General features: G+C 67.1%; 59 protein-coding genes (2 of these 59 cut by a window edge). 40 read left to right on the plus strand and 19 right to left on the minus strand.

Going from position 1 to position 54,652, the window contains the following annotated elements:
• A protein-coding gene (cysN, locus tag ACYVJ8_RS15870; RefSeq protein WP_460714169.1) for a sulfate adenylyltransferase subunit CysN crosses the window boundary here: on the minus strand, positions 1-1,531 show its 5' portion. Its footprint begins 371 nt before the window's first position; 1,531 of the gene's 1,902 nt are visible here — the first part of the coding sequence; the start codon lies at positions 1,529-1,531; its stop codon lies beyond the left edge, outside the window.
• A complete protein-coding gene (cysD, locus tag ACYVJ8_RS15875) occupies positions 1,531-2,499 on the minus strand; it encodes a sulfate adenylyltransferase subunit CysD (RefSeq protein ID WP_460714171.1) in 969 nt (322 codons plus the stop codon). Before cysD ends, cysN begins: the two co-directional genes overlap by 1 nt.
• Before the next feature lie 224 nt (positions 2,500-2,723).
• On the opposite strand from cysD, the gene ACYVJ8_RS15880 reads away from it, so the two are divergent.
• From ACYVJ8_RS15880 to ACYVJ8_RS15890, 3 genes are read left to right on the plus strand one after another with little or no spacing between them, the layout of a single operon-like run.
• On the plus strand, positions 2,724-4,616 hold the full coding sequence (locus ACYVJ8_RS15880) for an assimilatory sulfite reductase (NADPH) flavoprotein subunit (RefSeq protein ID WP_460714173.1): 1,893 nt from the start codon (positions 2,724-2,726) through the stop codon (positions 4,614-4,616).
• Positions 4,597-6,333: an assimilatory sulfite reductase (NADPH) hemoprotein subunit gene (gene cysI / locus ACYVJ8_RS15885; protein ID WP_460714424.1), complete on the plus strand. Its 1,737-nt coding sequence runs from the start codon at positions 4,597-4,599 to the stop codon at positions 6,331-6,333. Before ACYVJ8_RS15880 ends, cysI begins: the two co-directional genes overlap by 20 nt.
• Positions 6,330-7,070 carry a phosphoadenylyl-sulfate reductase gene (locus tag ACYVJ8_RS15890; protein WP_460714175.1) on the plus strand — a complete coding sequence of 247 codons (741 nt, stop codon included), beginning with the start codon at positions 6,330-6,332 and terminating at the stop codon, positions 7,068-7,070. The genes cysI and ACYVJ8_RS15890 overlap by 4 nt, the downstream gene beginning before the upstream one ends.
• Before the next feature lie 150 nt (positions 7,071-7,220).
• Here the strand turns inward: ACYVJ8_RS15890 and ACYVJ8_RS15895 are convergent, their stop codons facing one another.
• Positions 7,221-8,213, minus strand: coding sequence for a LysR family transcriptional regulator (locus tag ACYVJ8_RS15895; RefSeq protein WP_460714177.1), 993 nt, complete (start codon positions 8,211-8,213; stop codon positions 7,221-7,223).
• A gap of 262 nt (positions 8,214-8,475) precedes the next feature.
• On the opposite strand from ACYVJ8_RS15895, the gene cysG reads away from it, so the two are divergent.
• From cysG to ACYVJ8_RS15920, 5 genes are all read left to right on the plus strand, one after another.
• A complete protein-coding gene (cysG, locus tag ACYVJ8_RS15900) occupies positions 8,476-9,927 on the plus strand; it encodes a siroheme synthase CysG (protein ID WP_460714179.1) in 1,452 nt (483 codons plus the stop codon).
• A gap of 46 nt (positions 9,928-9,973) precedes the next feature.
• Positions 9,974-10,951: a cysteine synthase A gene (gene cysK / locus ACYVJ8_RS15905; protein WP_460714181.1), complete on the plus strand. Its 978-nt coding sequence runs from the start codon at positions 9,974-9,976 to the stop codon at positions 10,949-10,951.
• 160 nt (positions 10,952-11,111) lie between these two features.
• Positions 11,112-12,116, plus strand: a complete 1,005-nt coding sequence (locus tag ACYVJ8_RS15910; RefSeq protein ID WP_460714183.1) for an aminoglycoside phosphotransferase family protein — start codon at positions 11,112-11,114, stop codon at positions 12,114-12,116.
• Positions 12,113-12,838 carry an N-acetylmuramate alpha-1-phosphate uridylyltransferase MurU gene (gene murU / locus ACYVJ8_RS15915; protein WP_460714185.1) on the plus strand — a complete coding sequence of 242 codons (726 nt, stop codon included), beginning with the start codon at positions 12,113-12,115 and terminating at the stop codon, positions 12,836-12,838. The genes ACYVJ8_RS15910 and murU overlap by 4 nt, the downstream gene beginning before the upstream one ends.
• Positions 12,839-12,860: 22 nt before the next feature.
• Entirely contained in the window at positions 12,861-13,391 is a 531-nt protein-coding gene (locus ACYVJ8_RS15920) for a nuclear transport factor 2 family protein (RefSeq protein WP_460714187.1), read from the plus strand.
• A gap of 42 nt (positions 13,392-13,433) precedes the next feature.
• Here ACYVJ8_RS15920 and ACYVJ8_RS15925 read toward each other — a convergent pair whose 3' ends face one another.
• The 4 genes from ACYVJ8_RS15925 to ACYVJ8_RS15940 are packed head-to-tail and all read right to left on the minus strand — an operon-like array spanning position 13,434 to position 17,419.
• Positions 13,434-14,450 (minus strand): hypothetical protein, encoded by a 1,017-nt coding sequence (locus ACYVJ8_RS15925; RefSeq protein WP_460714188.1) that lies wholly within the window; start codon positions 14,448-14,450, stop codon positions 13,434-13,436.
• A complete protein-coding gene (gene hda / locus ACYVJ8_RS15930; protein ID WP_460714190.1) occupies positions 14,440-15,183 on the minus strand; it encodes a DnaA regulatory inactivator Hda in 744 nt (247 codons plus the stop codon). The genes ACYVJ8_RS15925 and hda overlap by 11 nt, the downstream gene beginning before the upstream one ends.
• On the minus strand, positions 15,180-16,355 hold the full coding sequence (locus tag ACYVJ8_RS15935; RefSeq protein WP_460714192.1) for an AI-2E family transporter: 1,176 nt from the start codon (positions 16,353-16,355) through the stop codon (positions 15,180-15,182). The genes hda and ACYVJ8_RS15935 overlap by 4 nt, the downstream gene beginning before the upstream one ends.
• Positions 16,355-17,419 carry a DUF2066 domain-containing protein gene (locus ACYVJ8_RS15940; protein WP_460714194.1) on the minus strand — a complete coding sequence of 355 codons (1,065 nt, stop codon included), beginning with the start codon at positions 17,417-17,419 and terminating at the stop codon, positions 16,355-16,357. The genes ACYVJ8_RS15935 and ACYVJ8_RS15940 overlap by 1 nt, the downstream gene beginning before the upstream one ends.
• A gap of 105 nt (positions 17,420-17,524) precedes the next feature.
• On the opposite strand from ACYVJ8_RS15940, the gene purM reads away from it, so the two are divergent.
• Genes purM through ACYVJ8_RS15965 form a run of 5 tightly spaced genes read left to right on the plus strand, consistent with a single transcriptional unit; the run spans position 17,525 to position 21,192 of the window.
• Entirely contained in the window at positions 17,525-18,586 is a 1,062-nt protein-coding gene (purM, locus tag ACYVJ8_RS15945; protein ID WP_460714425.1) for a phosphoribosylformylglycinamidine cyclo-ligase, read from the plus strand.
• Between the two features lie 59 nt (positions 18,587-18,645).
• Positions 18,646-19,065, plus strand: a complete 420-nt coding sequence (locus ACYVJ8_RS15950; RefSeq protein ID WP_460714196.1) for a hypothetical protein — start codon at positions 18,646-18,648, stop codon at positions 19,063-19,065.
• On the plus strand, positions 19,065-19,730 hold the full coding sequence (gene purN / locus ACYVJ8_RS15955; protein ID WP_460714198.1) for a phosphoribosylglycinamide formyltransferase: 666 nt from the start codon (positions 19,065-19,067) through the stop codon (positions 19,728-19,730). The genes ACYVJ8_RS15950 and purN overlap by 1 nt, the downstream gene beginning before the upstream one ends.
• Complete coding sequence (locus ACYVJ8_RS15960; protein WP_460714200.1) at positions 19,727-20,491, plus strand: DUF3108 domain-containing protein; 765 nt, start codon at positions 19,727-19,729, stop codon at positions 20,489-20,491. Before purN ends, ACYVJ8_RS15960 begins: the two co-directional genes overlap by 4 nt.
• Before the next feature lie 26 nt (positions 20,492-20,517).
• Positions 20,518-21,192 (plus strand): DUF3108 domain-containing protein, encoded by a 675-nt coding sequence (locus tag ACYVJ8_RS15965; protein WP_460714202.1) that lies wholly within the window; start codon positions 20,518-20,520, stop codon positions 21,190-21,192.
• A gap of 84 nt (positions 21,193-21,276) precedes the next feature.
• Here the strand turns inward: ACYVJ8_RS15965 and murA are convergent, their stop codons facing one another.
• Together murA and ACYVJ8_RS15975 are read right to left on the minus strand one after the other, a co-directional pair.
• Positions 21,277-22,554 carry a UDP-N-acetylglucosamine 1-carboxyvinyltransferase gene (gene murA, locus ACYVJ8_RS15970; protein WP_460714204.1) on the minus strand — a complete coding sequence of 426 codons (1,278 nt, stop codon included), beginning with the start codon at positions 22,552-22,554 and terminating at the stop codon, positions 21,277-21,279.
• The gene (locus ACYVJ8_RS15975; RefSeq protein ID WP_460714206.1) at positions 22,554-22,784 is read right to left on the minus strand and encodes a BolA family protein; all 231 of its coding nucleotides are present in this window, start codon (positions 22,782-22,784) and stop codon (positions 22,554-22,556) included. Before ACYVJ8_RS15975 ends, murA begins: the two co-directional genes overlap by 1 nt.
• A 117-nt stretch (positions 22,785-22,901) precedes the next feature.
• Here ACYVJ8_RS15975 and ACYVJ8_RS15980 point away from each other — a divergent pair, with 117 nt between their 5' ends.
• From ACYVJ8_RS15980 to ACYVJ8_RS16045, 14 genes are all read left to right on the plus strand, one after another.
• Complete coding sequence (locus tag ACYVJ8_RS15980; RefSeq protein ID WP_460714427.1) at positions 22,902-23,903, plus strand: KpsF/GutQ family sugar-phosphate isomerase; 1,002 nt, start codon at positions 22,902-22,904, stop codon at positions 23,901-23,903.
• Positions 23,904-23,948: 45 nt separating this feature from the next.
• On the plus strand, positions 23,949-24,527 hold the full coding sequence (locus tag ACYVJ8_RS15985) for a KdsC family phosphatase (RefSeq protein ID WP_460714208.1): 579 nt from the start codon (positions 23,949-23,951) through the stop codon (positions 24,525-24,527).
• On the plus strand, positions 24,524-25,093 hold the full coding sequence (gene lptC, locus ACYVJ8_RS15990) for an LPS export ABC transporter periplasmic protein LptC (protein ID WP_460714210.1): 570 nt from the start codon (positions 24,524-24,526) through the stop codon (positions 25,091-25,093). The genes ACYVJ8_RS15985 and lptC overlap by 4 nt, the downstream gene beginning before the upstream one ends.
• Positions 25,074-25,652 (plus strand): lipopolysaccharide transport periplasmic protein LptA, encoded by a 579-nt coding sequence (gene lptA, locus ACYVJ8_RS15995; protein ID WP_460714212.1) that lies wholly within the window; start codon positions 25,074-25,076, stop codon positions 25,650-25,652. Before lptC ends, lptA begins: the two co-directional genes overlap by 20 nt.
• Positions 25,652-26,371 (plus strand): LPS export ABC transporter ATP-binding protein, encoded by a 720-nt coding sequence (lptB, locus tag ACYVJ8_RS16000; RefSeq protein ID WP_460714214.1) that lies wholly within the window; start codon positions 25,652-25,654, stop codon positions 26,369-26,371. Before lptA ends, lptB begins: the two co-directional genes overlap by 1 nt.
• A gap of 160 nt (positions 26,372-26,531) precedes the next feature.
• Positions 26,532-27,968, plus strand: coding sequence for an RNA polymerase factor sigma-54 (locus tag ACYVJ8_RS16005; protein WP_460714216.1), 1,437 nt, complete (start codon positions 26,532-26,534; stop codon positions 27,966-27,968).
• A gap of 206 nt (positions 27,969-28,174) precedes the next feature.
• Complete coding sequence (gene hpf, locus ACYVJ8_RS16010; protein ID WP_460714218.1) at positions 28,175-28,501, plus strand: ribosome hibernation-promoting factor, HPF/YfiA family; 327 nt, start codon at positions 28,175-28,177, stop codon at positions 28,499-28,501.
• Between the two features lie 177 nt (positions 28,502-28,678).
• Positions 28,679-29,629 (plus strand): HPr(Ser) kinase/phosphatase, encoded by a 951-nt coding sequence (gene hprK / locus ACYVJ8_RS16015; protein WP_460714220.1) that lies wholly within the window; start codon positions 28,679-28,681, stop codon positions 29,627-29,629.
• Between the two features lie 47 nt (positions 29,630-29,676).
• A complete protein-coding gene (gene rapZ / locus ACYVJ8_RS16020; protein WP_460714222.1) occupies positions 29,677-30,552 on the plus strand; it encodes an RNase adapter RapZ in 876 nt (291 codons plus the stop codon).
• Between the two features lie 76 nt (positions 30,553-30,628).
• Complete coding sequence (locus tag ACYVJ8_RS16025; protein WP_460714224.1) at positions 30,629-31,021, plus strand: PTS sugar transporter subunit IIA; 393 nt, start codon at positions 30,629-30,631, stop codon at positions 31,019-31,021.
• A gap of 74 nt (positions 31,022-31,095) precedes the next feature.
• Complete coding sequence (locus tag ACYVJ8_RS16030) at positions 31,096-31,365, plus strand: HPr family phosphocarrier protein (RefSeq protein WP_460714226.1); 270 nt, start codon at positions 31,096-31,098, stop codon at positions 31,363-31,365.
• A complete protein-coding gene (gene ptsP / locus ACYVJ8_RS16035; protein ID WP_460714228.1) occupies positions 31,362-33,086 on the plus strand; it encodes a phosphoenolpyruvate--protein phosphotransferase in 1,725 nt (574 codons plus the stop codon). Before ACYVJ8_RS16030 ends, ptsP begins: the two co-directional genes overlap by 4 nt.
• A 133-nt stretch (positions 33,087-33,219) precedes the next feature.
• Positions 33,220-34,581, plus strand: coding sequence for a magnesium transporter (mgtE, locus tag ACYVJ8_RS16040; RefSeq protein ID WP_460714229.1), 1,362 nt, complete (start codon positions 33,220-33,222; stop codon positions 34,579-34,581).
• A gap of 11 nt (positions 34,582-34,592) precedes the next feature.
• Complete coding sequence (locus ACYVJ8_RS16045) at positions 34,593-35,405, plus strand: carboxylesterase family protein (protein WP_460714231.1); 813 nt, start codon at positions 34,593-34,595, stop codon at positions 35,403-35,405.
• 12 nt (positions 35,406-35,417) lie between these two features.
• Here the strand turns inward: ACYVJ8_RS16045 and ACYVJ8_RS16050 are convergent, their stop codons facing one another.
• Genes ACYVJ8_RS16050 through ACYVJ8_RS16065 form a run of 4 tightly spaced genes read right to left on the minus strand, consistent with a single transcriptional unit; the run spans position 35,418 to position 38,147 of the window.
• Positions 35,418-36,140, minus strand: a complete 723-nt coding sequence (locus ACYVJ8_RS16050) for a hypothetical protein (RefSeq protein ID WP_460714233.1) — start codon at positions 36,138-36,140, stop codon at positions 35,418-35,420.
• Positions 36,141-36,182: 42 nt separating this feature from the next.
• On the minus strand, positions 36,183-37,088 hold the full coding sequence (locus tag ACYVJ8_RS16055; RefSeq protein ID WP_460714235.1) for an aspartate carbamoyltransferase catalytic subunit: 906 nt from the start codon (positions 37,086-37,088) through the stop codon (positions 36,183-36,185).
• A 34-nt stretch (positions 37,089-37,122) separates the two neighbouring features.
• On the minus strand, positions 37,123-37,584 hold the full coding sequence (gene ruvX, locus ACYVJ8_RS16060; protein WP_460714237.1) for a Holliday junction resolvase RuvX: 462 nt from the start codon (positions 37,582-37,584) through the stop codon (positions 37,123-37,125).
• Positions 37,581-38,147, minus strand: a complete 567-nt coding sequence (locus tag ACYVJ8_RS16065) for a YqgE/AlgH family protein (RefSeq protein WP_460714239.1) — start codon at positions 38,145-38,147, stop codon at positions 37,581-37,583. Before ACYVJ8_RS16065 ends, ruvX begins: the two co-directional genes overlap by 4 nt.
• Positions 38,148-38,272: 125 nt before the next feature.
• Between ACYVJ8_RS16065 and ACYVJ8_RS16070 the strand changes: the two genes are divergently transcribed.
• The 6 genes from ACYVJ8_RS16070 (at position 38,273) to ACYVJ8_RS16095 (ending at position 42,792) form a co-directional block, all read left to right on the plus strand.
• Positions 38,273-39,970, plus strand: coding sequence for a dipeptidyl-peptidase 3 family protein (locus tag ACYVJ8_RS16070; RefSeq protein ID WP_460714241.1), 1,698 nt, complete (start codon positions 38,273-38,275; stop codon positions 39,968-39,970).
• A 1-nt stretch (position 39,971) separates the two neighbouring features.
• Positions 39,972-40,535, plus strand: coding sequence for a DNA-3-methyladenine glycosylase I (locus tag ACYVJ8_RS16075; RefSeq protein ID WP_460714243.1), 564 nt, complete (start codon positions 39,972-39,974; stop codon positions 40,533-40,535).
• A 20-nt stretch (positions 40,536-40,555) separates the two neighbouring features.
• Positions 40,556-41,494 (plus strand): aminotransferase class IV, encoded by a 939-nt coding sequence (locus ACYVJ8_RS16080; RefSeq protein WP_460714245.1) that lies wholly within the window; start codon positions 40,556-40,558, stop codon positions 41,492-41,494.
• A complete protein-coding gene (locus ACYVJ8_RS16085; RefSeq protein WP_460714247.1) occupies positions 41,494-42,231 on the plus strand; it encodes a sulfotransferase-like domain-containing protein in 738 nt (245 codons plus the stop codon). The genes ACYVJ8_RS16080 and ACYVJ8_RS16085 overlap by 1 nt, the downstream gene beginning before the upstream one ends.
• Before the next feature lie 73 nt (positions 42,232-42,304).
• Positions 42,305-42,454: a hypothetical protein gene (locus tag ACYVJ8_RS16090; RefSeq protein ID WP_460714249.1), complete on the plus strand. Its 150-nt coding sequence runs from the start codon at positions 42,305-42,307 to the stop codon at positions 42,452-42,454.
• A gap of 92 nt (positions 42,455-42,546) precedes the next feature.
• On the plus strand, positions 42,547-42,792 hold the full coding sequence (locus tag ACYVJ8_RS16095; protein ID WP_460714251.1) for a hypothetical protein: 246 nt from the start codon (positions 42,547-42,549) through the stop codon (positions 42,790-42,792).
• Between the two features lie 69 nt (positions 42,793-42,861).
• Here ACYVJ8_RS16095 and ACYVJ8_RS16100 read toward each other — a convergent pair whose 3' ends face one another.
• Both ACYVJ8_RS16100 and ACYVJ8_RS16105 read right to left on the minus strand, forming a co-directional pair.
• Entirely contained in the window at positions 42,862-43,992 is a 1,131-nt protein-coding gene (locus tag ACYVJ8_RS16100) for a PilT/PilU family type 4a pilus ATPase (RefSeq protein WP_460714253.1), read from the minus strand.
• Positions 43,993-44,021: 29 nt separating this feature from the next.
• Positions 44,022-45,059 (minus strand): type IV pilus twitching motility protein PilT, encoded by a 1,038-nt coding sequence (locus ACYVJ8_RS16105; protein ID WP_460714255.1) that lies wholly within the window; start codon positions 45,057-45,059, stop codon positions 44,022-44,024.
• 172 nt (positions 45,060-45,231) lie between these two features.
• Between ACYVJ8_RS16105 and ACYVJ8_RS16110 the strand changes: the two genes are divergently transcribed.
• The 3 genes from ACYVJ8_RS16110 (at position 45,232) to ACYVJ8_RS16120 (ending at position 47,380) form a co-directional block, all read left to right on the plus strand.
• Positions 45,232-45,927 (plus strand): YggS family pyridoxal phosphate-dependent enzyme, encoded by a 696-nt coding sequence (locus ACYVJ8_RS16110; protein WP_460714257.1) that lies wholly within the window; start codon positions 45,232-45,234, stop codon positions 45,925-45,927.
• A 96-nt stretch (positions 45,928-46,023) separates the two neighbouring features.
• Complete coding sequence (gene proC, locus ACYVJ8_RS16115) at positions 46,024-46,860, plus strand: pyrroline-5-carboxylate reductase (protein ID WP_460714259.1); 837 nt, start codon at positions 46,024-46,026, stop codon at positions 46,858-46,860.
• Positions 46,861-46,873: 13 nt separating this feature from the next.
• Entirely contained in the window at positions 46,874-47,380 is a 507-nt protein-coding gene (locus tag ACYVJ8_RS16120) for a DUF4426 domain-containing protein (RefSeq protein ID WP_460714261.1), read from the plus strand.
• Here ACYVJ8_RS16120 and ACYVJ8_RS16125 read toward each other — a convergent pair.
• Genes ACYVJ8_RS16125 through ACYVJ8_RS16135 form a run of 3 tightly spaced genes read right to left on the minus strand, consistent with a single transcriptional unit; the run spans position 47,368 to position 49,041 of the window.
• Positions 47,368-48,171: a cobalamin-binding protein gene (locus ACYVJ8_RS16125; protein ID WP_460714263.1), complete on the minus strand. Its 804-nt coding sequence runs from the start codon at positions 48,169-48,171 to the stop codon at positions 47,368-47,370. The two genes, ACYVJ8_RS16120 and ACYVJ8_RS16125, sit on opposite strands and share 13 nt — an antisense overlap.
• A gap of 10 nt (positions 48,172-48,181) precedes the next feature.
• Positions 48,182-48,784, minus strand: coding sequence for a pyridoxamine 5'-phosphate oxidase (gene pdxH, locus ACYVJ8_RS16130; RefSeq protein WP_460714265.1), 603 nt, complete (start codon positions 48,782-48,784; stop codon positions 48,182-48,184).
• Between the two features lie 53 nt (positions 48,785-48,837).
• Entirely contained in the window at positions 48,838-49,041 is a 204-nt protein-coding gene (locus ACYVJ8_RS16135; RefSeq protein WP_460714267.1) for a dodecin family protein, read from the minus strand.
• Positions 49,042-49,161: 120 nt separating this feature from the next.
• Between ACYVJ8_RS16135 and ACYVJ8_RS16140 the strand changes: the two genes are divergently transcribed.
• From ACYVJ8_RS16140 to hemE, 4 genes are all read left to right on the plus strand, one after another.
• Positions 49,162-49,731, plus strand: coding sequence for a shikimate kinase (locus ACYVJ8_RS16140; protein ID WP_460714269.1), 570 nt, complete (start codon positions 49,162-49,164; stop codon positions 49,729-49,731).
• Positions 49,728-50,861: a 3-dehydroquinate synthase gene (gene aroB, locus ACYVJ8_RS16145; protein ID WP_460714271.1), complete on the plus strand. Its 1,134-nt coding sequence runs from the start codon at positions 49,728-49,730 to the stop codon at positions 50,859-50,861. The genes ACYVJ8_RS16140 and aroB overlap by 4 nt, the downstream gene beginning before the upstream one ends.
• Positions 50,862-50,926: 65 nt before the next feature.
• Complete coding sequence (locus tag ACYVJ8_RS16150) at positions 50,927-51,187, plus strand: WGR domain-containing protein (protein WP_460714273.1); 261 nt, start codon at positions 50,927-50,929, stop codon at positions 51,185-51,187.
• Positions 51,188-51,226: 39 nt separating this feature from the next.
• A complete protein-coding gene (gene hemE / locus ACYVJ8_RS16155; protein WP_460714275.1) occupies positions 51,227-52,303 on the plus strand; it encodes a uroporphyrinogen decarboxylase in 1,077 nt (358 codons plus the stop codon).
• 48 nt (positions 52,304-52,351) lie between these two features.
• Here the strand turns inward: hemE and ACYVJ8_RS16160 are convergent, their stop codons facing one another.
• A protein-coding gene (locus ACYVJ8_RS16160; RefSeq protein ID WP_460714277.1) for a two-component regulator propeller domain-containing protein crosses the window boundary here: on the minus strand, positions 52,352-54,652 show its 3' portion. It continues 1,353 nt past the right edge of the window; the window shows 2,301 of its 3,654 coding nt (coding positions 1,354-3,654); its start codon lies beyond the right edge, outside the window — the gene reads right to left on this strand; it ends in the stop codon at positions 52,352-52,354.

The following is a 54,652-nucleotide window of genomic DNA, read 5'->3' on the forward strand; positions in this document are numbered from 1 at the left end:
CCTTGTTGAGCCCATGGCGCACGTTGTCGCCGTCGAGGATGTAGCAGTGGTGCCCCATCGCGTGCAGGCGCTTCTCGACCAGGTTGGCGACCGTCGACTTGCCGGAGCCGGACAGGCCGGTGAACCACACGCAGCGAGGCGCCTGCGCCTTGCTGCGCGCGCGCGCGGCCTTGTCGACATCAACGTGCTGCCAATGGATGTTGCCGGCGCGGCGCAGGGCGAAATCGATCGTGCCGGCCGCCACGGTGGCGTTGCTCTGGCGATCGATGAGGATGAAGCCGCCCAGTTCGCGGTTGTCGGCGTATGCCTCGAAGGGAATGGCGTGGTCGAGGTGCAGGTTGCAGTAGCCGACCTCGTTGAGTTCGAGGTGTTTGGCGGCCAGTTGTTCCTGCGTGTTGACGTCGACCTTGTGTTTGATCTCGGTGACGCTGGCACTGACGGTGCGCGTGCCGATCTTCAGCCAGTACGGACGACCCGGCAGCAGGCGCTGCTCGCCCATCCACAGCACGTGGCCGGCGAACTGGTCGGATACCTGCGGCGGCCGCTGCGCGGCGGCGATCACGTCGCCGCGGCTGATGTCGAGCTCGTCGGCGAGGGTCAGCGTGATCGACTGGCCGGCGACGGCCGCGTCCATATCGCCCTGCGTGCCGATCACCCGTGCTACTTGGGAACGCACGCCGGACGGCAACGCCACGACGACGTCGCCGGGCTTCACGCTGCCCGCGGCCACGGTACCGGCGAAGCCGCGGAAATCCTGATTCGGACGACTGACCCATTGCACCGGGAGACGGAAACCGATGTCGCCGCCGTGCTGGCCGACTTCGACGGTCTCCAGATATTCCAGCAGGCTGATGCCCGCGTACCACGGCGTGTTCGCCGAACCCTTGAGCAGGTTGTCGCCCTTGAGCGCGGACAGCGGAATAGCCGTGATGTGGTCGATGCCGAGTTGCTCGGCCAGTTCGCGGTAACCGGCGACGATCTCGTCGAAGACCGCCTGGTCGTAGCCGACCAGATCCATTTTGTTGACCGCCAGCACCACGTGCCGGATGCCCAGCAACGAGACGATGTAACTGTGCCGGCGCGTCTGCGTCAGCAGACCCTTGCGCGCATCGACCAGCACGACGGCGACGTCGGCGGTCGAGGCGCCGGTCGCCATGTTGCGCGTGTACTGCTCGTGGCCCGGGCAATCGGCGACGATAAACTTGCGCTTGTCGGTACTGAAGAAACGGTAGGCCACGTCGATGGTGATGCCCTGCTCGCGCTCGGCGGCGAGGCCGTCGAGCAGCAGCGCGTAGTCGATGTCGTCGCCCTGGGTGCCGTGGCGGCGGCTGTCCTGGTCGAGCGCGGCGAGCTGGTCCTCGAACAAGCCCTTGCTCTCGTACAGCAACCGGCCGATCAGCGTGCTCTTGCCGTCGTCGACGCTGCCGCAGGTGATGAAGCGCAGCAGGCCCTTGGTTTCGTGCTGATGCAGGTAGGCGGCAACGGCGGCCGCTGCGCTATCGCCTGTCAGGAGCGGGTTCGCGGCGGTCATCAGAAATAGCCCTCCTGCTTCTTCTTCTCCATCGATGCGGAAGGATCGTGGTCGATCACGCGTCCCTGCCTTTCGGAAGTCGTCGCGACCAGCATCTCGGCGATGATCTTCTCCAGCGTGTCCGCATCCGACTCGATCGCGCCGGTGAGCGGATAGCAGCCCAGCGTGCGAAAGCGCACCTGCTTGAACTCGGGCGTTTCGCCCGCGCGCAACGGCAGGCGCTCGTCGTCGACCATGATCAGCGCACCGTCGCGCTCGACCACCGGCCGCTGCGCAGCGAAGTACAGCGAAGGCACCGGAATCTTCTCGCGGAAGATGTAGAGCCACACGTCCAGCTCGGTCCAGTTCGAGATCGGGAAGACACGGACCGATTCGCCCTTGTGGATGCGCGTGTTGTAGAGATTCCACAGTTCGGGTCGCTGGTTCTTGGGATCCCAGCGGTGCTGCTCGTTGCGGAACGAGAAGATGCGTTCTTTCGCGCGCGACTTCTCCTCATCACGCCTTGCACCACCGATCGCCGCATCGAAACCGAACTTGTCCAGCGCCTGCTTCAGCGCCTGCGTCTTCATCACGTCGGTATGCACGGTGGCACCGTGGCTGATCGGCCCGATGCCCTGGGCGATACCGTCCGGGTTGGTGTGCACGTGCAGGGTGACGCCGGTTTCGGCGGCGCGACGGTCGCGGAAAGCGATCATCTCGCGGAACTTCCAGCTCGTGTCTACGTGCAGCAGTGGAATCGGCGGGCGACCGGGCGCGAAGGCCTTGCCCAGCAGATGCAGCAGCACCGAGCTGTCCTTGCCGACCGAATACAGCATCACCGGATTGCGGAAGCCGGCGGCGACCTCGCGCAGGATGTGGATGCTCTCGGCCTCCAGGCGGTCGAGATGGCTGAGGGCGGCCCCGCTGTTGGTTAGCGAGTTCAGGGACAGAGCGTTCAGGACGGAGGGACTCGGAGACGGCAGGGACATCGGCGGACAATCAGGGAAAAGCGGGTCAGCGGAAAGCGGGCACTCACAGACCCCAATCGTGACGCAAATCGGGCCGGGGCGCCCGGTTGGGCTCGGGGCGGCATTATCGCCCGCCCGCCGGCGTGCGAGATGCAGGCTCGGCATAAGCGCATAGCGCGAAGTCCTTTCTCGCCGCGCGATCGCATCACTAGCCTCGCAGCATCGCCTCTTTCCCGAGCTGCACGATGTCCGCCTCGCCCGCCACCGCCTCCGCCCAGAACGGCTCGCCGAACGGCACGCCGGCGGTGGGCGCGCCGCCCCTGTTCTCCCAGGAGCAGGCGACGCTGCTGGAGCAGCTGACCGGCAGCCTGGACGGCTCGGGCCTGTGGTGGCTGTCCGGCTATGCCGCCGGGTTGGCCAAGGCGCAAGGGCTGCCCGCGCAGCGGCCGACGGTCGCGCTGGCGGCCGAAGCCCTGCCCGTGGCGCCGCTGACCATCGTCTATGGCAGCCAGACCGGCAATGCGAAGCGCATGGCCGAAAAGCTCGCGCAGCAGGTCGAAGCGGCAGGACTGCCTGCGCGCCTGGTACGCGCCGACGCTTATGCCACGCGCGAACTGAAGAACGAACGTCACCTCGCCATCGTCATCAGCACGCAGGGCGATGGCGATCCGCCGGACGACGCGCGCGGCTTCTTCGACTTCATCACCGGCAAGCGCGCGCCGCAGCTGCCGCAACTGAATTACGCGGTGCTCGCACTGGGCGACTCCAGTTATCCGCAGTTCTGCGCGATCGGCCGCCGTCTCGACGAGCGTCTGGCCGAGCTTGGTGCGAAGCGCTGGTTGGCACGCGCCGAGGCCGACCTCGATATCGAGACCGTCGCTACGCCCTGGCTGGCCACTGCCCTCGCGGCAGCAAAGGAAGCGCTGAAGCCGCAAGCACCGCTTCCGCTGGCGACGGTCACGCCGCTGCGTCCGCTCGCGGCCGCGGTGAGTGCGTACACGCGCGACAATCCCTTCCACGCCGAGCTGCTGGTCAACCAGCGCATCACCGGGCGCGGCAGGGGCAAAGCGGCTTTTAGCAAGGATGTCCGGCATTTCGAGTTGTCGCTGGAAGGCTCCGGCCTGCATTACGAAGCCGGCGACGCCCTCGGTGTGTGGCCGGTCAATCCGCCGCGCCTGGTCGACGCCGTGCTGGGCACGCTCGAACTCGACGGTGACCAGGCCGTAGCCCACGGCGATCAGACCCTGCCGTTGCGTGACTGGCTGTCGCAGCGGCGCGAACTCACCCGTCTGTCGCGCCCTTTCGTGGCGGCGCACGCGGCGCACGCCAAGAACGCGGAGCTCAACGCCCTGCTCGCCCCCGATCGCGCCACGGACTTCGCCCGCTTGCTGGCGGACCGGCAAGTCATCGATCTGCTCCAGGCCTATCCCGCGGCCTGGACCGGCGAAGAGCTCGTCGCCGCACTGCGCCCCCTGGCGCCGCGCTTGTACTCGATCGCTTCCAGCAGCAAGGCGGTCGGCGAAGAAGCACACCTCACCGTCGCGCATATCGAATACGAGGCCACCGGCCATCCATCCGAAGACAGCCTGCGTTGGGGCGCGGCCTCCAATTTCCTCGCGCGTGCGGCTGAGGGCGAGAAGGTACCCGTCTTCATCGAACACAACGAGCGCTTCCGCCTGCCGAAGGACGGAGCGCGCGACGTCATCCTGGTCGGTCCGGGCACTGGCGTCGCGCCGTTCCGCGGCTTCGTGCAGGAGCGTGCCGCGACCGGCGCCAGCGGACGCAATTGGTTGTTCTTCGGCAATCCGCATGCGCACAGCGATTTCCTCTATCAGCTCGAATGGCAGGACGCGCTGAAGCGCGGCGAGCTGCATCGGCTCGACCTCGCCTTCTCCCGCGACCAGGCGCACAAGGTCTATGTCCAGGACCGACTGCGCGAACACGGCGCCGAGGTCTTCGCCTGGCTCGAAAGCGGCGCCCACCTGTATGTGTGCGGCGACGCGACGCGGATGGCTAAGGACGTGCACGCCGCGCTGCTGGAGATCATCGCGGCGCAGGGCGGCAAGTCGTCCGAAGACGCCGCGGACTACCTCAACGCACTGCAGGCGCAAGGCCGCTATTCGCGCGACGTCTACTGATGGCAACAAAGCAATGAGCACGCATTCCGTCGAAGACATCAAGAAATCCAGCGCCCGTCTGCGCGGCACGCTGCTGGCCTCGCTCGCCGATCCGATCACCGCTGCCCTGGCCGAAGACGACCAGACCCTGATCAAGTACCACGGCAGCTACCAGCAGGACGATCGCGACCTGCGCGAGGAGCGGCGCCAGCAGAAGCTGGAACCCGCGTACCAGTTCATGATCCGCACCCGCACGCCGGGCGGCGTGGTCAGCCCCGAGCAGTGGCTCAAGCTCGACCGCATCGCGACGACTTATGCCGAGCGCGGACTGCGCATCACCACGCGCCAGGCCTTCCAGTTCCACGGCGTAATCAAGCGCGAGCTGAAGTCGACGATGCAGGCCATCAACGCCGCGCTGATCGATACGCTGGCGGCCTGCGGCGACGTCAACCGCAATATCGCCGTGGCGGCCAATCCGCACGAGTCGTCGGCGCATGCGTTCGTGCATGCGCAAGCCGCGGCGCTGTCCACGCGCCTGCTGCCGAATACGCGCGCCTACTACGAGATCTGGCTGGACGAGGAACGTGTCGCCGGCAGCGGCGAGGAAGAGGAGCGCATCTACGGCGAGGCCTACCTGCCGCGCAAGTTCAAGATCGGCTTCGCCATTCCGCCGTACAACGACGTCGACGTGTTCGCGCAGGACCTGGGCTTCATCGCGATCCTCGAAGACGGGCAGGTCGCCGGCTACAACGTCAGCGTCGGCGGCGGCATGGGCGCGACCCATGGCGATGCCGAAACCTACCCGCGCCTGGCGGACGTGATCGGCTTCATCCGCCCGGATCAGCTCGATGCCGTCGCCGAAGCCGTGATCACCACGCAGCGCGACTGGGGCAACCGCGTCGTGCGCAAACGCGCGCGATTGAAGTACACGATCGACGATCGCGGGCTCGCTGCCTTCAAGGCTGAAGTGGAGCGCCGCGCCGGTTTCTCCCTCCCCCCGGCGCGGCGCTTCGACTTCGTCCACAACGGCGATCGCTTCGGCTGGCTGCAGGGCGACAACGGCCTGTGGCACCTGACGCTGCGCATCGTCGCGGGCCGCATCTGGGATCGCGAGCAGCCGCATCTGTCGGGGCTCCGCGAAGTGGCAAAGACGCTGCTGCAGATCGAGGGTAGCGAGCAGGCGCCCGAATTCCGCATGACGGCGAACCAGAACCTGGTGATCGCCAACGTGCCCGCGGACCAGCGTTGGCACATCGATTCGATCGTCGCCTCGCATGGCCTGGGCGAGCACGCGCGCGCCGCACCGGTGCGCCTCAACGCGATCGCCTGCGTCGCGTTGCCGACCTGCGGCTTGGCGATGGCGGAAGCCGAACGCTACCTGCCGGATTTCCTGTCGCGTTTCGAAGCACAGTTGGAAGCGCACGGCCTGCGCGACACACCGATCAACCTGCGCATCAGCGGCTGCCCGAACGGCTGCTCGCGCCCGTACCTGGGCGAGATCGCGCTGGTGGGCAAGGCACCCGGCCGCTACAACCTGATGCTCGGCGCCTCGCACAAGGGCGAACGCCTCAACACCCTGTATCGCGAAAACATCGACGAAGCGGCGATCCTCGCCGCGCTCGACCCGCTGCTCGCGCAATACGCCTCCGCTCGCGAAAGCGGCGAACACTTCGGCGACTTTCTCGTCCGCACGGGCGTCGTCGCCGGCAAGTCACTGCAACTGGAACTGGTCGCATGAGCCCGCCCGATCCCATTACCGCCGCCGAGTCGCCGCGCTCGCTGGATGAACTCAACCAATGGCTGTCGACGCGTTCGGCGCAAGACCGTGTCGCTTGGGGCCTGGCCAACCTCGCCGGCGGCCACGCGCTGTCGTCGAGCTTCGGTGCGCAGGCGGCGGTGTCGCTGCACATGGTGACGCGCCAGCAACCCGATATTCCGGTGGTCCTGATCGACACGGGCTATCTCTTCCCGGAGACCTACCGCTTCGTCGATGAACTCACCGAGCGGCTGTCGCTCAATCTCAAGGTGTATCGCCCGCAGATCGGCATCGCCTGGATGGAAGCGCGCCTGGGCAAGTTGTGGGAACAGGGCGTGGACGGCCTCGACCGCTACAACCGCGTGCGCAAGGTCGAACCCATGCAGCGCGCGTTGCGTGAACTCGGCGCGCGCACGTGGATCTCCGGGATTCGCCGCTCGCAATCGCGCAGCCGCGCGGAGACGCCGTTCCTGCAGCTGCACGACGGCCGCTGGAAGCTGCACCCGCTCGCCGACTGGAGCGACCGCGACGTGTGGAACTACCTGCAGCGGCACGACCTGCCGTACCACCCGCTGTGGCATCAGGGCTACGTCTCCATCGGCGACGTGCATACGACGCGGCGGCTGGAGGAAGGCATGAACGCGGAAGACACGCGCTTCTTCGGCCTCAAGCGCGAGTGCGGGTTGCACGACGATTGGGACAACAGCCAGGCGGCTTGAAGCAAAAGCCGCCCCTCATCCGGTGCTTCGCACCACCTTCTCCCCGCAAGCGGGGAGAAGGAGAATCGCAGTGGATGGCCAACCGGCGCCGTCGCTCATCCGGTGCTTCGCACCACCTTCTCCCCGCAAGCGGGGAGAAGGAATCAGGAATCAGGCGGCCTGCTTCAGCGTCTCACTCAGTTCCGACCAGCTCGGCGGTTCCGGCCAGTCGGCTTCCTGATTGCCGGCGAGGACGCGCTGCAAGTCGCGCTGGTCGATCTGCGGTGCGAGCGCATGCAGCAGCTCGATCGTGTAGTCGCGCAACACGCGTTCGCGCGGTAGCACGGCCCAGGCGATGCATTCGGGGATGGCGTCCGGTGCGGGCAACGCAACCAGGTCGGTGTCTTCGCGCTGATTGACCGCCATCTCGGCGAGCAGGCCGACGCCGAGGCCGGAACGCACGTAGGTCTTGATCAGGTCGGCGTCGCTCGCGGTCATCGACAGTTGCGGCTCCAGGCCGGCCGTTGCGAAGGCGCGGCGCAGCGAGGATTCCGGGCGCGTCGACGATTCGTAGCTGACCAGCGGCTGTGCCGCGAGCTGGGCGAGCGTCGGAGCGATGCTCGTGCGCGCGAGCGGATGCGAGCGCTGCACCAGCACCACCCGCTTCCAGCGGAACAGCGGCACGGCGATACCGCCTGCCGGGACTTCACCGGCCGTGCTGATCAGCGCGAAGTCGGATTCGCCGCGGGCGAGCAGATCGAGCACGTCGCCTTCCGAACTGGGCAGCAGATGCACGCTGACGCGCGGATACACCTTGTGCAGTTGCGCGATCGCGGGCGGCAGCACGAAGCGGGCCTGCGTATGCGTGGTGGCGAGCACGAGGCGACCGTGACCATCGCGGCGCTGGTTGGCGGCGTAGGAGCGGATGTTGGCGGCTTCCGCGAGCAGGCGGCGCGCGTGCGCGAGGACCTGGACGCCGGCGGGGGTGATGCTTTCGAGGCTGCGGCCTTTGCGTGCGAACAGCAGGAAGCCGAGTTCTTCCTCGAGTTGCTTGAGTTGCTTGGACAGGCCGGGCTGCGTGGCGTGGACGCGCTCGGCGGCAAGCGTGATGTTCAGGCCGGAATCGGCGATCGCGGCGAAATAACGGAGCTGCGTGAGGGTCATGGCGGTGTCTGGGGTCGGTCGGGTTGCGGTGTGGCGGCGGCGGCCGGGGCTACGGTGGAAATAAGCGAGTGACACCAGGTAAACAGCGAATATTTCATTTTCGTATCTCTTTATGCGGATGAACGGATAGACCATAACGTCATGACCGGGGCGGTGTCCAGCGCCGGTCATGCCCTGAAGGCATGAAGCCACAGCCGGGGATCATTTCCGCCGCCCGGATCTGAAAGCTAGGTTGCGAAAACGCCCCCAATCAGCGTCTGCCATGTCCGCGCCTCCCCTCTTCCCGCTGTTCACCCGACTCGCCGGCCGCGGCGTCCTGGTGGTTGGCGGTGGCGCCGTGGCCCGCCGCAAGGTCCAGGCCCTGCTGCCCACGGGCGCGCGGATCCGGGTCGGCGCGACCGAACTGGACCCGGATCTGGCCGAGCTGGCCGCCCAGGGCCGGATCGAGGTGCTCCGTGGCAGCTTCGATGCCGCCTGGCTGAAGGACGTATGGCTGGTCGTTGCCGCGACCGACGATGCGGAGGTGAACGGGCACGTCGCCGCCGCGGCGGAGGCACAGCGCATCTGGGCGAACGTGGTCGACGACGCGGAACTCTCGAGCGTCCACCTGCCCGCACGGGTCGAACGCGGCGCCGTGCAGATCGCCATTTCCAGCGGCGGCAGCGCACCGATGCTGGCGCGGCACCTGCGCGAGCAGCTGGAGCGCCAGTTCGACGAGTCGCTCGGTGCGCTCGCCGATCTGCTCACGCAGGCGCGCGACCGCATCCGCACCCGCCTGCCCGACCTGGCGGCGCGGCGGCGCTTCTTCGATCGCGTGCTGCAGGGCGCGATTCCCGGCCTGCTGCGGCAAGGACATACCGCCAAGGCGCGGCGCGAATTCATCGCCGCGCTCGAACAACCGCAATCGACTTTGGCCGGCAGCGTGGCACTGGTCGGCGCCGGTCCGGGCGACCCGGGCCTGCTGACGCTGCGCGCCCTGCGCGTGCTCAACGAAGCCGACGTGATCCTCTACGACCGCCTGGTCAGCACCGAGGTGCTCGCACTGGCGCGCCGCGACGCGGAGTTCATCGAAGTCGGCAAGCGCGTCGGTGGAGACCATCACGCCACCCAGGAACGCATTCACCAACTGCTGGTGGACCACGCGCGCTCGGGCAAGCGCGTGGTGCGGCTCAAGGGCGGCGATCCGTTCGTGTTCGGCCGCGGCGGCGAAGAACTGGAAGTGCTGCGCGCGCACGGCATCGGCTTCGAAGTCGTGCCCGGCATCACCGCCGCGATCGCCTGCGGCGCCTATGCGGGCATTCCACTTACCCATCGCGAACACGCGCAGTCGGTGCGCTTCATCACCGCGCATACCCAGGACGACAGCGACGCCTTCGACTGGGCCGCGCTCGCGCAGGAGAAGCAGACGCTCGCCTTCTATATGGGCGTGTCCGGTCTGGAGCGCATCCGCGACAAGCTGCTCGCGCATGGCCGCTCTGCGGCTACGCCTTTCGCCATCGTGGAGAACGGCACGCGGCCTGAACAGCGGGTCGTGCTCGGGCCCCTGGCCGATCTACCCGAACTTGCACGTTCGAACGAAGTGGGCGCGCCGGCTTTGCTGATCATCGGTGAAGTCGCCGCGCTCGCCGCGCGCCTGCACTGGTTCGGTAGCGAACCCTTAACGGGAGCGGGCGCAGGATGCGATCCGCTCGCCCACCTCGCGCAGGCTGCGTGACCTCGCTGCGTTCAGTCCTGCCCTTCTTGAGTACAGATCCCCCAACATGACTATTTACAACAGCATCCTGGACACCATCGGGTCCACGCCCATCGTCAAGCTGCATCGCATCGCGCCCAAGCACGTCACGCTGTACGCGAAGAACGAAGCCTTCAATCCCGGCGGTTCGGTCAAGGACCGCCTCGCCCTGGCCATCGTGCTCGACGCGGAGCAGAAAGGCGTGCTCAAGCCGGGCCAGACGATCATCGAAGCGACCTCCGGCAACACCGGCGTCGCGCTGGCGATGGTGGCGGCCGCGCGCGGCTATCCGTTCGTGGCGGTGATGTCGGATTCGTTCTCCATCGAACGGCGCAAGCTGATGCGCGCCTACGGTGCGAAGGTGATCCTGACGCCCGCCGCGGAACGCGGCAGCGGCATGGTGCGCAGGGCGAAGGAACTCGCCGAACGGCACGGCTGGTTCCTCGCGCGCCAGTTCGAGAACGAAGCCAATCCGGCCTACCACCGCAGCACCACCGGGCCGGAAATCCTGCGCGATTTCGCCGGCCAGCGCCTCGACTACTTCGTCAGCGGCTGGGGCACCGGCGGCACGATCACGGGAGCGGGCGAAGTGCTCAAGCTCGCGCGTCCGGGGCTCAAGGTCATCGCCAGCGAACCGGCCGGCGCTGCGCTGCTATCGGGCAAGGAGTGGCAGCCGCACAAGATCCAGGGCTGGACGCCGGACTTCCTGCCCGCGGTGCTGAGCCGCACGATCGCCGACGAAATCCTGCCGGTCGATGAAGTGGTCGCACGCGACACCGCACGCCGTCTCGCGACGGAAGAAGGATTGTTCGTCGGCATCTCCGCCGGCGCGACGATAGCCGCCGCCCTGCAGGTCGCCGAGCGCGCGCCGGAAGGCACGGTGCTGCTGGCGATGCTGCCCGACACCGGCGAGCGTTATCTCTCAACCTTCCTGTTCGAAGGCGTCAGCGAAGGCTCCGATGACGAGTGGTTGGCGTCGCTGGAGGCCACTCCGGCCGCCGCCTGACGAGACCGGTGAGGCGTAGCAACAGCAGCTCGCTGCGCTCGCGCCCCTCACCCGCCCTTCGGGCACCCTCTCCCCGCAAGCGGGGAGAGGGAAAAACTCAGGTCGCAGCAAGCCGGTGATCCTGCGGTTACTCTTCGCGTCTGGTCCGAAGACGCACCGCATGAGCACCACCGACACCTCCGATCGCGACACCACTCGACTCGCCTGGGCCCGCGCCGCCACCGGCGATCCCGCGCTGGAACTGCAGCGCGCCTCCGTCGACGCCGGTTTCCGCAGCTATTGGCGGGCGCAGACACGCGATGGCAGCCGCATCGTCATGGATTCCCCACCTGGGCTGGAGGACGTGCGTCCCTGGCTGCGCATGCGCGATCTGCTCGAAGCCGGCGGCGTGCGCGTGCCGCAGGTGCTGGTGCAGGACGTCGAGGCCGGATTCCTGCTGCTCGAGGATCTCGGCGGCCCGACGCTGGCGCAGGTGATCGACGCCGACAATGCCGATGCGCATTTCGAGTCCGCGGTGGGTCAGCTGCTGAAGCTGCAGAAGATCGCGCCGCCGCAAGGCATGGGCGAATTCGGCGAGGCGCTGCTGCAACGTGACGCGGGGCTGTTCGAGGAATGGTTCCTGCGCCGTCATCTCGGCGTCGAACTCGATTGCGGCGAGGCCGAGAAACTGCAACTGGTGCAACGCCGCCTGATGGACAACGCGCTGTCGCAGGCACGCGTGCTGACCCATCGCGACTTCATGCCGCGCAACCTGATGCCCGTGGCCGACGGTCCTGCGGTACTCGACTTCCAGGACTGCGTCAGTGGGCCGATCGCTTATGACCCTGTGAGCCTGTTCAAGGATGCGTTCCTGAGCTGGCCGCTCGCGCGCGTCGATGATTGGCTGGCGCGCTATCACGCGCGCGCGCAGCAGGCAGGATTGCCGGTGCCGCCACTGGCGCAATTCCAGCGCGACGCGGACTGGCTCGGCGTGCAACGCCATCTGAAGATCCTCGGCATCTTCTCGCGCCTGCACTACCGCGACGGCAAGTCGAAATACCTGCCCGATGCACCGCGTTTCATCGTCTATCTCGACGAAGTACTGCCGCGTTACGCCGAACTGGCGCCGTTGCGCGAACTGCTCGAAGCGCGCATCCGCCCCGCCATGGAGCGCGCCGCCGCATGAAAGCACTGATCTTCGCCGCCGGCCTGGGCGAACGCATGCGGCCACTGACCAACCACACGCCCAAGCCGCTGCTGGTCGCCGGCGGCAAGCCGCTGATCGCGTGGCATCTGGAGAAGCTCGCGGCGATCGGCGTACGCGATATCGTCATCAATACCAGCTGGCTGGCGGAACAGTTCCCCGCCACGCTGGGCGACGGCGAACGCTGGGGACTGCGCCTGCATTTTTCCTATGAAGGCCCGACGCCGCTCGAGACGGGCGGCGGCATGTGGCATGCGCTGGACCGGCTCGCCGAAGGCGATTCGCCCTGGCTGGCGGTGAACGGCGATATCTGGAGCGATTACGACTTCGCGAACTTGCCGCGCAGCCTCGATGGCGATGCGCACCTGGTGCTCGTCGACAATCCGGCGCAGCATCCCCGCGGCGATTTCGCGCTCGATGCCGAAGGACGCCTGCTCGACCATGGCGAGGCGCGCCTGACCTTCTCGGGCATCGGCCTGTACCGCCCCACGCTGTTCGCGCACTGGCGCGAAATCATCGGCAATGCGCCCGGCGCGGACGAAACACCGCCGCGTTTCAAGCTGGCCCCGCTGTTGCGCGCCTCGATGGCGCAAGGCCATATCAGCGGCGAACATCACACCGGGCGCTGGACGGACGTAGGCACGCCCGAACGTCTATCGCGTCTCGATGCCGAGTTGACGGTCTCAACCGGCCAAGTTTCCTGACCTCTCGAACAAGGAGTCGTTCTTGAAAGCCCTTTCCCTGCTGCTCTGCTGCCTCTTGCCCCTCGCCGTGCACGCAAGCGAGACAACTTCGTCGCGCGAAGCCAGCGCGAAGAAGGAGATCGAGGCCGTCGTCGAAACCTTCCGCACGGCGATCATCGCGCGCGACAAAGAGCGCTTCACTCAACTGTTCCTGCATGACGGCACTACCTGGCAGCGCGTTCTGAGCGACGAAGGCCTGCGGCGCGTCCGCGAAAAGAATCCGCAGGCGACGAAGGTCCGGGTCAATCCGGAAAGCACCTATCGCACTTTTATCGAAGGCATTGCGGCCAACGAAAAGAGCAGCGAGGAAACGTTCGAGAACGTGCGTATCGACACCGATGGCGACATCGCCTCGGTCTGGTTCGACTACAGCTTCAAGTCCGACGGCCGCCGCACCAACTACGGCAAGGAGGCCTGGCATCTGGTCAACACCGAAGGCGGCTGGAAGATCGTGTCCGTGGTGTGGTCCGTGATTCCGGTGCCGCCGGAGTCACCGCCGAAGCCGGCTCGATAAGCTCCGGTCGGGCGCGGCGGCGCGGATTGCGCCGCCCGCGCTTCACCTTGAAACGTGCAAGGTGCGTGTCTGCGCAGTCGTCGTGTCGAGAAGGGTGAAGTCCATGCCGTCCTCGCGCGTGATCTGTCCGAGATCGTAGAGCAGGACCTGGTTGGCGGCGCCTTGCCAGAAACCGACGATCATGTCGATGGGATGCACTTGCGGTATCGGGTGTACTCGTCCTTCCGCGTCCACGATGACCCGCTCCTCCTGGTAGAGCCGCTCGGGAGGCCGGCGCACGTAGTAGTGCAGCAGCACCGCGGGACGCATCGGATCGGCCGAGGGAACGATGTCGATCATGGACAGCGAATGCACTTCCTCGCTGCCGCGCATGGCCGGATATTCGAACGACACGGGTGCGAATCCGCTGCAGCCGGTGGCCAGCCACAGGTTCAACACGCGGCCCTCGGCCGCGGCGAGATAAGTGACATCGCGCGCCGGATAGCGGACGACGGCAAGCGCGGCCAGGTCGTAGGGCCCACCCTTCGCATCGATCGCCAGTGCCTGGGCGGGCAACGCGATCGTGCAGGGCTCGCTTTCCGCGCCGACGACAAGGTCGTTGCCGTTGAGCGACAGGCGCTCGCCGCGTTCGCCTGCCTGGAAGACGCGCGGCCCGCTTCCGATGTCGTAGCTGCAAGCGCCTTGTTGCGTGAGCAGACCATGGCATCGGGCAACGTCGAGGCCACCGTCGCCGATCACGAAATCGGGATCGGGACTTGCGCCGGTGCGAGAGTCGTAGCGATAAACGACCGGAATGTCCTCGGTGTGCAATCCCACTGCAGCTTCCCTGATCGACGTAGCGCGGAACGACGCGCTGTCCACGACCACCGGATCGTTGTCGAAGCCATTGAATCCGCCGCCGCGATAACGGGCCTGGCGCCAGACCACGACGGCGCCCTGCTCCCGATTGAGGACACCGGCCATCGACCAGCGCGGAGCGGGCGCGCAAGCCGACACACCCAGCGACAGCGCCAGCGCGGCGCAGCACGCCGTCAGGATCCGCGAGAAGTCAGCGGCCATGTTGTCCTCCGTCGGCCCCGAGGACTTCGCGCAGGAACGGCACCGTCACCCGCCGCTGCGCCGCGAGCGAGGCGCGATCGAGTTGGTCGAGCAAAGCGGTGAGGCCGACGAGGTCGCGGCCGACGCGCTTGAGCAGCCAATCCAGCGCGGAATCCTCCAGCACCAGGCCGCGCCGCTGCGCGCGTTGTTGCAGTACTTCGCGCCGCCCTTCGTCGTCCAGGGGCGACAAGGTGATGCGCGTGCACTGGCCCAGGCGCGAACGCAGATCCGGCAGGGTCAGACCGATGGCATCGGGAATGTCGCGTGCCGCATAAATCAGCGCGACGCCCGCGGCGCGCGCGCGGTTGTGCGCGTCGAACAGGGCGACCTCGTCATCGCGATTCCCGGCGATGACGTCGAGGCCATCCAAGGCGATCAGATCGTTGCCCTCCAGCGCCTGCAGCGCGTCGCGTACGCGACCGGCCGCGGCGATCAGCGGCAGATACGCGGCGCGCTGGCCTGCGGCTTCGGCCGCCGCGCAAGTCGCCAGCAACAGGTGCGTCTTGCCCACACCGGCGGGACCCGCAAGATACGTGGCATCGCGCGCGAGGGACGCCTGCGCGCCCGCGCCTGCCAGCGTGCGCAACTGCTCGATCGCACCCGCCGGAGCACGCACGAACGTCTCCAGACGCTGGTCCGGCGGGTAACGCAGTGCCAGCGGCAGCTGCGGCACCCCTTGCACGCCACGGCTCACTTCGACTCGTGCTCCGCGGTCTCGGTCTCGGCCGGCGCGGAAGCGACCGGCTCGGTTGCCGCGATGCTCGCGGCCTTCACGGCCTTTTCGCCCGCATACAGACGGCTGTGCGTGTAGCGCTGTTCCGCATAGCGCAGCAGCACGTTCGCGACCGCCGCCACCGGCAACGCCAGCAACATGCCGAGGAAACCGAACAACTGCCCGCCCGCCAGCACGGCGAAGATCACCGCCGCCGGATGCAGGCCGATGCGGTCGCCCACGAGCTTGGGCGTGAGCCAGTAGCTCTCGATCACCTGGCCGATGCCGAAGACGACGAGCACACCGGCGAGGTGTTCCCAATCGCCGTACTGCACCAGCGCGGCGATGCAACCCAGGATGATGCCGCTAGCCGGGCCCAGGTAAGGCACGAAGGTCAGCAGGCCGGCGATCAGGCCGATCAGGATGCCCAGGTCGAGCCCCACGCCCCACAGCCCCAGGCCATACATCACGCCGAGGATGATCATCACCAGGAACTGCCCGCGCAGGAAGGCACCGAGCACATCGCTGGACTCGCGCGCGAGCCGCGAAGCGGTGCCCAAATGCGCGCGCGGAATCAGCGAAGCCACGCGTGCCACCAGCAGGTCCCAGTCGCGCAGGAAGAAGAACGTCAGCACCGGCAGCAGCGCTATGTTGGCAATCATCGCGAGCACCGCGAAACCCGAGCGCGACAGATAACCGAGCAACGTGGTGGCGATGCCGCCGGCGCGCTCCCAGTTGGTGCGGATCAGTTCGAGCAGATGGTTGAAGTCGAGCCAGGTGGCGATCTGCATTCCCGTGCGCGCTTCCAGCCACGGGATGGCGGTCAGCAGCAGCCAGTCGCGGTAATGCGGCATCGAAGCGATCAGCGTGGCGATCTGACGCTCGATCAGCGGGACCAGGATCACCAGCACCAGCAATACGACCAGCGCCATCCCGGTGAAGACCAGCGTCACCGCGGTATTGCGCGAGCGACCGGTGCGCTGCAGGCGATCGACCAGCGGATCGCCCAGCCAGCCCAGCAACGCGGCGAGCACGAACGGCGTCAGCACCGGCGCCAGCAGCCACAGCAGCCACAGCGCGCCCAGGCCGAGCGCCGTCCATTGCAGGCGCCGCAGGAAGCGGGCGATTTCGTGCAGGGAAGCGTGCGAGTCCATCAGCGCAACCGATAGACCGACGCGTCGCCTTCGACGACGGGAGCGATCACCTCGTCGCGCTCGGTCATGCGCTTGAAGCCGGCCAGACCCGAAGTGAGCTCGAGCGCGAAGGTGACACCCTCGCCCGTGGCTCGCTGCGGCGTGATCTTGCCCACGATGCCGAGCTTGTCCAGGTAACCGGCCAGGCGCATGTAGTCGTCGCTGCTGTCGATACCGGTGAAGGTGACGGCGTAAACGCCGGGGGGGCTGGCGGTGCCGCGCTTGGCGTAGCGCTTGGTCAGCGCATCCGCCGCGCCGTCGGCGCCGGTGGCGATGACGCGGCGCGCATCGGTATCCGTGGTGCTCCAGCTGGACAGCACCTTGCCGTTGTCGACGAAGGTCCAATCGCCCTTCCAGCCGGCGTCGCTGCGGTAGACCTTGCCGACCAGCTGCATCGGCGGCGAATAGCGCAGGGACGCGCGCGCGATCGCGGCGTTGTCACCGCGCCAGATCGCGCCGACGCTGGCCTGCTCGGCCGCGTTGCCCGTGGGCAATCCGAGGGCGTAGCCGCGCTCCTTGGCGCGATTGAGCGCCGAACGCGCGGCGTTCGCCTGCGACAGGCCGACCAGGCGCGGGCCCTTGCCGTCGTCGATCGCCAGCCACAGCACCGGCTTGGGCCGCGGCATCGGCCAGACCGGCAGGCCGACGGTTTCGATGAGGTCGTCCACCTGTTCCTGGTCGAAGCGCACGATCAGGGTGGTGCCGAAGGTCGGCGCGCCGGTCGGGCCCACGCCTTCGTCCTGGCGGTAGTCGTAGCTCTTCACATAGTCCTTGGCCCGGCGCAGCTCCTGGCCCACGCCCGGCTGCCCGGCCACGCTCCTCATGCCTGCGAGCCGGCCCAGTACGGTCGACAGCGCGCGTGCGAAGCCCGTGTTGCGCTCGGGCTCGCCCTGCCCGTTCACGTTCACTTCGGCCTCGTACGGGCCCTGTGCGCCGGCACGATCGCCTTCCACGCGCTGTGCCGCCGCGGCAAAGCTCACCAGCAGCAGGGCGGCCAGCCAGAAACCTCGAAATGCACGCACCATTGCTGTCCCTGGTCATCGGAATCGAAGGAAATGGTGCCGTACGGGCTCCAGGACGTCCATTCGCCGTCGTCACGGCTGGTAAAATCGCCGTTCTTCCGCCTCACGATCGCCTCTGTGACCCCGCCTCCAGTGAACAACCCTACTCCGCTCACCTACCGTGACGCCGGCGTCGACATCGACGCGGGCAATGAAGTCGTCGAACGCATCAAGCCGGCGATCAAGCGGACACTGCGCCCGGAAGTGCTGGGCGGCGGCATCGGCGGCTTCGGCGGACTTTTTGACATTTCCGGCAAGTACAAGGAGCCGGTGCTGGTGTCCGGCACCGACGGCGTGGGCACCAAGCTGATCCTCGCCAAGCAGCTCAACCGCCACGACACCATCGGCATCGACCTGGTCGCGATGTGCGTCAACGACGTGCTGGTGCAGGGCGCCGAGCCCCTGTTCTTCCTCGACTACTTCGCCACCGGCAAGCTCGATGTCGCAACCACCGTGGACGTGGTCGGCGGGATCGCCAAGGGCTGCGAGATCGCCGGATGCGCGCTGATCGGCGGCGAAACCGCGGAAATGCCCGACATGTACCCACCGGGCGAATACGACCTGGCCGGCTTCACCGTCGGCGCCGTGGAAAAGGCCAAGCTGATCGACGGCAGCCGCGTGCAGCAGGGCGACGTGCTCATCGGCATCGCCTCCAGCGGCCCGCATTCCAACGGTTATTCGCTGATCCGCAAGATCCTGGCGCGTGCCGGCAACCCCTTGGACCTGGACCTCGGCGGCGTAACGCTGGCCGACGCGCTCATGGAGCCCACGCGCATCTACGTGAAGCCGGTGCTGGAACTGCTGCGCAAGCACGACCTGCACGCGATGGCCCACGTCACCGGCGGCGCGCTGGTCGAAAAGATCATCCGCGTCGTGCCCAAGCCGCTGGGCCTGGAGATCGACACCTCCGCCTGGCCGTTGCCGCCGGTCTTCGAGTGGCTGCAGCGCGAAGGCAATGTGCCGCGCGAGGAAATGTGGCGCACGTTCAACTGCGGCGTCGGCTTCGTGCTGATGGTGGCGCCGGGCGACGCCGCCGCCGTGCAGGCGGATCTGGTCGGGCTTGGCCTGGACAACTGGCAGATCGGCCACGTCGTCGAAGCCGGCGACGGCGAGCGCCTGCGCATTACCTGAGCACGTCGCGGGGTCCGCCGACTCCGCTTCGCCCGCCTTCCACACGCGAGCCGCATGCCTTGAGCGCTACCGAATCGATCTCGCCGCAGGATCGCCAGCATCTCGACCTGCTGGGCATCTTCCATTACGTCGTCGCCGGCCTGGGCGCCTTGTTCTCTCTCTTCCCGGTCATCCACCTCGTCATTGGCCTGGCCATGGTCACCGGCCACATGAATGATCTGCATGCGAAGCCGGGCGAGCCGGATCCGGCCTTGTTCGGCTGGTTTTTCGTCGCATTCGCCGGAGTGTTCATCGCGTGCGGGCTGACCTTCAGCGCCCTGCTCGCCTATGCAGGGCGATGCCTGCGGCAACGACGCCGTTACACGTTCTGCCTGGTGATGGCCGCGATCAGTTGTGCCTTCATGCCGTTCGGCACGGTACTGGGCATATTCACGCTCATCGTGCTTACCAAGCCCGCGGTCAAGCCGTCGTTCGCGTGATGCGGATCGCCGTCCTTGCCTCCGGGCGCGGCAGCAATCTGCTCGCCATCCTCGATGCGATTTCGCGCGGCGCGCTGCAAGCGCAAGTAGTGGGCGTGTTCTCGGACAAGCCGGACGCGCCGGCGCTGGAGCGGGCCCGCCATGCGGGCGTGCCCGCGCAGTCCCTGTCGCCGCGCGGATTCGCCTCGCGCGGCGAGTTCGATGAACATCTGTTCAGCCTGGTCGAAGCAGTTCAGCCCGACATCATCGTGTGTGCCGGATATATGCGCCTGATCAGCGACGCGGCCGTCGCTGCACGAGCCGGACGCATGATCAATATCCATCCTTCGCTGCTGCCCGATTTCAAGGGTTTGCGCACGCACCAGCAGGCGCTGGATGCGGGCGCGCGCGTGCATGGGGCGAGCATCCACTTCGTCACGGCGGAATTGGACGGCGGGCCGGTCATCGCGCAGGCGCGCGTCGCGGTGGAAGCCGGCGACGACGCAAGCCGCCTGGCCGAACGCGTCCTGCAACGCGAGCATCCCTTGCTGGTCGCCACCTTGCAGGCGCTGGCCGCCGGAAGCGTCGCCTTGGTCGGACATCGCGTGCACTTTAATGGTCATCCGCTGGCATCACCCTTGCAGCTGGACATCGACGATCGCCTGGTCGAGGAGCTGGTTGCATGAAGTTCGCCCGTCGTTTTGCCATGGCCGTGATCGGCACGATCGCTTGCCTGGCTGCACCTGCGTACGCGCAGACCACCGCCGTCGTGGCCGGCGCCGCCGGGGCTCGCCCGCTGGAACCGTTCATCGCCCAATACCAGGTGTTCAAGGACGGCCGCGTGCTCGGTGACGCCGTCATGCAGGTGATCAAGAACGACGGCCGCCGCTGGCGCGTCGACCTCAATATCCGCGGCACCGAGGGCCTGGTCGGCCTGGCGGGCATCGCGGCCCAGCAGAGCACGGTGTTCGACATCGCCGCTGGGGGCCAATACCGACCGCTGGCGCAGAGCACCCTGCGCAAGATCGTGTTCACGAAGAAGCAGACCGTGGGCGTCTACGATTGGCGCTCGCACCAGGCGCGCTGGACCGGCGACGTGAAGGAGTCGCGACGCGCGCCGGTGCCGCTGCAGGACGGCGACCAGAGCGGGCTGCTGATCAACCTCGCGGTGGTCCGCGATGCACAGCCCGGTCAATCGATGCATTACCGGTTCGTGGACGACGGCCGCGTTCGCGACCATCGTTACGACGTGTCCACCCAGCTCGAAGATGTCAAAGTCGGTGAATTGGACTACAGCGCAATGAAGGTCGCGCGCGCTCATGGCGGCAACGAGGAAACCGTGATCTGGGTGGTGGACGGAGTCCCCACGCCGGTCCGCATCCTGCAACGCGAGAACGGCGAGGACAAATACGACCTGCGCCTGGTGGAGTACAAGGGAGCGCAATGATGACGATGTTGAAGAAGGTTCTTTCCATGAAGCGACTGCTGGCCGCTGCGATGCTGCTCGTGGCTTCCTCCGTGGCGGTATCGGCCGCCGAGGTGAAGCCCTTCACCGCCGAGTACCAGGCCAACTACATGGGCATCCAGGGCGTGGGCCGCATGGTGCTCGCGCAGGCCGGCGCCAACCGCTGGCGCTATAGCCTGGACATCGGCGGTTCGATGGCCAACCTCAACCAGACCACCGTGTTCGAGGACAGCAACGGGCAATGGCGGCCGATCTCCAACAGCGACAGTTCGGAACTGCTGGTCAAGCACAAGCAGAAGAATGCGACCTACGACTGGTCGCGCGGCGAAGCGCGCTGGAGCGGCGATGTGAAGCCCGACCGCGCCGGCCCGGTGAAACTGCTGAGCGGCGACCTCGACGCGATGCTGATCAACCTCGCCATCGCGCGTGACGTGGCGGCCGGCAAGCCGCTGCGCTATCGCATGGTCGACGATGGCCGCGTGAAGCAGCTGAATTACCAGGTGACCGGCAAGGAAACGATCACCGTAGCCGGCAAGGCGCGGCAGGCGACCAAGGTCACGCGCGTGGACGGCGACAAGCAGGAAATGCTTTGGGTCGTCGACGGCGTGCCCGTGCCGGCGCGCATCCTGCGCCGCAAGAACGGCGAGGACGAGATGGACCTGCGGTTGCAGTCGCTGCACTGACGCGATCTGGCTGTAAACGAAAAGGCCCCGCATTGCGGGGCTTTTTCATTACAGAGGGTTCATTACAGCGGGCAGCGGCCGAACTCAGCTGATGCGGCGGATCTTCGCGCCCAGTCCCGACAGCTTCTCTTCGATGTTCTCGTAGCCGCGATCGAGGTGGTAGATGCGGTCGATGATGGTTTCGCCATCGGCGACGAGCCCCGCGAGGATGAGCGATGCCGATGCGCGCAGATCGGTCGCCATCACCGGCGCGCCGCTGAGCTTGGGCACGCCGCGCACCACCGCCGTGTGGCCGTCGACGCGAATGTCCGCGCCCAGGCGCAGCAGTTCGTTGACGTGCATGAAGCGGTTTTCGAAGATCGTTTCGTTCACCACGCCCACGCCATCGGCGATGCAGTTCATCGCCATGAACTGCGCCTGCATGTCGGTGGGGAACGCCGGATGCGGCGCGGTGGTGAGGTTGACCGCCTTCGGACGACGCCCACCCATGTCGAGGGTGATGCGGTCGCCGTCGACGCTGATGTTCGCGCCGGCTTCGGTCAGCTTGTCGAGCACCGCGTCGAGCGTATCCGGACGCGTCTTGCGCGCGACCACGCGGCCGCCGGTCATGGCGCCGGCCACCAGGAAGGTGCCGGTTTCGATGCGGTCGGCGACGACCGAATGCTTGCCGCCGTGCAGGCGCTCCACGCCTTCGATCACGATCTTGCCGGTGCCGGCGCCTTCGATCTTCGCGCCCATGGCCTTGAGGCATTCGGCCAGGTCGACGATTTCGGGCTCCATCGCCGCGTTCTCGAGCACGGTCGTGCCCTGCGCGAGCGTCGCCGCCATCAGCACGTTCTCGGTCGCGCCGACACTCACCATTTCGAACACGTGGCGCGCGCCCTTCAGGCGCCTCGCGGTGGCCTTGATGAAGCCATGGTCGACGTTGATCTCGGCGCCCAGCGCCTGCAGGCCCTTGATATGCAGGTCGACCGGACGCGAGCCGATCGCGCAGCCGCCCGGCAGCGAGACTTCCGCATCGCCGTACTTGGCCAGCAGCGGGCCGAGCACCAGCACCGACGCACGCATGGTCTTGACCAGCTCGTACGGAGCGACATGGCTGTTGACGCTGCGCGGATCGACGATCACGCCGCTCTCGCTGCCGCGGCCGATGGTGCCCTGGTCGATGGTGATGCCCGCGCCCAGGCCGGCCAGCAGCTTGGCCGTGGTCACCACATCGTGCAGGTGCGGGACGTTGCTGATCTCGACCGGCTCGTCCGCCAGCAGCGTGGCGCACAGGATCGGCAGGACCGCGTTCTTGGCACCGGAGATCTGGACCTCGCCGTTCAGCGGCTGGCCGCCTTCCACCACGATCTTGTCCATCAGGCGGCCTCGTCCGGCGTGACCGTCTTCAGGGCCAGGGCGTGGATCTCGCCGCCCATGCGCTCGCCGAGGGTCGCGTAGACCAGGCGGTGGCGGGCCAGCGGCAGCTTGCCGCGGAAGGCTTCGGCCACGACGGTGGCTTCGAAGTGGACGCCGTCGTCGCCGCGCACGTCGGCGCGGGCGCCGGGGAGGCCCTGTTCGATGAGTTGGCGAATGGTGTCTGCGTTCAAGTCGATGTGTTCCGGCTGTGCGGGGGCGGCCGGGCGGGCATCGCACGGCGCTTTGCGCATAAAATGAACGGATTAGCCTAACGGAAAGCCCCCCGGCCATAAATGGCAACGTCCGAGATGGCGACCTCGCCCACCCCCACCCCCCACACGAACGCCGAGCTGGCCGCAAGCGGCCGCCGGGTATTCGCCGTCGAAGCCGAGGCCCTGGCCGCCGTCGCCGCCCGCCTGGACGGCGATTTCTCCGATGCCTGCCGGCTGATGCTGGAGACCCACGGCCGCGTGGTCTGCACCGGCATGGGCAAGTCCGGCCATGTCGCCCGCAAGATCGCGGCGACGCTGGCTTCGACCGGCACGCCGGCCTTCTACGTGCATCCGGGTGAAGCCGCCCACGGCGACCTGGGCATGATCACCGACGCCGACGTGGTGCTGGCCCTGTCCTACTCCGGCGAAAGCGACGAGATCCTGCTGCTGCTGCCGGTCCTGCGCCGCCAGGGCAACAAGCTGATCGCCATGACCGGCCGCGCCAACTCGTCCATGGCCCGCGAAGCCGATGTGCATCTCGACGTCAGCGTGCCGGCCGAAGCCTGCCCGCTCGCGCTTGCGCCGACCTCCAGCACCACCGCGTCGCTGGCGATGGGCGATGCCCTCGCCGTGGCTTTGCTCGAAGCACGCGGCTTCACCGCCAACGATTTCGCCCGCTCGCACCCGGCCGGAGCGCTGGGCCGACGCCTGCTGCTGCACATCGCCGACGTGATGCACGCCGGCGATGACGTGCCGCGGGTGCACGCCGACGCGACCTTGAGCGAAGCGCTGGTCGAAATGAGCCGCAAGCGCCTGGGCATGACCGCCATCGTCGATGCCGAAGGCCGGCTGCTCGGACTGTTCACCGACGGCGACCTGCGCCGCGCGCTCGACGACCGCAGTGTCGACGTGCGCGGCACGCGCATCGCCGACGTGATGACGCGCTCGCCCAAGACGATCGGTTCCGATGCGCTCGCGGTCGAAGCGGCGCAGCTGATGGAAGCGCACAAGATCGGCGGCCTGCTGGTGATCGATGCCGATCGCCGCGTGGTCGGCGCCCTCAATATTCATGACCTGTTGCGGGCCCGGGTGGTCTAAGGGCGACTCGCCCTTCGCCTCTGGCCCCAATTCGCCACACAGCCGATGCCCTACAGCCATCTCAACGACTATCCAGCCGACATCCGCAACCGCGCCGCGCGCGTGCGCCTTGCGTGTTTCGACGTCGACGGCACGCTGACTGACGGACGCCTGTTCTTCGACAGCGAGGGCGTCGAGTTGAAGGCCTTCCACGTGCACGACGGCCAGGGCCTGGTGCTGCTGCGCAAGACCGGCATCGCCGTGGCCTTTGTGACCGCGCGCCCCAGCGCCATCGCCGAGCAGCGCGCGGCGGAACTCGGACTGGAAGCGCACACCGGCGTGAAGGACAAGCTCGCCTGCGTGAACGGCATCGCCGCACGCCTGGGCGTATCGCTGGATGAAGTCGCCTTCATGGGCGACGACCTGCCCGATCTGCGCGTGATGTCGCAGGTGGGCTTCTCCGCCGCGCCCGCCGATGCGCACCACTGGGTGCGCGAGCGCGTGCATTGGCGCACCTCGGCGCTTGCCGGCCACGGCGCGGCGCGCGAGTTCTGCGACCTGCTCCTGGCCGCACAGGGCAAGGCCGAAGCCTTGCTGGCCGAGGTCACGCGCCTGGAAGGCGAACGCATCGAGGGCAAGGCATGAACTGGCGCGCGATCGTCACCATGCTGCTGCTCATTGGTGCGCTGGTGAGCGGCTGGTCGGTGTGGACCCAGCACAAGAAGGAGATCGCGCCCGTCGGCACCGCGGTGCGTTCGGACTACCTGCTGATCGATTTCGAACTGACGGCGCTGAATGCGCAGGGCAAGGAGTCGTTCACGCTGCGCGCGCCCACGCTCGCGCGCGACCCGCAGCAGAAGACGTTGGACATCGCCACGCCGCTGTTCCTGATCCCGCCCGGCGAAGGCGTCGGCAACGACGCCTGGCAAGTGCGCGCGAAGACCGGCTGGGTCAGCGCGGAAGGCGACGAGTTGCGCCTGCGCGGCGATGTGCACGGCGTCAGTTCCGGCCTGACCGGACCGCCCGCGACACTGGAAACGCGCGAACTGAATGTCTTCCCCGACGCACGCCGCGCCGACTCGCCTGGCACGGTCGTGGTCACCCGGCCGGGTTCTATACTCAGCGGCCGCGGCCTGCAGCTGGATCTGGCCAGCAAGCGTTACTCGTTCAAATCCGAGGTCCATCACCGCTATGTCCCGACCCCTCGCTAAGCCCCTCGCCGCGCTATTGAGCGCGTGCGCCCTGCTCCTGTTGTCGCCGGGCGTGTGGGCCAGGTCGTCGGATCGCAGCCAGCCGATGGACATCGAAGCCGGCTCCACCAGCGGCTCCCTAGACGACCGGCAGCCGACCGTGCTGTCCAACGGCGTCACCATCAACCAGGGCTCGCTGCAGATCGAGGCGTCCACCGCGACGATTACCACGCGCGGCGGCGACCCGGTCCGCGCCGTGCTCACCGGCGGACCGGTCAAGCTGCAGCAGCAGCTCGACGACGGCACGCCCATGAACGCCACGGCCGGCAAGGTCGATTACGACCTGACCACCGAAATCGTGATCTTCACCGAGAAGGTGAACATCCAGCAGCCCCGCGGCAGCCTGTCCGGTCCGCGCGTGGTCTACAACATGAAGACCGGAGCGGTGAACAGCAGTTCCGACAGCAGCGGCCGCGTGAAGATGACCATCCAGCCGCGTCAGGCCGCGCCTGCACCCGCCAAGCCTGCGCCCGCCAAGCCCGCGCCGGTCAAACCCGCCCCGAAGAAGGGGACGAACTGATGCTGGCGGCCAAGGGCCTGCGCAAGGCCTACCGTTCCCGGGAAGTCGTCCGCGATTTCGCCCTCACCCTGGATGCCGGCGAAGTCGTCGGCCTGCTCGGCCCCAACGGCGCCGGCAAGACCACGTGCTTCTACATGATCGTCGGGCTGGTGCCGGCCGACTCCGGCCAGATCGTCCTCGACGGCAAGGACATCACCGGCGAACCGATGTACGCGCGCGCCAAGCACGGCGTCGGCTACCTGCCGCAGGAGCCGTCGGTGTTCCGCAAGCTCAGCGTCGCCGACAACATCCGCCTGGTGCTCGAGCTACGCGATGACCTGGACAGAAGCGGCATCGACAAAGAACTCGCCAGCCTCCTGGACGAACTGCAGATCGGGCACGTCGCCGACCAGATCGGCGCGAGCCTGTCCGGCGGCGAGCGCCGTCGCGTGGAGATCGCCCGCGCACTGGCCGCGAAGCCGCGCCTGATGCTGCTCGACGAACCCTTCGCCGGCGTTGACCCGATTTCGGTCGGCGAGATCCAGCGCATCGTTCGCCATCTCAAGAACCGCGGCATCGGCGTACTCATCACCGATCACAACGTCCGCGAAACCCTCGGTATCTGCGACCGGGCCTACATCCTCAACGAAGGTGCGGTGTTGGCGCAGGGTTCGCCCGACGCGCTGCTGTCGAATCCCGACGTGCGTCGCGTGTATCTGGGCGATACGTTCCGTCTGTAACGATTGCGTGCGCAATCACCGATGTGATCCCGGTTCCGGAACGCCGGATCCGGGCTCTCCGTACTGAACAGGCGGCATCGACGCCCCGCGCGTGGGCGTGCATGATGGGATCGCTTCTTGGACCGGCCGTCGGTCCTACCGGTTTACGTTTGAATTCCTGATGAAGCCCCGCTTACAGGCCACGCTAGGACAGCAGTTGGTGATGACCCCGCAATTGCGGCAGGCCATCCGGCTGCTGCAGTTGTCCGCGGCCGAACTGGAAGTGGAAATCGCCGAAGCGGTCGAGAGCAATCCGCTGCTCGACTGGAACGAAACGAGCACCGCCACCAACGGCGACGGCGCCCAGGCCGAAGGAACGTCGGACGGAGGTAAGCACGACGACGGCCACGAAACCGAAACACTGGCGCCCGGCGAGATGGACTGGGGCCCCGGCGACGGCGAGGCCTGGTACGAGCGCACCGGCCCGGCCGACGCCGACGACGAAACACCCGCCGCGGAGCAGGTCGCCGAAGGCGAGACACTGCAGGATCATCTGCTGTGGCAACTGCACCTCAGCCCACTGTCGGCGCGCGACCGGATGATCGCGGTCGCGCTCATCGAGGCGATCGAAGACGACGGCTACCTGCGCGAATCGCTCGACACCATCGCGGAAACGCTGGATGCGGATGTCCAGGCGCAGCAGGAAGAAATCCTGACCGTGCTGCATCAGGTGCAACGTTTCGATCCCGTCGGCGTGGGTGCGCGCGCCCTCGGTGAATGCCTGCGCCTGCAGCTTTCCACGCTGCCCGACGACACGCCGGGCAAGGCGCTTGCGCACCAGTTGGCGAACGGACCGCTCGAACGCCTGCCCAAAGTGGGCGCCGCCGGCATCGCCCACGAATTGAAGCTCGACGTGCACCTGGTCGAAACCGCGGTGCAGTTGCTGCGTTCGCTCGATCCCAAGCCGGGCCTGCAAGTCGGCGGCATCGGCAACGACACCTACGTGGCGCCCGACGTGGTGATCTGGCGCCAGCACGGCCTGTGGCGCGTAGCCCTGGCCGAAAGCATGCGTCCGCGCATCAGCATCCATCGCGGCTACGAGCGCATGATCCGGCATGCGAACGCCTCGGACGCGCATTATCTGCGCGGCCATCTGCAGGAAGCGCGCTGGCTGCTCAAGAGTCTGGAAGCGCGCGGCGAAACCCTGCTCAAGGTGATGCGGTGCCTGCTGCAGCAACAAGCCGCGTTCCTCGAATTCGGCGACAGCGCATTGCGTCCGTTGACGCTGCGCGAAGTGGCCGCGGAAATCGGCCTGCACGAATCCACCGTCTCGCGCGCGGTCGCGCGCAAGTACGCACGCACGCCGCGCGGCACGATTCCGCTGCGCTCCTTCTTTGCTTCCGGCATCGAAACCGGCACCGGCGGCGAGGCCTCCAGCACGGCCATCCAGGCCATGATCCGCCAGCTGATCGACGCCGAGAATCCGCGCAAGCCGCTGTCCGACGCGCGCCTGGCCGAAACGCTGAAGGCCACCGGCGTACCGGTCGCCCGACGAACGGTCGCCAAGTACCGCGAGGCGATGAGCATCCCTTCCTCGCAGGATCGCGTGCGGATTTGAGAGTTTTCCCATACCGCTTTCACAGTTCGGGCCGCCATTCGTCGGGCGCGCCACGAAACGCTTGAACCCGCATTTCAGCGTGCTTATGTTGGCGGGATAACGAAATTCTTCGGCCTCCTTGGCCCACTCCTTACGTCGCATTGCCATTCGCGCGAAACAGGCGTTGAATGGGGTCATCCGTAGCCAGCGACGTCAGGAGGTCAAGCATGCGTATCGAAACCCATGGCCAGCAGATCGAAGTCACCAGCGCGCTGCGAGACTACGTCGAAACCAAACTTTCGCGACTGAAGCGCCATTTCGACCAGCCCTTCGACGTGCGCACTCAGCTGAGCCTGGACAAGCCCTCGCACAAGGCCGAAGCCACCGTGACCGTATCCGGCCGCGTCCTGCATGCCGACGCAGCCGCGATCGATATGTACGCAGCGATCGACTTGCTCGCCGACAAGCTCGATCGCTTGCTGATGAAGCACAAGGAGAAGATCGTCGACCATCATCGCGGCGAAAGCCTCGCCCGCAACGGCGATTACGCATAACCATCGCCTGGAGCGATCCGGCTTGGCGTCAAGGACGCGCCGTCGCTTCACCCGCTTGGATGCCATGACACCACGACGGGGACGGACCGAGAGGTTCCGTCCCCGTTTGCTGTCTGCACTCCGCAGGCGCCGCCGCGTTCCGGCTACCATTCGCCCGGAGCCCCGGCGGAGCACGGCATGAACCTGAGCATCAGCGCAGCGCAGCTTTTCGAACAGCAACGCGACAAGCTGGGCCTGCGCTGGCTCGCCGGCGAACGCGTGGGCGGCCAGCGCGTGCTCGAAGCGGTGGATACCGTCGCGCGCCGTCCCTCGCTGGCGGGCTACCTCAACATCATCTATCCCAACAAGGTGCAGATCCTCGGCAGCGAGGAACTGGCCTGGCTCGACGCGCTCGACTCGCGCCTGCGCTGGGACACGATCGTGAAGATGATCGACTTCAAGCCACTGGCCCTGGTCATCAGCAAGAACCAGGCCTGTCCGGAAGACCTGCGCCGCCTCGCCGAAGAAAGCGACACGCCGCTGTGGGTTTCGCCACGACGCGGCCACGAGCTGTTCAACCATCTGCAATACCACCTCGCCCGCAAGCTCGCGCCGCGCATCACGCTGCATGGGGTCTTCATGGAGATCTATTCCATCGGCGTGCTGATCACCGGCGAGTCCGGCGCCGGCAAGAGCGAACTCGCCTTGGAACTGGTGACCCGCGGGCATCGCCTCGTCGCGGACGACGCGCCCGAATTCACCCAGATCGCGCCCGACGTGCTCGACGGCACCTGCCCCGACCTGCTCCAGGACCTGCTCGAGGTGCGCGGCCTGGGCGTGCTCAACGTGCGGCAGATGTTCGGCGACACGTCGGTGAAGAAGAACAAGTACCTGCGCCTGATCGTGCACCTGACCAAGCCGGCGCTGGAGCCGCAGCCCGGCGGAATGGAACGCCTGACGGGCGACCTGGGTTCGCGTCGCGTACTCGACCTTGACGTACCGATGATCACCCTGCCGGTGATGCCGGGCCGCAACCTGGCCGTGCTGACCGAAGCCGCGACGCGCACCCACATCCTTCGCGCCAAGGGCGTGGATCCGGCCGCGGCGTTCATGGCGCGCCACAGCCATTTCCTCGAACGCGCCGAATAAGCCGCGCGACTCCACTCACTCTTCTATTCGCCTCGCGAGCACACACCGTGACCAGCTCGAACGCCCCCGTCCTCATCATCGTCAGCGGCATGTCCGGCTCCGGCAAGTCGGTGGCGCTCAACACGCTCGAGGACCTGGACTTCTATTGCGTCGACAATCTGCCGGCGGAGCTGCTGCCGCAGTTCGTGCAGAGCGTGACCGGCGAAAGCAACGCGCCGCCCAAGCTCGCGGTCGGCATCGACGTGCGCAATCGCCGCGATCTCGCCAACCTGCCCGAGTGGCTGTCCGCGGTCGGTTCGCTCGGACTCGATCCGAAGCTGGTGTTCTTCGACGCCAGCGACGAGGTCCTGCTCAAGCGCTATGCGGACACGCGCCGCCGACATCCGTTGAGCACACTCGGCTTGCCGCTGGTCGACGCCATTTCGCTCGAACGCCAGGTGCTGCGCCCGCTGCGGCAGATCGCCGACGCGATCGTGGATACCAGCGAAATGAACGTCCACAAGCTGCGTCGCCACGTCATTACCGAGTTCGGCATCGGCGGCGATGCGAGCGTGTCGTTGCTGTTCGAGTCGTTCGCGTACCGGCGCGGCGTGCCCAGCGATGCGGATTTCGTCCTCGACGCGCGGGCGCTGCCCAATCCGCATTGGGACCCGGTGCTGCGTCCGCTCTCCGGCCGCGATGCCGGCGTGCGCGATTACCTCGAAGCGGATCCGGACGTGGCCCTGTTCGTCCGCCAGGTGTCCGACTTCCTCGACACCTGGCTGCCGAAGCTGAAGTCCGAAGGCTCGCGCAGCTACATCACGGTCGCCTTCGGCTGCACCGGCGGCCGGCATCGTTCGGTCTATCTGGCCGAGCGCCTCGCCGAGCACGCGCGCCAGAGCGGGTGGGGGGAAGTGGCGGTGCACCACCGCGAGCTGGACTGAGTACCTCCCTGCCCTGCAACAAAGCCGTCCATCCGGACGCTTCCGGACCGTAACCCGGCTCTGTTAAGTTGCAGGCATGTCCGTCGGCATCCTGCTCATCACCCACGAAGGTATCGGCTCGGCCATCCTGGCGGTGGCCACCCGGCTGCTGCGCACGCTGCCGCTGCGGACCGAGGTGCTCGAAGTGCCGTTCGACGGCGACCCCGACGCCCTGCTCCCGCTCGCCAGCGCCGCACTACGGCGCGTTGACGGTGGCCAGGGCGTACTGGTGCTGACCGACCTGTACGGCGCGACGCCCAGCAACCTGGCGGCCAAGGTCGCCCGGCTGGGGACGCCCGTACGCCGCGTCTCGGCGCTGAGCCTGCCCATGCTGCTGCGGGTGATGAACTACGCCGAGCAGGACCTGGACGAGCTGCCTGCCGTCGCCGCCGCCGGTGCGCGCAATGGCGTGATCATCGACGAGGCATGAGGACGGCGCCGGCGGAAGGACAGGGCAAACAACTAATCGGATGAAGCACGTACCACTGGATGAGGCCTGAGACGATGATCGAACGCGAACTCACCGTCAGCAATCGCCTGGGCCTGCACGCACGCGCCACCGCCAAGCTCGTGCAATTGCTGTCGGCCTATCGCAGTACCACCACGCTCATGGCCAAGGGCCGCGAGGTCAACGCCAAGAGCATCATGGGCGTCATGCTGCTTGCCGCCGGGCAAGGCACGCAGGTCAAGCTGCGCTGCGAAGGCGAGGACGAGGCCGCCACCGTCGAAGCGGTGTGCGCACTGTTCGAGCGCCGCTTCGACGAGGACGCATGAGGCAGGAATTCAAGGGCCTGGGCGCATCGCGCGGTAGCGCGCTCGGCCGCGCCCGCGTCCGCCTTCCGCACGCGCTGGAAGTCGCCGAAGAGCACATTCCGCAGTCGCAGGTCGAATCGGAGCGCGCGCGCCTGCAGCGCGCGATCGATACCGTCCGTGTCGAAATGCACGCGCTGCGCCAACGCCTGCACGGTGCGCTGGCGCACGAGATCGGCGAGTTCCTCGATCTGCACGCGCTGCTGCTGGACGACCCGGAACTGCTGCAGGGCCTGGACACGCTGATCCGCACCGGTCGCTACACCGCCGACTACGCCCTGCGCCTGCAGCGCGATCGCATCGCCGCCGTCTTCGCCGGCATGGACGATCCGTACCTGCGCAGCCGCATCGACGACATCGACCAGGTGGTCGGCCGCATCCACGCCGCGCTGCATAGCCGCGACAACGGCACCGAAGGCGTGGCCGGCGAAATCCTCATCACCGACAACGTTGCCCCGGCCGAGCTGGCGCAACTGCAGGCCCAGGGTGTCGTCGCCATCATCACCGCCGTCGGCAGCGCGCTTTCGCACAGCGCGATCCTCGCGCGCAGCCTGCACCTGCCCTTGGTCGTCGGCGTCCCCGGCGCGCTGCTGAAGATCAACGACGGCGATGCGCTGGTGGTCGACGGCGGCAGCGGCCTGGTGATCGTCGAACCCGGCCCGCAGGACCTGCGCGCGCATCGCACGCGCGAACGCGAATACATCCGCGAACGCAAGGAACTGCACCGCCTGCGGCGCGAACCCACGCGCACCGTCGATGGCGTCGACATCAATCTCTACGCCAACGCCGAGTCCCGCGAAGACGTAGCCGAAGCACATGCGCTGGGCGCGACCGGCATCGGCCTGTATCGCACCGAGTTCCTGTTCCTGCAGCGCCAGGAGCTGCCGGACGAAGAAGAACAGTTCCGCGCGTACCGCGACGTCGTGCTTGGCATGAGCGGGCGTCCGGTGACCATCCGCACGCTCGACCTCGGCGCCGACAAGGCCGACCGCACCGGGCTGGCGCTGCGCGACGAGCCCAATCCGGCGCTGGGCCTGCGCGGCGTGCGGCTCTCGCTTGCGCGCATGTCACTGCTGGAGACGCAATTGCGGGCGCTGCTGCGCGCCTCCGGCTACGGCCCGCTGCGGATTCTCGTGCCGATGGTGACCTCGCGCGAGGAGATCCGCGAAGTCCGTTCCCAGCTCAAGCGCATCGCGCGCGAACTGCGCACCCAGGGGCACGAGATCGCCGATCACGTTCCGCTGGGCGCGATGATCGAAGTGCCGGCTGCGGCGCTCGCCCTGCCCGGCTTCATCGGCAGCGTCGACTTCCTGTCCATCGGCACCAACGACCTGGTGCAGTACCTGCTCGCCGTCGACCGCAACAACGATGCCCTGGCCGGCCTCTACACACCGCTGCATCCGGCGGTGCTACGGCTGTTGCGCGACGTGATCCGGCTGGCCCGGCTGCGTCACAAGCCGATCGCGGTGTGCGGCGAAATGGCCGGCGATCCGCTCTACGCCCCATTGCTGCTGGCGCTGGGCCTCACCGAGTTCAGCCTGCATCCGAACACGCTGCTGGAGGTGCGCCGCGTCATCCGCGGTTCGGACCTGACCGCGCTGCGCGGGCGATTGCCCCTGTTGATGCGAGCGCGCGACCGTTCCGGCATCGAGGCCTGGGTCGAATCGCATCGCCTGTCCGCGTGACGAGGCAGCGCTGCGGACAATTTGCCGCCTTGGGGTGGGCAGCGTCGGGCCGCGCCGTCATAATGGCGCCATGAAGCTCTGACCAGCACCCCTGTCGCGCCCTCGTGGCCCGACCTCGCCATTGGAAGTCCGCATGGCCGAAGCCGTCCGCCACGACAAGACCGCGCGCCAGCTGCGTCTGCTATCGGATGCGCTCGACTCCGGGCGTCTGGGTCCTGTGCGCCGCCTGGTCAACACGCTGTCGCCGGCCGAGATCGGCAATCTGCTGGAATCGCTGCCGCCGGCGAAGCGCACGGTCGTGTGGGGACTGGTCGATGCGGAAGACGACGGCGAGGTGCTGGTCCACGTCGGCGAAGACGTGCGCGAGAGCCTGCTGGCGGAAATGGACCCGGACGAAATCGTCGCCGCGGTCGAAGACCTCGACATCGACGACCTGGCCGACCTGGTCGAAGACCTGCCGGACACCGTCATCGACGAAGTGCTCAAGTCGATGGACCGCGAGAACCGCGAGCGCCTGGAACAGGTGCTGTCCTACGACGAGGACACCGCGGGCCGTTTGATGAACCCCGACGTGGTGACGGTGCGCGCCGACACCACCGTCGACGTCGTGCTGCGTTACCTGCGCCTGCGCGGCGAGCTGCCGGAACACACCGACCATCTGTACATGGTCAGCCGCCGCCACCAGTACCTCGGCCGCATCGCACTGCAGTCGCTGCTCACGCACGAGCCGAACACGCCGATCAACCAACTGGTCGACGACGAACAGCCCGCGATCGGCGTGGAAGAATCCGCCGACGAAGTCGCGCGCCAGTTCTCCGACCACGACTGGATTTCCGCGCCCGTCGTCGACGACGCCAACATCCTGCTGGGTCGCATCACCATCGACGACGTGGTCGACATCATCCGCGAGCAGGCCGAGCACCAGGCCCTCGGCGCGGCCGGCTTGAACGAGGACGAAGACCTGTTCTCGCCGGTGCCGCGCGCGACCAAGCGCCGCCTGGTGTGGCTGGGCATCAACCTGGGCACCGCGTTCCTCGCCGCGTCCGTGGTCGGACTGTTCCAGGGCACGATCGCGCACATCGTCGCCCTGGCGGTGTTGATGCCCATCGTCGCCGGCATGGGCGGCAATGCCGGCACGCAGGTGCTGGCACTGTGCGTGCGCGGACTCGCCCTGGGGCAACTCGGCGCGACCAACGTGCAAGAGCTGATCTGGAAGGAGATCCGCGTCGCTCTGCTCAATGGCCTGGCGCTGGGTCTGGTTCTGGGCATCATCGTGTTCCTCTGGTTCCGCGAGTGGCCGCTGGCCGCGGTGATCGCAAGCGCGCTCACCATCAATCTGCTCATGGCCGCACTGGCCGGCGTGCTCGTGCCGGTGACGCTCAAGCGCATGGGCTTCGATCCCGCGCTCGCCGGCGGCGTCATCCTGACCACGGTGACCGACGTCATGGGCTTCCTGAGCTTCCTGGGCCTGGCGACACTGATCCTCCTGCATTGAGGAATGCCTGCATGCGCGTGCTTCGTGCCCTCTTCGCCACTTGCCTGATCGCGCTGACCGGCGCGTGCGCGACGCCGATATCGGAACCCGTCATGGGAACATTCGTTGAGCGCGAACTCGTCTTCCAGGGCACCGCGCATCGCTATCAGGTGTTCGTCCCCTCGACTTCCGCCGCGGGCCGCACCCCTCCGGTGATCCTGTTCCTGCACGGCACGGGCGAACGCGGCAGCGACGGCGAAAAGCCAGTCCGCGTCGGCCTGGGCCCGCACGTGCTCGCGCACCGCGCCGATTTCCCAGCGATCGTGGTATTTCCCCAGGCCCCGGACGATCGCGACTGGAACGGCGACACCGCCACGATGGCGCTCGCCATGCTCGATCGCGCGACGGACGAATTCCATGGCGACCGCGATCGCGTCTACCTGACCGGCCTGTCGATGGGCGGCTACGGCACGTGGGAGTTGGCCTTGCGCGAACCGCACCGCTTCGCCGCGCTCGTGCCGATCTGCGGCGCACTACTGCCGCCGCGCGAAGAACGCACGACCTTGTTCGTCACACCGCTTGCGGGTTCCGCCGATCCCTATGGGACGCTGGCGAAGGCGTTGCATCACATCCCGATGTGGATCTTCCACGGCGCGAAGGACGACCTCGTACCGCCCGACGACGATCGCCGCACCTATGCGGCGCTGAAAGCGGCGGGTGGTGACGTGCGTTACACAGAATTCCCCGACGCCAACCACAACGCTTGGGACCCGACATACGCGACTTCCGAACTGTGGCCTTGGCTGTTTGCGCAGCGTCGTTCGCAACCAGACGCAAAGCAGTAGTTCGAACCGGCTTTACGATTGCTTGCGCCCTACGCAACCATTTATGGTCATCGTGTAAGGGATATACAGCAGCAGCTCGCCGGCGGAAACGCGCTGCCACTCGATGCGGCTGTTGAGCCCGCCCAACTCGACCGTGCACTGCAAGCCCAACGATTGCATGACCTGCGTCGTATCCTGAGATATCGCTGTGATCAGGTCATAGCGGTAGCGCTCCGGCTTACCCATGCCCAAAGCAGTCTCGCCGACCACCTGGACCTCAGTGCGTCCAACCGTTGCCGCTTCACGCAAAAATTTCTGCATGGCGGCCCCGATGGCATCGGCCTGCTTGGGGTCGGCCCCCAGATCCGCACGCAACTGCAGAGTGACGCCGCTCGTATCAGCACGCTTGGTGTTTTCTTCGAGGGCGACCCGATAATTGCCGCGGTCCAGCGTCACGCGGTAGGCATCGCCGAACAGCACGCCGTAGCGACTGCCTGCTGCGGAAATGAGCTTGGCGATCGTCTCGTGCAGCTCGCGCGTGCGTCCCGCCTTGTCGCGCGTGTCGCTTTCGAGCCGGAATTCCTGCAACAAATAGTCGCCCGGTTTGGTGATCGCGATTGCGGGGGTTTCGAGCAGGTCGCGATAGCTGATCCGCGATCCGGTCACTTCGATCCGATCCAAGGCGGCCGCTTGTTCCTGTGCCGTAACTGGCAGCGATGCGGCCAACAACATCATGCCGATCAAGACGTGCTTCATTTCCCCTCCCCTAGTAAAAGACAAATCCGATGTCCTGGGCAGTTAGCCTGCCAGCAACGCCTCCAACACCGCCATCCGCACATTCACCCCATTGGCGACCTGGCGCAGGATCAGCGACTGCGGTCCGTCGGCCACTTCGTCGGTGATCTCCACGCCGCGGTTCATCGGACCCGGATGCATGACGACGGCGTCGGGCGCCGCATGGCGCAAACGCGATGCGGTGAGGCCGTAGTCGCGATGGTAATCGTCCAGCGATGCGATCAGACCGTCCTCCATGCGCTCGCGTTGGATGCGCAGCATCATCACGGCGTCGACGCCTTCCAAGGCCGCGTCGAAATCCTGCGTGACCGTGCAGCCTTGCAGAGTGCCGTCGTCCGGCAGCAGGGAAGCAGGTCCGCACACGCGAATCTCCCCAGCGCCCAGCGCGCGCAGCGCGTGCAGATCCGAGCGCGCCACGCGCGAGTGCTTCACGTCGCCGACGATGAGGAACTTGCGCTGGGAGAAGTCGCGCCCTTTCGCCTGCCTCAGAGTCAGCATGTCCAGCAGCCCCTGGGTCGGATGCGCGCTGCGGCCGTCGCCCGCGTTGAGCAGCGCGACGCCCGGCTTCGCCGCTTCGGCGAGTGCGGCCACGGCGCCGTCCACCTTGTGGCGGACGACGAAGCCGCGCACGCCCATCGCCTCGATCGTGCGGAACGTATCCAGGTCGGTTTCGCCCTTGGTCGTCGACGAGGTCGAGGCGTCGAAGCTCAGCACGTGCGCGCCGAGCCGCTGCGCCGCAAGCTGGAAGCTCAGGCGCGTGCGCGTCGAGGGTTCGAAGAACAAGGTGCACACCGCCACGCCACGCAGTGCGTCGGCTGCCTGTGCGCCCTCGGCGAAGGCCTGGGCGCGATCCAGCAGGGCTTCCAGTTCGGCGCGCGGCAGCTTGTCCAGCGTCAGCAGATGCTTCATCGGTGCACTTGGGAATTAAGAAAGGGATACGCCGTCAGCCGGCGGAAATCTCGACAGCATCCTGCGGCGCCGCCAGCCAGCGTTCGACGATGACCGCAGCGGCCACGGCGTCCAGCGCTTCGGCGTCGCGGCGCCGCTTGCGGCCTTCGGAGCGTTCGCCGGCGAAGCGTTGTGCAGCCTCGATCGAACTGGCGCGCTCGTCCACCAGCACGGTCGGCAAGCGGAAGCGCGCGACCAGCTCGCGGGCAAAACGGTGCGCGCGCACGCGCGCCGGCTGATCGCCGCCATCGAGCGTCATCGGGTCGCCGACGACGAAACCGTCGGGGCGCCATTCGCGGCACAGCCGTTCGATCGAAGGCCAGTCCGGACCGTGCGCGTGCACATCGATCACCGCCAGTGCGCGTGCGCTGGAACCGAACGCACTGCCGACGGCGACACCGATCCGACGTGCGCCGACGTCGAAGCCGAGCACGGTACCGTCGCTGCGGATGCTCATGCGTGCCCGGCGTAATCGGCCAGGTGCGCGAAGTCGACGCCGATGCGTCCGGCCGCGGCGACCCAGCGCGCTTCCAGTGGAAGGGCGAACAGCAGCTCCGCATCCGCGGGCGCCGTCAGCCAGTCGTTCTCGGTGAGCTCGTGCTCGAGCTGGCCCGAACCCCAACCGGCGCAACCCAGGGCGACGATCGCGTTCTGCGGACCTTCGCCGCGCGCCATCGCTTCGAGGATGTCGCGCGAGGTGGTGAGGAACAACGAGTCGGCGATCGCGAGCGTGGAATCCCAGCGCGGGCCGCCGTCGTGGAGGACGAAGCCGCGTTCGGGATGCACCGGTCCACCGGCCAGCACCGGTTGCGCGCGCAGCGAGTCGGTGCCGCCTTCGACGCCCATCTGTCCCAGCACTTCGCCCAGCGTGTACTCGGAGCGGCGATTGACCACGATACCCATCGCGCCATCGTCGTCGTGCTGGCAGATCAGCGCGACGCTGCGCGAGAAATTGGTTTCAGCCAGCGCCGGCAATGCAATCAGCAACTGGTTGGTGAGGGGCTCAGGCATCACGGGCATGGGAGGCATTCTAGCGCGCGGGCCGGGACGTGCCAGTTGACAGTGGCGTGTCGACGTCGCGACGGCTGCCGGCGTTATGGTCGCAAGGCGTAGGATGGCGGCTTCCCGACCATACGCACCTACCCATGACCGCATCGAACCTTCGTCCGCTCGCACTTGGCTGTCTGGTTGCACTGGCCCTGGGTGCCTGCAAGCCGGCGCATGACGCGGCCGGGCCCACCGCAGCCGCCAAACCGGCCGCCGAGTCGTACGCACAGGCCCATGCCGGCGACTATGCAGTGGTGCCGCTCAAGGCCGATCTGTCCCATCTCGACGACAACACCCGGCGCATGGTCGCCAAGCTGGTGCAGGCCGCCGATGTCATGAACGAGCTGGCCTGGAAACAAAGCTGGAACGGCGACCGCGCCGCGTTGCTCGCCCAGGCCCCCGACGAGGCCACGCGCGCGCTGGTGAACGTCAACTTCGGCCCCTGGGACCGCCTGAACGAGGACACGCCCTTCGTCCCGGGCATCAAGCCGCGTCCGCCGGGTGGTCCGTTCTACCCGATCGATATGAGCAAGGAAGAGTTCGAGGCCGCCCCCCTGCCGGACAAGACCTCCAACTACACCGTGCTGCGTCGCGACGACGCCGGGAAGCTGATCACGGTCCCCTATCACGTCGAGTACAAGGCGGAACTCGAACACGCCGCGGCGCTGCTGCGGGAAGCGGCCGAACTCAGCGCCGACAAGACCTTCGCCGATTACCTGCGCATGCGCGCCGATGCGCTGCTGAGCGACAACTTCCGCCCCAGCGACATGGCGTGGATGGACATGAAGAGCAATCCGGTCGACATCGTCATCGGCCCGATCGAGACCTACGAAGACCAGCTGTTCGGCTACAAGGCCGCTTACGAAGGACTGGTGCTGGTCAAGGACGTGGAATGGAGCAAGAAGCTCGCGCGTTACGCCGGCTATCTGCCCGAATTGCAGCGGGGCCTTCCGGTGGATGCGAAATACAAGGCGGAAAAGCCGGGCGCCAAGGCCGACCTGAATGCGTACGCAGCCGTGTACTACGCCGGCGACGCCAACGTCGGCGCCAAGACCATCGCCATCAACCTGCCCAACGACGAGGAAGTGCAGCTGACCAAGGGCACGCGCCGCCTGCAGCTGGAGAACGTGATGCAGGCGAAGTTCGACGCCATCCTCACCCCGATCGCCAAGCAGCTGATCGCGCAGGACCAGTTGCAGCACGTGACCTTCGACGCGTTCTTCGAGGACGTGATGTTCCATGAAGTCGCGCACGGCCTGGGCATCAAGAAGACATTGGACGGCAAGGGCACGGTCGACGAGGCGCTGAAGGACTACTCCTCCAGTTTCGAGGAAGGCAAGGCCGACATCCTCGGCCTGTACATGATCGATGCGCTGAGTCAGAAGGGCGAGCTGGACAAGGCGAAGCTGATGGACAACTACGTCACCTTCCTCGCCAGCACCCTGCGTTCGGTACGCTTCGGCGCGGCCGATGCGCACGGCAAGGCCAACATGCTGCGCTTCAATTATTTCGCCGATGCCGGCGCCTTCAGCCGCGACGCCGACGGCCGCTACCGGGTCGACTTCGAGAAGATGCGCGCGGCGATGAATGCGCTCAGCGCCAAGCTGCTCACCGTGCAGGGCGATGGCGACTACGCCGAAGCCAAGCGCATGACCGACGGCATGGGCGTAATCAAGCCGGAACTCGCCGCGGACCTGGCCAAGCTCAAGGACGCGAAGATTCCGGTCGACGTGCGCTTCGAGCAGGGCCTGGACGTGCTGGGCCTGTCGCAGTACGCGACGCCGGCGACGCAGTGACATGTCTGGCTATTGCGATTTCGCCCGCGGCCATCCGCTGCACGGCCCGTACCACGACAGCGAGTACGGCTTTCCCAGCCGCGACGAGGCCGTGCTGTTCGAGCGCCTGATCCTGGAGATCAACCAGGCCGGGCTGAGCTGGGAGACGATGCTGAAGAAGCGCGACGGCTTCCGCCGCGCCTATGACGGTTTCGACGTCGACACGGTCGCCGCCTATCGCGAGCGCGACCGCGAACGCCTGCTCGCCGACACCGGCATCATCCGCAATCGCCTGAAGGTGGACGCCGCGATCCACAACGCCCAGGTAATCCGCAGGCTGCGCGATTCCCATGGCAGCTTCGCGCAATGGCTGGACGCGCATGTGATCGAGGACGGCCAGGCGCGCGACAAGGCGGGCTGGGTGAAGTTGTTCAAGAAGACTTTCCGTTTCACCGGCGGCGAGATCACCAACGAGTTCCTGATGAGCCTGGGCTATCTGCCAGGCACGCATCGCGAGGACTGTCCGGTCTACGCCGCAATCAGCGCCCTGCGGCCTCCCTGGCAGCAGGCGCGCGGCCGAGTCTGATCTTCTACCCGGGAGTTCCCATGACCCAAGGCACGCAGCACGCCGCCGACGATCCGCGCAATCTCGGCATCCTCATCTACATCAACGGCCAGATGCGGCCCCGCAACGAGGCGACGGTGTCGGTGTTCGACAGCGGTTTCGTCCTGGGCGACGGCGTGTGGGAAGGCTTTCGCGTCGTAGACGGGCATCCGGCCTTTCTCGACGCGCATCTGGATCGGCTGTACGAAGGCGCGAAGGCGATCTTGCTCGACATCGGCCTGGACCGCGCGCAATTGACCGACGCGATCTACGCGACGTTGGCGGCCAATGGCATGGAAGGGGACGGCGTGCACGTGCGGCTGATGGTTACCCGTGGCGTGAAGCGCACGCCGTACCAGGATCCGCGGGTGACGGTCGGACCGGCGACCATCGTCATCATTCCCGAGTACAAGAGCGCGTCGCAGGAAACGGCCGAACGCGGCATCTCGCTGTTCACCGTACACGTCCGCCGCGGCTATCCGGACGTGCAGGATCCCAAGCTCAACTCGCACAGCAAGCTCAACTGCATCACCGCCTGCATCCAGGCCTACACCGCCGGGGCCGACGAGGCGCTGATGCTCGATCCGCACGGCTTCGTCGCCACCTGCAACTCCACGCACTTCTTCATCGTGCGCAAGGGCGAGGTGTGGACCTCCACCGGCGATTATTGCTTGGGCGGCATCACCCGCGGCAACGTGATCGCGATCTGCCGTGAAGCCGGGATTCCGGTCTTCGAGAAGTCCTTCAGTCTCACCGATGTCTACGGCGCCGACGAGGCCTTCGTGACCGGCACCTTTGCCGGGGTCGTGCCCGTGCACACGATCGATGGCCGGCGCATCCACGACGGGCGCGGCCCGATGGTGGAGCGCCTGCAGGGGTTGTATCGCCGGCACGTTGCGCGCGACATCGCCGCACAGGCGCAACGCAGAGAGGCCCCGTGATGCAGGGGCCGGTTCGCATCGCGATGTGGTCCGGTCCGCGCAACATCTCCACCGCGATGATGCGCGCCTGGGAGAACCGCGAGGACTGCGTGGTCAGCGACGAACCGCTGTATGCGCATTATCTGGCGCATACGCAGCTCGATCACCCCGCTCGCGACGAGGTCATCGCCGCCGGCGAAACCGACTGGCGCAGGGTCGTCGCGACGCTCACCGGTCCGGCGCCGGGCGGCGCGGCGGTGTGGTACCAGAAGCACATGACGCATCACCTGCTGCCGCATATCGAGCACGGCTGGATAAGCGAGTTGCGCAACGTACTGCTCATCCGCGATCCGCGCGAAGTCGTCGCGTCCTACGTGAAATCCCGCGCGACCGTCACCGCGGAGGACATCGGCCTTCCACAACAGGTCGCGCTGTACGAAGAGCTGCGCAAGGCAGGGCAAGCGCCGCCGATCATCGACTCCGGAGCTTTCCTGCGCGCCCCGGAGGCGCACCTGTGTGCGCTGTGCGACTGGCTGGGCATCGCTTTCAGTCCACGCATGCTGAATTGGCCCAAGGGCCCGCGCGACAGCGACGGCGTCTGGGCGCCTTACTGGTACGCGCACGTCTGGGATTCCACGGGCTTCGAGGCTCCGCAGGCACGCGAGGTCACGCTCTCAGGCGACGCGGCTCGCGTCGCCGATGAATGCCGCGAAGCTTACGAACACCTGCATCGCCTCCGGTTGCACGTCGCAGCGTGAATCCGCGCCGCTGGCGCCGGCCTCACGGCGTTTGTGCTGGCATGCCCGCAACGGAGAATCGGAGGGCATCGCCATGATCCGCAAACTGCCTTCAGGCGGGTACCGGCTGTACTCGCGCAAGCCCGATCCGCGTACCGGCAAGCGCAGGAACCTGGGTACGTTCAACACACGCGCGGCGGCCGAGAAGCACGAACGCGAGGTGCAGTACTTCAAGCGGCACTGATGCCGCCGGCCGTTGTCCGGCCCTGGCCCGTCACGGCGTTTTCACACAGGTAAGACAGAGGATGCCAGAGCCGCCATTACAAGGAGTTGCATATGGGCGCTTCCAGTGCGGACAAATTTTCCTTCAAGCGACGCGACGAACTCGACACGCTCATCGACACGTTCGAGCAGGACCTGTCCACCCGTATCGACGATCTGATCGCCTACGCCAACGGCTACGCGGACACGATCCTGTCGGTGACGAGCGCTGACGACGATCAGTACGTCTGCACCCGCATCAACAGCATGCTCAAGGAGCGGGGCCTGCGGTTCGAAGCCGTGGAATCGCAGGGGACTTAGCTAGGGCCAAGAGAAAAAAGAAAGCCGGGGAAAGACCCCGGCTTCTTTGCGTTCGGCTGGACGCCTGCGTTACCGCACTTCCGCGACTTCCACGCCGTCCAGGCCCTGCGAGAGGGTCTTGACGTCGCCGCCCTGCGCCAGCTTGATGCGCAGGCGCACTTCGTTCTGCGAGTCGGCGTAGCGCAGCGCGTCTTCGTACGAGATCTCGCCGGCCTGGTACAGCTCGAACAGGCTTTGGTCGAAGGTCTTCATGCCCAGCTGCACGGATTCCTTCATCACTTCCTTCAGCTTGTGGATCTCGCCGTCGCGGATGTAGTCCTGGACCAGCGGGGTGCCGAGCAGGATTTCCATGGCGACGCGGCGGGCCTTGCCGTCCGGGGTCGGGATCAGCTGCTGCGCGACCACGCCCTTGAGGTTGAGCGAGAGGTCCATCAGCAGCTGGCCGCGACGGTCTTCCGGGAAGAAGTTGATGATGCGGTCCATCGCCTGGTTGGCGTTGTTCGCATGCAGGGTGCACAGCACCAGGTGGCCGGTTTCGGCGAAGGCGATCGCGTGGTCCATGCCCTCGCGGGTACGCACCTCGCCGATCATGATCACGTCGGGGGCCTGGCGCAGGGTGTTCTTCAGCGCCGCATCCCAGCTATCGGTGTCGATGCCGACCTCGCGCTGGGTGACGATGCAGCCTTCGTGCTTGTGCACGAATTCGATCGGGTCCTCGATGGTGATGATGTGGCCGGTCGAATTCATGTTGCGGTAGCCGATCATCGCCGCCAGCGAGGTCGACTTACCGGTACCGGTCGCGCCGACGAAGATGATGATGCCGCGCTTGGTCATCGCCAGCGTCTTGATGATCGGCGGCAGGCTCAGCTCTTCGACCGTCGGGATCTTGGTCTCGATCCGGCGCAGAACCATGCCCACCTGGTTGCGCTGGTAGAAGCACGACACACGGAAGCGGCCGACGCCGGTCACGCCGATGGCGAAGTTGCACTCGTGGGTCTTTTCGAACTCCTCGCGCTGCTGCGGCGTCATCACGTTCAGCACCAGATCGCGGCTCTGCTGCGGCGTGAGCGGGTTCTGCGTGATCGGCGAGATCTTGCCGTGGACCTTCATCGACGGCGGCATGCCGGCGGTGATGAACAAGTCCGAGGCCTTCTGATGCGCCATCAGCTTGAGGAAGGAGGTGAAGTCGATGGTGCTCATGGTGTGCTCCTGAATCCGCGGCTTTCGACTTAGTCGAACAGACGCTTGTCCTTCGCGTACATACGGGCCTGCGGCTTGAGGATCAGGCCGCGCTTGACCAGGTCCTGCAAGTGCTGATCGAGGGTCATCATTCCGTACTGCTGGCCGGTCTGGATGGCCGAGTACATCTGCGCGACCTTGTCCTCGCGGATCAGGTTACGGATCGCCGGCACGCCGACCATGATTTCCCAGGCCGCGGTACGACCGCCGCCGACCTTCTTCAGCAGGGCCTGCGAGATCACCGCGCGCAGCGACTCGGACAGCATCGAGCGCACCATCGGCTTTTCGCCGGCGGGGAACACGTCGATGATGCGGTCCACGGTCTTGGCCGCGGACGAGGTGTGCAGCGTGGCGAACACCAGGTGGCCGGTTTCCGCGGCGGTCAGCGCCAGGCGGATGGTTTCCAGGTCGCGCAACTCGCCGACCAGGATGTAGTCGGGGTCTTCACGCAGTGCCGAGCGCAGCGCCTCGTTGAAGCCGTGCGTGTCGCGGTGCACTTCGCGCTGGTTGATCAGGCACTTCTGCGAGGTGTGCACGAATTCGATCGGGTCTTCGACCGAAAGGATGTGCGCGTATTCGTTCTTGTTGACGTGGTCGAGCATCGCCGCCAGCGTGGTCGACTTGCCCGAACCGGTCGGGCCGGTCACCAGGATCAGGCCCTGCGGCTGGTCGATCAGCTCCTTGAAGATGCGCGGGCAGCCCAGGTCGTCCATGGTGAGGACTTCCGAGGGAATCGTACGGAACACCGCACCGGCGCCACGATTCTGGTTGAACGCGTTGACGCGGAAGCGCGCCAGGCCGGGGATCTCGAACGAGAAGTCGACCTCGAGGAATTCTTCGTAATCGCGCCGCTGCTTGTCCGACATGATGTCGTAGACGAGCGCGTGGACTTGCTTGTGATCGAGCGCCGGAATGTTGATGCGGCGGACGTCGCCGTCCACGCGGATCATCGGCGGCAGTCCGGCCGACAGATGCAAGTCGGACGCCTTGTTCTTGACCGAGAACGCCAATAGTTCGGCGATATCCATGCGTGCTCCCCTGCACTGCAAGTTTGTCCGGCTGACCGGAATGGTGTGAGCCGGAATGGTGGCTGCGATGTAAAGCCTAAAACTGGAACGGTTACAGCCTGCGAGGCAGTATAGCCCCCTCCCCCTGCCGTAAAACCAGCCCCCTTTTCGGGCCCGAGCGAGAACTGCGAACGTGCTCACGCACGCCCTGCACGACACCCTACACCGGATTGAAAACGCGGCCCGCACCGCCGGACGGCCAATTCCGCGGCTGTTGGCGGTCAGCAAGACCCAGTCGGCGGAGGCGATCGCTCAACTCGCCGCCCAGGGCCAGCGCGCCTTCGGCGAGAACTATGTGCAGGAAGCCCTGGGCAAACAGGCGCCTTTGGCCGGCCTGCGGTTGCCGCCTCCCGACCTCGAGTGGCATCTGATCGGGCACCTGCAGTCCAACAAGGCCGCGCAGGCCGCGCAACACTTCGACTGGGTCCAGAGCGTGGATCGGGAACGCCTGGTCACGGCGCTGAACAGGCATCGTCCGCCTGAACGGGCACCGCTCGACGTACTCATTCAGGTGAACATCGACGACGAGGCGAGCAAGCACGGATGCCCGCCGGACGCAGCCGCGGCGCTCGCCGCGCTGATCGCCGCCCAGCCGCGCCTGCGCCTGCGCGGGCTGATGCTGATTCCCACACCGCACACCGACATCGAGATGCGCCGGCCCGCCTTCCGCGCCGCGCGCCAATTGTTCGAGCGCCTCTCGGTGGAGCATGCCGGGATGGACACCTTGTCGATGGGCATGAGCGACGACCTGGAGATCGCCATCGCCGAAGGCGCGACGATGGTGCGCGTCGGTACCGCGCTGTTTGGTGCACGTCCGCACCGGCCGTGAGGCCGCGCCCGTGAGTTCCGGATGCGCACGGACTTCGCGCATCGGCGGCCGCAAGCTACGATGCCGCGATTGCCACTGAACGGTTCACTCGCGCCGATGACCTCGCCTTCCTTCGCTTCCGGCACCGTCGCCTTCATCGGCGGCGGCAACATGGCCCGCAGCCTGATCGGCGGCCTGGTTGCCCGCGGTGTGCCGGCCACCGCGATTCGCGTCGCCGAACCGGTGCCCGAACTGCGCGACGCCCTGGCACGCGACTTCGGCATCCACAGCTTCACCGACAACACGACTGCGACGGCGAATGCCACGACCTGGGTGCTCGCGGTCAAGCCGCAGGTCATGCGCGCCGTCTGCGAAGCCCTGGCAGCGTCCGCGCAGGCGACGCGTCCATTGGTGGTGTCGATCGCCGCCGGCATTACCGCGGCGCAGCTGGAACGCTGGCTCGGCGGCAATATCGCGGTGGTACGCGCGATGCCCAACACTCCCTCCCTGCTCGGCGCCGGCGTGACCGGCTTGTACGCCAACACGCGCGCCGACACGGCGCAACGCAGGCAGGCGGAAGATCTGCTGGAAGCCGCCGGCAAGAACGTCTGGCTCGACGAGGAGTCGCTGATGGACGCGGTCACCGCCGTGTCGGGCAGCGGACCGGCCTACGTTTTCCTGCTGGCCGAAGCGATGCAGGCGGCCGGCGAAGCCGAAGGCCTGTCCGGCGAAGCGGCACGCACGCTGGTACAGCAGACCATCCTCGGCGCCGCACGCATGCTGATCGAGAACGACGAGATGCCGTCGGAGCTGCGCCGCCGCGTGACCTCGCCCGGCGGCACCACGCAGGCGGCGATCGAAACCTTCGAAGCCGGCCGTTTTCGCGAACTGGTGGCGCGCGCCATCCGCGCCGCGACCGAACGCGGCCAGCAACTCTCGGCCGCGAACGATTGAACCGGAGGCTGCCATGAACCGTCCCACGCGCGCATTGCCCATACTCGCACTGACGCTGGCGGTGATGTTGTCGGCGTGCGGCGGCGGCGGATCACCTGCTCCCGCGGCACCCGCCGCCCCAGCGCGCGAAGAAGCGATAAGCCGCGTGGGCGACATCACCATCCGTGCGACCGCCGTGCCCACCGCCTCGCTGGATGCGGAAGTGGCGCGCAACTACGGCATCGCCCGCGACGAACGCACGATCCTGTTGCTGGTCGGCGTGCGCAAGGGCGAAGGCGCGCAGGAAACCTCGCTGCCGGCCAGCATCACCGCGACCGCGACCAACCTCAGCGGACAGCGGCAACCGGTCGCGTTGCGCGAACTGCGCAGCGGCGGCACCGATCCCAGCCAGGCGCTGCTCGACTATGTCGGCACGGTCGAAACCAGCCTGCCCGATACGCTGCGCTTCGATCTGGTGATCGTGCCGGAAGGCGGCGCGAGTTCGACGATGCAATTCAGTCGCGAGTTTTATCCGCGCTGAGCTGCCCAGCGGCGAATATGCGCCGCGATTTCCGTCACGCCGTCGGTCAGCGCCGCCGGTCCCGGCTGCAGGATCACGGGTGACTTGATCTCGTGTAGTTCGCCATCGCGCACCGCGGGAATGGCGTTCCAGCCAGGCCGCGCCGCGACCTTTTCCGGACGGAATTTCTTGCCGCACCACGAACCGAAGATGAGATCCGGCGCGCGGCGCACGACTTCGTCGCCATCTTCGAGGATGCGCTGCTTGGCCAGAGACTCCGCCGCACGCTCCGGAAAAATGTCGTCGCCGCCGGCGATGCGGATCAGTTCGGCCACCCAGCGGATGCCGGTGATCAGCGGCTCGTCCCATTCCTCGAAGTACACCTTGGGGCGCTGAGACAGCGCGGCCGCCTCGCGTTCGATCGCCGCAAGCTTGCGTGCAAGCTCGTCCGCGTACGCATCGGCCTTGTTCGCGGCGCCCACCAGCGCACCCAAGCGGCGGATGTAATCGAGGATGCCGTCGACGCTGCGGTGGTTGCTGATCCACACCTCGACGCCGTGGCGGATCAGCGCCGCGGCGATGTCGGCCTGGATATCCGAAAAGCCGATCACGAAATCCGGCTGCAGCTTGAGGATTTCGTCGATCTTCGCCGAAGTGAACGCACTGACTTTCGGCTTCTCCCGGCGCGCCGCCGGCGGGCGCACGGTGAACCCGCTGATGCCGACGATGCGATGCTGCTCGCCGAGCGCGTACAGGACTTCGGTAGGCTCCTCGGTGAGGCAGACGATGCGCTGCGGACCCACAGCTCTCATGGGCAAGCCCTCACGGATACAACATCCGCTTGCCCCATTCGCCCGCGCGGTTGCGCTCGTACAGCCAGCGCTCGTGCAGACGGAAGTCGGCGCCGTACCAGAACTCGATCTTCTCCGGCTTCACCCGCAATCCGCCCCAGCGCGGGGGACGCGGTACTTCGCGGCCCTCGAACTCGGCCTCGGCCTTGGCCAGGCGCTGTTCGAAGGTCTCGCGCGAATCCAGCGTCTCCGACTGCTTCGACGCCCAGGCGCCCAGCTGGCTGCCGCGCGGACGGCTGGCGAAATACGCGTTGGCCTCCGCATCGGCGACGATCTCGACGGCGCCTTCGACGCGCACCTGCACGCCGTCGCGGACACGCGGCCAATGGAACAGCAGCGCGGCATGCGGATTGGCCTGCAGCTCGCGCCCCTTGCGGCCGTCCAGGTGGGTGTAGAAGACGAAACCACGCGGATCGTGTGCCTTCAACAGCACGGTCCGCGCCGACGGCCGGGCATCGAGCCCCGCCGTGGCGACGATCATGGCGGTGCGGTCGGGTTCGCCGGCCGACAGCGCTTCGGCGAACAACTGGTCGAAGGTCGCCAGGGCTTCGGCATAAGCGGGATGGACGTTCATCCCGTAATTGTCGCGGTCCGGACGACGACTGTCATCCGCGCGGCGGGCCGCGCCTACTGCACCACGAAGGTGACGCGCAGGTTGACCCGCCATTCGGTCACGTTGCCGCTGTCGTCGGTGACGACCTTGATCTCGTTGACCCACGCGCCCTTGATGTTCTTGACCGATTCGGCGCATTTCTTCAGACCCGCCTTCACCGCGTCTTCCATGCTGGTCTTGGAGGCGGCGTTGAGTTCGATGATCTTGGCGACGGACATGGCGACTCTCCTTGCCCTGGGCGGGCGTGGTGCCGGCGGGCACCGGCAAATGCGAAGCGGGCATGACGAAAGCCCCGACGCTACGCCGCGTTTCGTTAAGCCGGCGGCTAGAATCGCGGCATGAATCCCGCCCGCAACCTGATCCTCGTCGGCCCCATGGGCGCCGGGAAAACCAGCGTCGGCGAGCGCCTGGCGCGGCAGTTCGGGTTGCGACTGGTCGACGCCGACCGGGAGATCGAGCGCGCGGCGAGCGCGAGTGTCGCCGAGCTGTTCGCGCGCGAAGGCGAAGCGGGCTTCCGCGCTCGCGAGCGAGCGATGCTGGCCGCGCTGCTGCGCGACGAAGACCTCCTGCTGTCCACCGGCGGCGGCTGCGTCCTCGATGCCGACAATCGCAGGCTGCTGCGCGCGCGCGGCTTCGTCGTGCATCTGCACGCCGGCGTCGAGCAGCAGTTGGCCCGTCTCGCCGGCGATGACACCCGCCCCTTGCTCGCCCGGCCGGACCGCGAACAGGTGCTGCACGAACTCGCCGCCGCGCGCGCACCGTATTACGCGGAGGTGGCCGATCTCGTCTTCGACACCGATGGGCTCGATGCCGAGACCGCCACGGTGCAGTTGGCCGCCCTGCTCGCACAACGCTGGCAGCGCCCTGCGGGCCAGCCCACACCCGGCCGACACGGAGCCGCCGCATGAACCTGCTGCATCACGCCACGCACCGCACCGTGGACGTCGCCGGTGACGCGCCCTACGCGATCACCATCGGCCCCGGTCTGCTGGACGCAGCCAACGCGGCGAATGCCAAACGCCTCGCCGCCGTGTTGCGCGGCCGCCACGCGCTGATCGTCAGCGACGACCACGTCGCACCGCTCTACATGGAGCGCGTCGCCGCCCTGCTGCATGCGGCCAAGCCGCCACTCTCGCTGTCGCGCTGGATCATGCCGGCGGGCGAACAGGAGAAGACGCTGGCCCGCTTCGGCGAATGCCTGGACGCGCTGGCGACGCTGGGCGCCACGCGCGATGCCACCGTGGTCGCGCTCGGCGGCGGCGTGGTCGGCGACCTCGCCGGTTTCGCCGCGGCCTGCTGGATGCGCGGCATCGATTGCGTGCAACTGCCGACGACGCTGCTGGCGATGGTCGATTCCTCCGTCGGCGGCAAGACCGCGGTCGACCTCCCGCACGGCAAGAATCTCGTCGGCGCCTTCCATCCGCCGCGCGCGGTGATCGCCGACACCGCCGTGTTGCGCACGCTGCCCGAGCGCGAGCTGCGCGCCGGCCTGGCCGAGGTGGTCAAGTACGGCGCGATCTTCGATGCCCACTTCCTGACCTGGCTCGAGGCCCACGCCGACGCGTTGCTGGCGCGCGACGACGACGCGCTGACCGAGGCCATCGCCCGCTCGTGCGAATTCAAGGCCGACGTGGTCGCCCGCGATCCCTACGAGCGCGGCCACCGCGCCCTGCTCAACTTCGGCCACACCTTCGGCCATGCGATCGAAGCCGAACAGGGCTACGCCGGCACCGGCCGCGACGCACTCAATCATGGCGAAGCCGTCGCGGTGGGCATGGTCCTGGCGGCCCGGCTGTCGACCCTGCTGGAACTCGCCGCCGCGGAAGACGGGGACCGGTTGCAGGCCCTGCTGGAACGCCTCGGCCTGCCGACCCGCGTGCCGGCCGGCCTGGACGCACGGCGCCTGATCGCCCGCATGCACCTGGACAAGAAGGCCGATGCCCATGGCCTGCGCTTCATCCTTTGGGACCAGCCCGGCAGCGCGCGGGTGGTGACCGGCGTGGCCGAAGACACCGTGCGCGCCGTGCTCGAAGCGTAGTCGGAACACGCCGTCGCGGCGCGTAGCGCGGGCCTCGACCCCCGTATGGCTACAATGCGCGTCCCATGCGTCTCCTCCTGCAACAACGTCCCCAGGGTCACGAAGCCCCGCGCTTCGTGCAGCTGATGCTGCAGCCAGACCTGCTGGGCGGCTGGGAGCTGGTGCGCGAAACCGGCCAGATCGGCGGCCGCAGCACCGTGCGCCGGGAAGTCTTCCTCGATCAGGCCAGCGCGCTGGCGGCGCTCGAACACGCCCGCGATCAGCAGCTCAAGCGCGGCTTCCAACTGATGTTCGCCCAAGGCGTGGAAGCACCTGGTCCGCGATAACGATTCGGCGACAAATTCCAAGCAAAAAGAAACAGGTCCATGTCCCCCCCCCCCCTCAAGAACGATCGCTTCCTCCGCGCGCTGCGCCGCGAGTCCGTCGACCGCACGCCGGTCTGGCTGATGCGCCAGGCCGGGCGTTACCTGCCCGAGTACCGCGCCACGCGCGCGCAGGCCGGCAGCTTCCTGGCGATGGCCAAGAATCCCGAGCTGGCCTGCGAAGTCACGCTGCAACCGCTGCGCCGCTTTCCGCTGGATGCCGCGATCTTGTTCTCCGACATCCTGACCGTGCCCGATGCGATGGGCCTGGGCCTGTACTTCGCCGAAGGCGAGGGCCCGAAGTTCGAACGCCCCATCCGCTCCGCCGCCGACATCGAACGCCTGGCCGTGCCGGACATGGAAACCGATCTGCGCTACGTCATGGACGCGGTGCGCACGATCCGCCGCGAACTCGACGGCTCTGTGCCGCTGATCGGCTTCTCCGGCTCGCCGTGGACGCTGGCCTGCTACATGGTGGAGGGCGGCGGCAGCGACAATTATTCGAAGGTGAAGTCGCTCGCGCTCAACGAACCGGCCGCGATGCACAAGCTGCTCGACGTGGTCACCGACGCCGTCATCGCCTATCTGTCCGCGCAGCACCAGGCCGGCGCGCAGGCGTTGCAGGTGTTCGACACCTGGGGCGGCGTGCTGTCGCCGTCGATGTACCGCGAGTTCTCGCTACGCTACCTGCAGCGCATCGCGCAGGCATTGCCACGCGGCGCGGGCGCTGAGCGCGCGCCGCTCATCCTCTTCGGCAAGGGCAATGCGCCCTACGTCGAAGAGCTGGCGGCCAGCGGCGCCGAAGCCGTGGGCGTGGACTGGACGATCGAACTGGGCGATGCCGCACGCCGCATCGGCGGCAAGGTCGCGCTGCAGGGCAATCTCGATCCGGTCACCCTCTATGCCGAACCCGAAGCCATCCGCCGCGAAGTCGGCCGTGCGCTCGACAGCTATCGCGACGGCAACGGCGGTTCGCGCGAAGGTCATGTCTTCAATCTGGGCCATGGCTTGTCGCCGGACATGAAGCCCGAACATGTCGCCGCGCTGGTGGACGCCGTGCACGAACTCAGCGCACGCTGAGCTTGTGCAGGAAGCGAACGAAGCCGCACGCTTCGTTCGCTTCAACCCTCAGAACGCCACGGGTTGCGCGGGATCCAGCTGCGTTTCCCCGGCTGCGCGTGCATGCCCGGGCACCGCGCGTTCGAGCAACGCGGAAAGCATCGCCAGCGTCATCGGCTTGCGGATGAAGTAATCGAAACCGGCGTCGAAAGCATCCGGCTCCGCACCGGCGTCGGCGCGCGCGGTCACGGCGATGAGCGGAGCCGCGAAGCCTTGGATGCGCAGTTGCCGCGCGAGCGCAAGGCCGTCCATTCCCGGCAGGTCCAGATCCAGCAGCGCCGCATCGAACGGGATAGTGACCGCTGCGGTGAGCGCCGCCAGGCCGTGCGCCACATGCACCACGTGGTGACCCTGCAGACGTAGCATCCCCGTCAACACTTCGGCGATGGTCGGATCGTCTTCCACCAGCAGCAGGGACAGGCTGCGGCGCAGCCCCGTCGCATGTGCCTGGCCCTCTTCTCTCGCCGAAACGGCGACTGCCACCGTAGTCGGTAGCGGCAGGTCTACGCGGAAGCGCGTGCCTTCGCCCGGCGCGCTGTCGATCTCGATTCGCCCGCGCATCGCCGCGGCGAGTTCCTGGCTGATCGCCAGACCCAGCCCGCTGCCGCCGTAGCGCGCACGGGTGCGCGCGCCATCGGCTTGTTCGAAGCGGCGGAACAGACGCGACTTCTGCTCGGCATTGAGCCCGGGGCCGGTGTCGGTCACTTCGAAGCACACCCCTTCCTGCGCCGAGCGCGTGACGCCGAGCGTGACGCGGCCCTGCTCGGTGAACTTGACCGCGTTGCCGAGCAGGTTGAGCAGGATTTGCCGCACGCGCGCGGCATCGCCGCGCAGATGGCGCGGCGCTTCCTCGGCGATGGTCATCGCGAAACCCAGGCCGCGCTGCCGTGCCAGCGGTCCGGTCAGCGCCGCCAGTTCCTCCATCAGCGCATGCAGATCGAAGGCTTCGTCCGCCAGCTCGAGCTTGCCCGAGTCGATGCGCGCCAGATCGAGCGCGTCGTTGACCAGCCGCAGCAGATGCTCGCCGGCACCGCGGATCGCGCCGACATAACCGCGCTGCTGCGGATTGAGCGAAGTGCCCAGCAACAGCTCGCTCATACCGAGCACGCCGGTCATCGGCGTACGGACTTCGTGGCCGAGCATAGCGAGGAAGCGGGTCTTCGCGTCCGAGGCCTGTTCGGCGAGTTCGCGTTTTTGTTGCGCCAGTTGCCAGGAGTGCCTGCGCTTGAGCCGCTGCCGGTACGCGTTGGCAACGAAGCCCAGCAGCCCGGCGCCGGCCAGGACGAAGATTGCGCCCGCCCACCACGTACGCCACCACGGCGGCAACACCTGGAAGGCGATGGTCTGCACTGGCGACCACAGGTTGTCCGCGGTGCGCGCCTGCACGTCGAGCCGATAGCTACCCGGCTTGAGGCGCGAGAAGACGCGCTCGCCCGAATGACCGGTTTCGACCCAGCCGTTGTCGTACCCCCCCAGGCGGAAGCGGTAACGGTGGTTGTGCGCGTCGTCGAACGACAGCAGGCGCGCGACGAAGCGGATGTCGCGGGCGTCCGGCGCGATTTGGATCTGGCTCTGCGGCGCGAACGCCTCGGTATCGTCGCCATCCAGCGCGGCCACCGATTCGATCACCAGGCGCGGAGGCGTCCCACCCTCCTTCACCGCCATCGGATCGAAGATCACCAGCCCCTCATTGAGGCCGGCAAGGATGCGGCCGTCGCCGGGACGCATGACCGGTGCAGTTTCGAACTCCTGGCCGGGCAGGCCATCGTGGGCGCCATAGATGCGCACCGAACGCTTGCCCGGATCGAGCCGGATGAGGCCGCGCACGCTGGTGAGCCACAGACACCCGCTGAGATCCAGGGCCAGGCCGTTGGGTTCCAGCGCCGGAAAGCCATCGCGCGTGTCGATCGCGGTTTCCAGCGTCAGCGTCGCGCCGTCCCAGCGATAAGACTCAACCGCGCCGAAACGGGCGAGCCAGACACGGTCCTTCGCCGCTTGGACGAAACCGTACACGGGCCGCTGCGGCGCACCTGGAATGGACTGGAAGCGCTTCGTGCCCGCGTTCCAGGTAAGCAAGCCCTGCGCGTCGGCGAGCCATAACGCGCCATCGGGCCCGCGCCCGATCTGTTCGATGTAGAGGTCGGCCGGCAAACCGGCCTGGCCGGGCGACAAGGTGCGCAGCACGCGACCATCGTTTTCATCGCGCAACTGCACGCCGCGTTCGGTGGCGATCCAGACGATACCGTCGCCGGTCTGGGCGAAGCGTGCTTCGCCGAACAGCGAGGCATCGTGCGCATCGCCATCGCTCCA

The organism is Lysobacter terrae (genome assembly GCF_054782215.1).

Coding starts and splice junctions, on each gene's coding strand:
- ACYVJ8_RS16100 (WP_460714253.1), bottom strand. CDS start 43,992: ATGAGCACCATCGACTTCACCTCCTTCCTCAAGCTGATGGCGCATCAG.
- ACYVJ8_RS16025 (WP_460714224.1), top strand. CDS start 30,629: ATGTCCGTCGGCATCCTGCTCATCACCCACGAAGGTATCGGCTCGGCC.
- purN (WP_460714198.1), top strand. CDS start 19,065: ATGCGGATCGCCGTCCTTGCCTCCGGGCGCGGCAGCAATCTGCTCGCC.
- ptsP (WP_460714228.1), top strand. CDS start 31,362: ATGAGGCAGGAATTCAAGGGCCTGGGCGCATCGCGCGGTAGCGCGCTC.
- ACYVJ8_RS15910 (WP_460714183.1), top strand. CDS start 11,112: ATGAGCACCACCGACACCTCCGATCGCGACACCACTCGACTCGCCTGG.
- ACYVJ8_RS15965 (WP_460714202.1), top strand. CDS start 20,518: ATGAAGCGACTGCTGGCCGCTGCGATGCTGCTCGTGGCTTCCTCCGTG.
- murU (WP_460714185.1), top strand. CDS start 12,113: ATGAAAGCACTGATCTTCGCCGCCGGCCTGGGCGAACGCATGCGGCCA.
- cysG (WP_460714179.1), top strand. CDS start 8,476: ATGTCCGCGCCTCCCCTCTTCCCGCTGTTCACCCGACTCGCCGGCCGC.
- ACYVJ8_RS15940 (WP_460714194.1), bottom strand. CDS start 17,419: ATGGTGCGTGCATTTCGAGGTTTCTGGCTGGCCGCCCTGCTGCTGGTG.
- ACYVJ8_RS16070 (WP_460714241.1), top strand. CDS start 38,273: ATGACCGCATCGAACCTTCGTCCGCTCGCACTTGGCTGTCTGGTTGCA.
- cysK (WP_460714181.1), top strand. CDS start 9,974: ATGACTATTTACAACAGCATCCTGGACACCATCGGGTCCACGCCCATC.
- ACYVJ8_RS16090 (WP_460714249.1), top strand. CDS start 42,305: ATGATCCGCAAACTGCCTTCAGGCGGGTACCGGCTGTACTCGCGCAAG.
- lptA (WP_460714212.1), top strand. CDS start 25,074: ATGTCCCGACCCCTCGCTAAGCCCCTCGCCGCGCTATTGAGCGCGTGC.
- ACYVJ8_RS16055 (WP_460714235.1), bottom strand. CDS start 37,088: ATGAAGCATCTGCTGACGCTGGACAAGCTGCCGCGCGCCGAACTGGAA.
- ACYVJ8_RS16150 (WP_460714273.1), top strand. CDS start 50,927: ATGCGTCTCCTCCTGCAACAACGTCCCCAGGGTCACGAAGCCCCGCGC.
- ACYVJ8_RS15985 (WP_460714208.1), top strand. CDS start 23,949: ATGCCCTACAGCCATCTCAACGACTATCCAGCCGACATCCGCAACCGC.
- ACYVJ8_RS15890 (WP_460714175.1), top strand. CDS start 6,330: ATGAGCCCGCCCGATCCCATTACCGCCGCCGAGTCGCCGCGCTCGCTG.
- ruvX (WP_460714237.1), bottom strand. CDS start 37,584: ATGAGCATCCGCAGCGACGGTACCGTGCTCGGCTTCGACGTCGGCGCA.
- ACYVJ8_RS16080 (WP_460714245.1), top strand. CDS start 40,556: ATGACCCAAGGCACGCAGCACGCCGCCGACGATCCGCGCAATCTCGGC.
- ACYVJ8_RS16105 (WP_460714255.1), bottom strand. CDS start 45,059: ATGGATATCGCCGAACTATTGGCGTTCTCGGTCAAGAACAAGGCGTCC.
- ACYVJ8_RS16030 (WP_460714226.1), top strand. CDS start 31,096: ATGATCGAACGCGAACTCACCGTCAGCAATCGCCTGGGCCTGCACGCA.
- hpf (WP_460714218.1), top strand. CDS start 28,175: ATGCGTATCGAAACCCATGGCCAGCAGATCGAAGTCACCAGCGCGCTG.
- ACYVJ8_RS15960 (WP_460714200.1), top strand. CDS start 19,727: ATGAAGTTCGCCCGTCGTTTTGCCATGGCCGTGATCGGCACGATCGCT.
- ACYVJ8_RS16095 (WP_460714251.1), top strand. CDS start 42,547: ATGGGCGCTTCCAGTGCGGACAAATTTTCCTTCAAGCGACGCGACGAA.
- ACYVJ8_RS15935 (WP_460714192.1), bottom strand. CDS start 16,355: ATGGACTCGCACGCTTCCCTGCACGAAATCGCCCGCTTCCTGCGGCGC.
- ACYVJ8_RS16140 (WP_460714269.1), top strand. CDS start 49,162: ATGAATCCCGCCCGCAACCTGATCCTCGTCGGCCCCATGGGCGCCGGG.
- ACYVJ8_RS15895 (WP_460714177.1), bottom strand. CDS start 8,213: ATGACCCTCACGCAGCTCCGTTATTTCGCCGCGATCGCCGATTCCGGC.
- proC (WP_460714259.1), top strand. CDS start 46,024: ATGACCTCGCCTTCCTTCGCTTCCGGCACCGTCGCCTTCATCGGCGGC.
- pdxH (WP_460714265.1), bottom strand. CDS start 48,784: ATGAACGTCCATCCCGCTTATGCCGAAGCCCTGGCGACCTTCGACCAG.
- ACYVJ8_RS15980 (WP_460714427.1), top strand. CDS start 22,902: ATGGCGACCTCGCCCACCCCCACCCCCCACACGAACGCCGAGCTGGCC.
- ACYVJ8_RS16135 (WP_460714267.1), bottom strand. CDS start 49,041: ATGTCCGTCGCCAAGATCATCGAACTCAACGCCGCCTCCAAGACCAGC.
- ACYVJ8_RS16050 (WP_460714233.1), bottom strand. CDS start 36,140: ATGAAGCACGTCTTGATCGGCATGATGTTGTTGGCCGCATCGCTGCCA.
- aroB (WP_460714271.1), top strand. CDS start 49,728: ATGAACCTGCTGCATCACGCCACGCACCGCACCGTGGACGTCGCCGGT.
- cysD (WP_460714171.1), bottom strand. CDS start 2,499: ATGTCCCTGCCGTCTCCGAGTCCCTCCGTCCTGAACGCTCTGTCCCTG.
- ACYVJ8_RS16075 (WP_460714243.1), top strand. CDS start 39,972: ATGTCTGGCTATTGCGATTTCGCCCGCGGCCATCCGCTGCACGGCCCG.
- ACYVJ8_RS16005 (WP_460714216.1), top strand. CDS start 26,532: ATGAAGCCCCGCTTACAGGCCACGCTAGGACAGCAGTTGGTGATGACC.
- ACYVJ8_RS16125 (WP_460714263.1), bottom strand. CDS start 48,171: ATGAGAGCTGTGGGTCCGCAGCGCATCGTCTGCCTCACCGAGGAGCCT.
- ACYVJ8_RS16120 (WP_460714261.1), top strand. CDS start 46,874: ATGAACCGTCCCACGCGCGCATTGCCCATACTCGCACTGACGCTGGCG.
- ACYVJ8_RS16065 (WP_460714239.1), bottom strand. CDS start 38,147: ATGCCCGTGATGCCTGAGCCCCTCACCAACCAGTTGCTGATTGCATTG.
- hprK (WP_460714220.1), top strand. CDS start 28,679: ATGAACCTGAGCATCAGCGCAGCGCAGCTTTTCGAACAGCAACGCGAC.
- hemE (WP_460714275.1), top strand. CDS start 51,227: ATGTCCCCCCCCCCCCTCAAGAACGATCGCTTCCTCCGCGCGCTGCGC.
- ACYVJ8_RS15880 (WP_460714173.1), top strand. CDS start 2,724: ATGTCCGCCTCGCCCGCCACCGCCTCCGCCCAGAACGGCTCGCCGAAC.
- ACYVJ8_RS15925 (WP_460714188.1), bottom strand. CDS start 14,450: ATGGCCGCTGACTTCTCGCGGATCCTGACGGCGTGCTGCGCCGCGCTG.
- mgtE (WP_460714229.1), top strand. CDS start 33,220: ATGGCCGAAGCCGTCCGCCACGACAAGACCGCGCGCCAGCTGCGTCTG.
- lptB (WP_460714214.1), top strand. CDS start 25,652: ATGCTGGCGGCCAAGGGCCTGCGCAAGGCCTACCGTTCCCGGGAAGTC.
- lptC (WP_460714210.1), top strand. CDS start 24,524: ATGAACTGGCGCGCGATCGTCACCATGCTGCTGCTCATTGGTGCGCTG.
- ACYVJ8_RS16085 (WP_460714247.1), top strand. CDS start 41,494: ATGCAGGGGCCGGTTCGCATCGCGATGTGGTCCGGTCCGCGCAACATC.
- ACYVJ8_RS16045 (WP_460714231.1), top strand. CDS start 34,593: ATGCGCGTGCTTCGTGCCCTCTTCGCCACTTGCCTGATCGCGCTGACC.
- murA (WP_460714204.1), bottom strand. CDS start 22,554: ATGGACAAGATCGTGGTGGAAGGCGGCCAGCCGCTGAACGGCGAGGTC.